We start from the raw sequence: 43,782 nt of genomic DNA on the forward strand, positions 1-43,782 counted from the left end.
ATTGCTTGCCCGTGCTGTTCTGTGACCGCGCCGGCACCCGCGTGGCCGCGGCCCACGCCGGTTGGCGCGGCTTGGCGGCGGGCGTGCTCGAAGCCACTCTGGACAGCCTCGCCGTGGCGCCGGATCAGGTGCTGGTATGGCTGGGGCCCGCCATCGGGCCTACGGCCTTTGAAGTCGGCCCGGAAGTGCGCGAGGCCTTCGTGCGGCAGATGCCAGAAGCGCAGCAGGCCTTCGTACCCAGTGCCAATGCGGGCAAGTTTATGGCCGACATCTACCTGCTGGCGCGCCTGCGCCTGGCGGCCCGTGGTGTCACGGCGGTGTATGGTGGCGGCTTCTGCACGGTCAGCGACCCACGCTTCTTTTCCTATCGCCGCAGCCCCCGCACTGGTCGATTTGCCTCCCTTATTTGGCTCGCGCACTAGACTCTGCTGACCTGCGTCAACCTTACAGCGCTTGAATCTCCCAGAATCGACCGCATCTATAGCGGTATCTGGCAGGTTTCTTCATTCAGGATGTGTTCATAGCTCCGGCCTGCTCAAAAGGAAGGTGACTCATGCGTATAGACCGTTTAACCAGCAAATTACAGTTAGCGTTGTCCGACTCCCAATCCCTGGCGGTCGGCCTCGATCATCCGGCCATCGAGCCGGCGCACTTGATGCAAGCGCTGCTTGAACAGCAGGGCGGCTCGATCAAGCCTCTGCTGATGCAAGTGGGCTTTGACGTCAACAGTTTGCGCAAAGAGCTGAGCAAAGAGCTCGACCAACTGCCGAAAATCCAGAACCCCACCGGGGACGTCAACATGTCCCAGGACCTGGCGCGCCTGCTTAACCAGGCCGATCGCCTGGCCCAGCAGAAGGGCGACCAGTTCATCTCCAGTGAACTGGTGCTGCTCGCCGCGATGGACGAAAACAGCAAACTGGGTAAGTTGCTGCTCGGCCAAGGTGTGAGCAAGAAAGCCCTGGAGAACGCGATCAACAACCTGCGCGGCGGCGAAGCGGTTAACGATGCCAACGTCGAGGAATCGCGCCAGGCTCTGGACAAGTACACCGTTGACCTGACCAAGCGCGCCGAAGACGGCAAGCTCGACCCGGTGATTGGTCGCGACGACGAAATCCGCCGCACCATCCAGGTGCTGCAACGGCGCACCAAGAACAACCCGGTACTGATCGGCGAGCCTGGCGTGGGTAAAACCGCGATTGCCGAGGGCCTGGCCCAGCGCATCATCAACGGCGAAGTGCCGGACGGCCTCAAAGGCAAGCGCCTGCTGTCCCTGGATATGGGCGCGCTGATCGCCGGTGCCAAGTACCGCGGCGAGTTCGAGGAGCGCCTCAAAGGCTTGCTTAACGAACTGTCCAAGCAGGAAGGGCAGATCATTCTGTTCATCGATGAACTGCACACCATGGTCGGCGCCGGTAAGGGCGAAGGCTCGATGGATGCGGGCAACATGCTCAAGCCTGCCCTGGCGCGCGGTGAACTGCACTGCGTGGGCGCCACCACGCTCAACGAGTACCGCCAATATATAGAGAAGGACGCGGCGCTCGAGCGACGCTTCCAGAAAGTGCTGGTGGAAGAACCGAGCGAGGAAGACACCATCGCGATCCTGCGTGGCCTCAAGGAGCGGTACGAGGTTCACCATAAAGTGGCGATCACCGACGGCGCGATCATCGCGGCGGCCAAGTTGAGCCATCGCTACATCACTGACCGGCAGTTGCCGGACAAGGCCATCGACCTGATCGATGAGGCGGCCAGCCGTATCCGCATGGAAATCGACTCCAAGCCCGAAGTGCTGGATCGCTTGGAGCGGCGCCTGATTCAGCTCAAGGTCGAATCCCAGGCCTTGAAGAAAGAAGACGACGAGGCGGCGAAAAAACGCCTGGAGAAACTCCAGGAAGAAATCGAACGCCTGGAGCGCGATTACTCGGATCTGGAAGAGATCTGGAACGCGGAGAAAGCCGAAGTGCAAGGCTCTGCGCAGATCCAGCAGAAAATCGAGCAGTCGCGCCAGGAACTGGAAGCGGCACGCCGTAAAGGCGACCTGAACCGCATGGCGGAGTTGCAGTACGGGGTTATCCCGGACCTGGAGCGCAGCCTGCAAATGGTCGATCAGCACGGCCACAGCGAAAACCAGTTGCTGCGCAGCAAAGTGACCGAGGAAGAGATCGCCGAAGTGGTGTCCAAGTGGACCGGCATTCCCGTGTCGAAAATGCTCGAAGGCGAGCGCGACAAGCTGTTGAAGATGGAAAGCCTGTTGCACCAACGCGTGATCGGCCAGAACGAAGCGGTGGTGGCGGTGGCCAACGCGGTGCGGCGTTCCCGTGCCGGGTTGTCGGACCCTAACCGCCCCAGCGGCTCGTTCATGTTCCTCGGCCCAACCGGTGTGGGTAAGACCGAGTTGTGCAAGGCCTTGGCCGAATTCCTCTTTGATACCGAAGAGGCGATGGTGCGGATCGATATGTCCGAGTTCATGGAGAAACACTCCGTGGCTCGTTTGATAGGTGCGCCACCAGGCTATGTAGGCTACGAGGAGGGCGGCTACCTGACCGAGGCCGTGCGGCGCAAGCCTTACTCGGTGATCCTCCTCGATGAGGTCGAGAAGGCCCACCCGGACGTGTTCAACGTCTTGCTGCAGGTGCTGGAGGATGGCCGGTTGACGGACAGCCACGGGCGTACGGTGGATTTCCGCAACACGGTGATCGTCATGACCTCCAACCTGGGCTCGGCGCAGATCCAGGAACTGGTGGGTGATCGCGAGGCGCAGCGTGCGGCGGTGATGGATGCGGTATCGACGCACTTCCGTCCGGAGTTCATCAACCGGATCGACGAAGTGGTGATCTTCGAGCCTCTGGCCCGGGATCAGATTGCTGGCATCACGCAAATCCAGTTGGGCCGCCTGCGCAGTCGCCTGGCTGAGCGTGAGCTGCAACTGGAACTGAGCGGCGAAGCGTTGGATAAGCTGATCGCGGTGGGTTACGACCCGGTGTACGGCGCACGGCCGCTCAAACGAGCGATCCAGCGCTGGATCGAAAACCCGCTGGCGCAGTTGATCCTTTCTGGCAGTTTCCTGCCGGGAGCGAGCGTGACGGCCACGGTGGAAAACGACGAGATTGTTTTCCATTAAGGTGCAGTCCTGACGCGCCAAGTAGAGGCCCTGCATCGCGGGGCCTTTTTTTTCGATAGGGCGTTGAACTCAAAGGAAAAGGCTTGTAAAGTGCGCCCCGCAGTATGTCAGCCCAAGGTTTTCTTCTCCCCAAGAAGAAAACTGAAAGAAGTCGCAAATCATTGTCTTAAAAGCAATTTAAAGGGTTGACAGGGGTTTTTAAGATTGTAGAATAGCGCGCCTCAGACACACGAACGCAGCGATGTGAACGGGTAGAAGAGACTGAAGTAAGCAGTAGATGTAATTGAAATATGTAGTTCCGTGATAGCTCAGTCGGTAGAGCAAATGACTGTTAATCATTGGGTCCCAGGTTCGAGTCCTGGTCACGGAGCCAATTTCAAACCGGGGTATAGCGCAGTCCGGTAGCGCGCCTGCTTTGGGAGCAGGATGTCAGGAGTTCGAATCCCCTTACCCCGACCATTTTTGGGTCGTTAGCTCAGTTGGTAGAGCAGTTGGCTTTTAACCAATTGGTCGTAGGTTCGAATCCCACACGACCCACCATTTTTGAAACCAGCGCTGCTGGGATCGAATCTTAAGATCAGCGGCCAAAAGCCATGATCGAAGAAGGCGACTTGAAAAGGTCGCCTTTTTTTTCCGGGGTATAGCGCAGTCCGGTAGCGCGCCTGCTTTGGGAGCAGGATGTCAGGAGTTCGAATCCCCTTACCCCGACCATATTGAAAATCCCCGTATCGTCAGATACGGGGATTTTTTTTGTCTGCGCAAAAGTTGAGTGCCGATCAGGCCCGCTCCCTGTGGGAGCGGGCCTGCCCGCGATGGTGATCTGCTAGCTCATGCACGTGTGAGAGGTACACCGCCATCGTCGGCTGGACCAAGCCTCACAAAGTGTGTGGATCAGTGCAGCTTCAGGCGCGGTTCGGTGCCGCGGCCAATGCGGCTGCCCAGCATCAGCATTGCCGTGCGGAAAGGGCCATACAGCGCCATTTGGTGCATGCGATACAGCGAGATATAGAACATGCGCGCCAACCAGCCTTCGAGCATTACGCTGCCGGTCAGGTTGCCCATCAGGTTGCCCACGGCGGAAAACCGCGACAGCGAGATCAGCGAGCCATAGTCGGTGTACTTGTAGCTGGGCAGCGGCTTGCCTTCGATCCGCAGTTTCAGCGATTTGGTCAGCAAGGACGCCTGTTGGTGGGCGGCCTGGGCCCGGGGCGGTACGTTGCGGTCGGTGCCCGGTTGCGGGCAGGCCGCGCAGTCGCCGAAGGCGAAGATGTTTTCGTCGCGGGTGGTTTGCAGGGTGGGCAGCACCTGCAACTGGTTGATGCGGTTGGTTTCCAGGCCATCGATGTCCTTGAGGAAGCCTGGCGCGCGAATTCCGGCGGCCCAGACCTTCAGGCTGGCGTTAATCACCTGGCCGTCGGCCGTTATCAGGCTGTCGGCGGTCACTTCGCTGACGGCGGCGTTGGTCATCACGTTGACCCCCAGCTTCTCCAGGGTTTTATGCACCGGTCCGCCGATCCGCTCCGGCAGGGCGGGCAGCACCCGTGGGCCGGCCTCGATCAGGGTGATGTGCATGTTTTCCGGGAGAATCCGGTCCAGGCCATAGGCCGCCAGTTCATGGGCGGCGTTATGCAGCTCGGCGGCCAGTTCCACCCCCGTGGCGCCGGCGCCGACGATGGCCACGCTGATCTGCTGCACCACATCAGTTTGCCCGGCGTGGGCGCGCAGGTAGTGGTTGAGCAGTTGCTGGTGGAATTTCTCGGCCTGTTTGCGGGTGTCGAGGAACAGGCAATGCTGCGCCGCGCCCTGGGTGCCGAAGTCGTTGGTGGTGCTGCCGACGGCGATCACCAGGGAGTCGTAGCCCAGCTCACGGGCCGGCACCAGCTCCAGGCCTTGTTCGTCGTAAGTGGCGGCCAACTGGATTTTCTTCCGCTCGCGGTCGAGCCCGCTCATGCGCCCAAGCTGGAACTCGAAGTGGTTCCATTTCGCCTGGGCAACATAGTTGAGTTCGTCTTCGCTGGAGTTCAGCGAACCGGCGGCCACTTCATGCAGCAGCGGCTTCCAGATGTGGGTGAGGTTGGCGTCTACCAGTGTCACGCTGGCGGTGCGACGTTTGCCCAGGGTCTTACCCAGGCGGGTCGCCAACTCCAGGCCGCCGGCGCCGCCGCCGACAATGACAATTCGATGAGTCATGGGGATATCTCGCAAGGCTAAAAAAAATCGGTGCGGTTACCCGAGCGAGCGCCAGGCAGCTCATAGCGTCAGGTAACTCAAGAGGCGGCTCAGCAACCCGAGCGCGATCACCGTCACCAGTACCACCGCCAGCAGCAGCCACGGCCGAAAAGGGCGGCGCTCCACGCGGTTCTGGGACAGTTGCAGGTACTGTTCGACATGCTTTTGGTCGTCGGGGTTCAGGCGGCTGGTCATAAAGGCCTCGTCGGTAGACGTTGCTGAATGAAAGGGCGGTACAACGGTTTATCCGGGGTTGAAGGGAGCATAGCCCGTCTCGGACAGCGGCTCGACGCACAGTGGGTCATCGACGCGGATGATGCCGCTGTGGATCACCCGGGCAGTGATTCCGCCATGGCCGCGTACTGCTTGAAAGGTGCCCAGGCCCAGGCGTTGCTCCAGGCGTGCGCAGGGCTGGCACCAGCCCGTAGTCTCGAAAATCGCCTGGCCGATGCGAAAGCGCCGGCCCTTGAGGCTGAACAGGTTGATACCGCTGATGACCAGGTTGCGCCGCAGGTCCTGGGCCTGGACGGGCTGCTGCGGTGCCCGGCCGAGCAAGGCGCTGATAACGGCCAGATGCTCCCACTGGATCAACGTCACCTGCCGTGCGTTGCGCGGGCCGGGCCGGGCATGATCGCCCGTCAGCCCCGCTTCGCGGCGGGCTTCGACGGCCTCCAGTTCGACCATGGCCCCGCGTGATTCGGGGCGCACGCCAATCCAACGCACCCGGCCCTGCTGCGGTACGTGGGCAATCAGCTCTTGCAAGGGGCTCATCACAGGCTGATCCCGACATCGAACACGATGCTGCGCCCCAGGTTGTTGCGCAAAAAGTCCGGCGCGTCGGGGTGGGCGAACAGCACGCGGGCGAACGTGGGGCCCACCAGCGATAGCGAACGCCAGCCCTGGCGCAGGTATTCGGTGGGCGGCGGGAAGTGGCTGTTGAGGTCCAGTACTTCGCGCTTGAGGCTGGCGAAGGCGATGATGTCCAGTTCGCCCAGGTCCATGCCGCGCTCTTTGTAGTTGTGGGCTTTTTTGCGCAGGGTCGGCGCCAGCCGCAGCAGGAAGTCGTTGGCCGGGATGCGCCGGGGCTTGGCTTCGCGGCGCACCAATTGGCTCAGGGAGAACGCCGTGCGCCGGCGCTGCAACTCGTCGCGCCATTCATCGTTGAGGCGCCGGCCCTCGTCTAGGACGAAAAACACCTCGAAATTGGCATCGCGAAACAGCACGTCCGGCGGTTCGCCCGCGGGGCTGAATTCTTCGAGGCGATAGGGGATGTTCAACCCCTGCAAAAGCCGCTGGCACACCCAGCGTTCACGCTCCCATTTGCGGGCGTTGGACAAAAAGGCGTTGGCCTGCTCGGCCGCGATGGTCAGCAGGCGTAGGTAATCTGAGTCATCCATCGCCCCAGCTTAGCGCCCAAATGGGCTTTTGAAGACCCCCCATTTTCCTGGCGCCGGCCGCAAACAGGCGAAACACCCCTGCACAAAACGGATAGCGATCTGCACAAAGCGGATATTGCAGGGCGCAGGGCCTGCCTACCCTGCGATGGCCTGCCTATAAAAACGAGGGCGTTCTCGCCCATCGTTTACAAAAACAACAACAAGAGACAGATGCCATGCGCAAAATCGACGTTCATGAGGTTATCGACAAAGCTCGGTTCAACCGCTTCCACTGGATGGTGCTGTTCTGGTGTGCCCTGATTATCATTTTCGACGGCTACGACCTGGTGATTTACGGCGTGGTCCTGCCGGTACTGATGAAAGAGTGGGGCCTCACCCCCCTGGAGGCTGGGGCGCTGGGCAGTTATGCGTTGTTTGGCATGATGTTCGGGGCGCTGTTTTTTGGGCCGTTGTCCGACAAGATCGGGCGTAAGAAAGCCATCACCATTTGCGTCATCCTTTTCAGCGGATTCACCGTGCTCAACGGTTTTGCCCGCAACCCCACGGAATTCGGCATCTGCCGCTTCATTGCCGGGCTCGGCATTGGCGGGGTGATGCCCAACGTGGTGGCGCTGATGAACGAGTACGCGCCGAAGAAAATCCGCAGCACCCTGGTGGCCATCATGTTCAGTGGCTATTCAGTGGGCGGCATGTTGTCGGCGGGCCTGGGCATTGTGCTGATCCCCAGTTTCGGCTGGCAGTCGGTGTTCTACGTGGCGGTGCTGCCGCTGCTGATGCTGCCGCTGATTATGTATTTCCTGCCGGAATCGGTGGGTTTCATGCTGCGCCAGGGCCGCAACGAAGAAGCCCGCAAGGTGCTGGAGCGGGTCGACCCGGGCTACGTCGCGCAAAGCAGCGACCAACTGCACATGAGCGAAGTCAAAGGCACCGGCACCCCGGTGTTGCAGTTGTTCCGCGAAGGCCGCGCCGTGCGCACGCTGATGCTGTGGGTGGCGTTTTTCTGCTGCCTGCTGATGGTTTACGCCTTGAGTTCCTGGCTGCCGAAACTGATGGCCAACGCCGGCTACAGCCTGGGTTCGAGCCTGTCGTTCCTGTTGGTGCTCAACTTCGGCGCGATCTTCGGCGCGGTGGGCGGTGGCGTGCTGGGCGACAAGCTCAACCTGCCGCGGGTGCTGGCGGTGTTCTTCGCCGTGGCCGCCATCTCCATCACCTTGCTGGGCTTCAAGAGCCCGACGCCGGTGCTGTACCTGCTGATCGCCATTGCCGGGGCCACCACCATCGGTTCGCAGATTCTGCTGTACGCCTGCGCCGCGCAGTTCTACTCCATGGCCATTCGTTCCACGGGGCTTGGCTGGGCTTCCGGGATTGGCCGCAACGGCGCTATCGTCGGGCCACTACTGGGCGGGGCGTTGTTGGGCATCAGCCTGCCGCTGCAACTGAATTTCATGGCCTTTGCCGTACCGGGCGCGATTGCGGCGGTGGCGATGACCTTGTTTGCCATCAGCAGCCAACGTTCCACCCGCGCCACTGCGGCCCTGACGCCCACCCGCGCCTGAGCCGGTGCGACACGGCGCAGTGCCGTGTCGCCCACGTTCGATAGAACAAGAGCACCCAGGCCCTGTGCCACGGGTTGCCAGATGAGTCTTGCGGTGAGGTGCCATGAAAGCGTTTTTCCATGACTTTTCCCTGTCTGCGGCAGTGGCCGGGTTTATCGCCACGGTGATTTCCTATGCCGGGCCCCTGGTGATTATTTTCCAGGCTGCCGAAAGCGCGCAGATGTCCCGGGAGCTGCTGTCGTCCTGGGTTTGGGCGATTTCCATCGGCAGCGCCGTGTTGGGCATCGGCCTGAGCCTGCGCTACCGGGTGCCGGTGATTATTGCCTGGTCGGCGCCGGGTTCGGCGCTGCTGGTGGCGTTGCTGCCGGGGATTTCCATGGAAGAGGCCGTGGGCGCCTACCTGGTCAGTAGCCTGATTATTTTTGCAGTGGGCATTTGCGGGGCCTTTGACCGGATCATCAGCAAACTGCCCAGCGCCATTGCGGCGGCGATGCTGGCGGGGATTCTGTTCAGCTTCGGCACCGGCCTGTTCGTGTTCTTGCAGGGCAAGCCGTTGCTGGTGCTGGCGATGTTCGTCACCTACCTGGTGTGCAAGCGCATGATGCCGCGCTATGCGGTGCTGATGGTGTTGTTGGTGGGTTGCGCTATCACGTTTGCCGCCGGCGATTTGCACCGTGAAGCCCTGGTCATTGGCCTGGCGACGCCGGTGTGGGTCACCCCGCAATTTAGCCTCAGCGCGACCCTTAATATCGCCTTGCCCCTGGTGATGGTGGCGCTGACCGGGCAGTTTGTGCCCGGCATGGCGGTGCTGCGCGCCAGCGGCTACAACACCCCGGCCAGCCCGATCATCGCCAGCAGTGCCCTGGGCACCGCGTTGCTGGCGCCGTTTGGTTGCCACGGGTTGAACCTGGCCGCCATCACCGCGGCCATCTGCACTGGCCGTGAGGCCCACGAAGACCCAAGCAAGCGCTACGTTGCCGGGGTGGTGGGCGGGCTGTTCTACCTGGTGCTGGGGATTTTTGGCGCCACCTTGGTTTCGCTGTTTTCGGCCTTTCCCAAGGAGCTGATCGCAGCGCTGGCGGGGCTGGCGTTGTTCGCCGCCATCGGCGGCGCCCTGGCCGGCGCCATGGCGGTGCCCAACGACCGCGAAGCGGCGCTGGTGACCTTCCTCACCACGGCCTCGGGTATGTCGCTGTTCGGTTTGTCCGCCGCATTCTGGGGCCTGATCTTCGGCATTGCCGCCCATGTCCTGCTCAACGCCCGGCGGCCCGCGCCGGTCGTGGCCGCCCCCGGCGAGGTGGCGCGCCGCCCCTGATCCACGCCTGATTTTCCACCCCGTTCCCATGCCCTCGGCCGCCCGGGCGCTGCCGCGTTCGTGTGCCACCTGTCGATCAATAACAATAAGAGCCAAACGATGAAACAGACCTTCCAGAGCACCCCTTGCGTCCTGTCCCTGGCTATCGGCCTGGGCTGTTCCACCTCCGTGCTGGCCGCCGACAGCGGCTTTATCGAGGACACCACGGCGACCTTGCAGGCGCGTCACTACTACTTCAGCCGCGACTTTTCCGACATCGTCGGCGCCAATCAGCAGTCCAAGGCCGAGGAGTGGGCCCAGGGTTTTATCCTCAACGTTAAATCGGGCTACACCCAGGGCACCGTCGGTTTTGGCCTGGACGTGATCGGCTTGCTGGGGCTTAAGCTCGACAGCAGCCCCGACCGGGTCAACACCGGGTTGTTGCCGGTGCAGGACGACGGCCGCGCGGCGGATGACTACAGCCGCCTCGCCGGGGCGTTGAAAGTGCGCTTCTCCAAGACCGAACTGCGCATCGGCGAATTGCAGCCCAACCTGCCGGTGTTGGCCTTCAGTGATATCCGCCTGCTTCCCCCGAGTTATCAGGGGGCCAGCGTCACGTCCGGCGAAATCAACGGCTTGACCTTGCAGGGTGGCCATTTGAAATCCACCAGCCTGCGCAACGAGGCGGGCGACGACAAGCTGCAAGCCATGCTCGGCCACGTGCCGCAACGCCAGGTCAGCAGCGACGGCTTCAACTTTGCCGGGGCCGACTATGTGTTCAACGACAAACGCACCTCGGCTAGCGCTTGGTTCGGCCAGTTGGAAGACATCTACCACCAGCGCTTTTTGGGCCTCAAGCACAGCGAACCGATGGGCGACTGGACCCTGGGAGCCAACCTAGGCTTTTACGATTCGCGCGAAGACGGCAAAAAACTACTGGGCAACATCGACAACCAGGCGTTTTTCTCCCTGCTGTCGGCCAAGCGCGGCGGCCACACCTTTTACGTCGGCTACCAGGGGATGTTCGGCGACAGCGCGTTCCCGCGGGTGTTCGCCAACGTCACGCCCCTGGGCAACGAAGTGCCCACCTATGAATTTGCCTACACCGACGAACGCTCCTGGCAGGTGCGCCACGACTACGATTTCGCCGCCCTGGGCGTGCCCGGCCTGACCAGCACCGTGCGTTACATTTCCGGTAACAACGTCGACACCGGCAAGGGGTTCGAGGGCAAGGACCGCGAGCGCGACCTGGACCTGGGCTACGTGATCCAGAGCGGCACCCTCAAAGGCCTGGGCATGCGCGTGCGCAACGTGATGGCGCGTTCCAACTACCGCAGCGATATCGACGAAAACCGCCTGATCCTCAGCTACACCTGGACCCTGCTGTGACCGGCGCCGGGGCGGCCAACCTGGCGTTGGCCTGGCGCGGCGCCAATCGGTTGCGGCGGGCTTAGGCCGGGCCGCCGCAATCGCCCATCACCATGTAAGTGACGCTATGGGTTTGCCCTTGGTGGTCGATATAGACCATGGTGGCCGGCACCACGTCGCAGACATTGGGGATATCGCTGATAGACACGACTTTGGCGACGTCCAGGGTGGGTTCGCCGGCCAGGGCGCCGGTGGCGACAAGGGCGAGGAACAGACTGAGCAGGGTTTTCATGGTGGCCTCTTGTATATGTGAGCTGATGTGTACAGTTTAGCCCTCGCTGCTGTAGGAAAAAGCCGCGTTCGCCTGATGCAGCCTTACATCAAACGCAACAGTCACAGGCCCCGGAGGCTTTATGGATGTACTCAATAGCCTGCGGGTGTTCGTGCAGGTGGTCGATAGCGGCAGCTTTACGGCTGCGGCACAGGTCCTGGATCTTTCGACCGCGCAGGTCTCGCGCCTGGTGGCGGACCTGGAGCAGCACGTGCAGGCGCGCCTGCTGCAACGCACCACCCGGCGCCTGGGCCTGACTGACGCCGGCGAGCGCTTTTTGCTGCGCGGGCGGCAGATCCTCGAAGAAATGCAAGTGGCCACCGCCGAAGCCCGTGGCGCCCACCTCAAGCCCAGCGGGCGCTTGCGCGTGCATACCCTGCACGGCCTCGGCATGCTGATAACCCCGCTGATCGCCCGCTACTGCGAGCTGTACCCGGACGTGGTGTTCGAACTGAGCCTGTCCCAGCGCAACCCCGACCCGTTGGAAGAAGGCCACGACGTGGTGATTTCCATCGCCCAGGAACTGGCCGACTCCCAGTTCGTCGCCCAGGTCATCGGGCAGATCTACAGCGCGCCGTTCGCCTCGCCCGCGTACCTGCAGCGCCACGGTGTGCCGGCCAGCCCGGCGGCGCTGAACGAGCACCGCTGCTTGCGCCTGCTCGACCCGATGTACAGCGACCAATGGCAGTTTCACGATGCGGCGGGCGAGCAGGGCGTCCTGCCGGGGCCGACCTTCCAAAGCAACGTCGCTGAATCCATGGTCAACGCCTCGGAGGCGGGCATGGGCGTGAGCCTGGTGCCGTTCTACGCCGCCACCCGCCCGCTCAGTGAAGGCCGCTTGCTGCGTTTGCTGCCCGCCTATCGCCTGCGCGAGCGCAACGTCTACGCGCTGTACCCGTCGCGGCGCTTTCTCGACGCCAAGGTGCGCACCTGGGTGGACTTTCTCCAGGCTGAGCTGCCCCAAGTCTTCGCCGCGCACGAAGCGGTGATGAACGACCCGCGACACTGGGCTTGACGCTCGCGCGGCGGGGCGGGTGTAGACTGGCGGCTCGTTTATCCAGGCAAGGAGTCGGCAGTGAAATTTTTCCCGGTGGTGATCTTGAGCCTCATGCCCCTGTGGGCGCAGGCGTTGGAAGTGGGCGAGAAACTGGCGCCCTGGACCCTGCTCGACCAGTTCGACCAGAGCTACAGCCTCAACGACCAGACCCGCACCCTGCTGGTGGCGCGCACCATGGACGGCGCCAAACTGGTCAAAGCCGTGCTGCTGGACCAGCCCAAGGGCTACCTCGAAGCCCGCGACGCGGTGTTCGTCGCCAATATCGAACCGATGCCCAAGTTGATCGCGCGGATGTTCGCCATCCCCGCCATGCGCGATTACCCGTATCGGGTCATGCTCGACCGTGATGGCCAGGTAGTGGCGGCATACCCGGGCGCGGCGGACAAAGTGCTGTGGCTGCAACTGGACCACGGCCAGGTGCAGCAGGTGCGCGAATTCGATAACGCCGCCAGCCTGCGCGAGGCGCTGGAGAAGCCGCTGCCATGATCGGCGCCGAACTGCTGTCGGGCACCAGCCTGCTGGTCGGTTGGCTGATTTACCTGCCGGTACTGGCCTGGGCCCTGCTGCGTTCGCCGTGGGTCGAGTTGTTCAGCGACACCCGCCGCCAGCACCTGCTGTTCGGCACGGTGTTCGCACTGTTTTTGCTGTGGCTGATGCGCCGCGACTTCGACACCGGCGTGTCCTACCACTTTATCGGCATGACTGTGGTCACCCTGCTGCTGGACTGGCCGTTGGCCATAGTCGGCGGCCTGGTGGCGCAAATCGGCCTGGCCCTGCTGGGGCGCCAGGACTGGGTGGCACTGGGGGTCAACGGCAGCCTGTTGATCCTGTTGCCGGTGCTGGTCACCGAATGCTGCGCCTTGCTGGTGGAACGGGCGCAGCCGCGCAACCCCTTCGTGTACATTTTTTGTTCAGGTTTCTTCGCGGCGGCGCTGGCCGCCTTGTTGTGCCTGCTGGCCACGCTGGGGCTGCTGTGGGTTGACGGCGTGTTCGCCATGCCTGAGTGGCTGGAGGATTTTGTCGGCTACCTGTGGCTGATTATTTTCCCGGAGGCCTTTATCAACGGCATGTTGGTCAGCGCCCTGGTGGTGTTTTGCCCCGAATGGCTGGAAACCTTCAACCGCACACGCTACCTGTCGGCGCCCTGGAACGACGACGACCAACGGCGCCCGCGAGGTTGATCCACGTCAAGGACGGCCCGGGGGCCGCGTCGCATGCTCTGGGAAATTTCTCAGGAGCAGCGTCATGAGCGTTTACGAATGGGCACGGCAGGAACTGCGGCAAAGTCTCGATTGCGCACAAGAGGTGGGTTTTGACCCGGGCCTGAGCCTACGCGCCTTACTCAGTGCGGTGGTGCAACAGAGCAAGGGCGTGCGCAGCCTGGAAGACTTGGCCGATGAACTGCAGTTCTTGGCCGAAAACCTGGACGACGGCCAGGATTACGGTTTTATGCGGCCTTAGGGCTGGCACCCCTTAGCCGGTGGGAGCCGGCGGGCCCGCTCCCACAGAGGCCGCAGCCTTAGTGCGCGCGCGGTGGCAGGTCGTCGCTGAACAGGTCGTCTTCGGCGTCCGGGGCGACCGGGATCTTGTGTTCTTCGGCCGCCCAGGCGCCGAGGTCGATCAGTTTGCAGCGGTCTGAACAAAAGGGCCGGTTGGCATTGCTGGCGTTCCATTCCACGGGCGCGCCGCAGGTTGGGCATTCGACGGTCAAGGGTTGGCTCATGACTGGCCTCCACGCAAGGTTAGGTAAAAGTGATGCAACCGCTCGACTTCGCTGTGCAGCCAGGCGAGGTCGCGGTCGTTGACCAGCACGTCATCGGCATGACGCAGGCGTTCTTCGCGGCTGGCCTGGGCCTTGAGAATCGCCTGCACCTGTTCTTCGCTGGTTTGGTCGCGCAGCAGGGTACGCGCAATTTGCAGGGGCTGCGGCGCATCCACCACCAGCACCCGCTGGGTTATCGCCCGCTGCCCGGCCTCGATCAACAGCGGCGACACCAAAATGGCGTAGGGCGATGTGGCGCTGGCCAGGTTGTCGGCGATTTCCCGGGCGATCAGCGGGTGTAGCAATGCCTCCAGCCAACGCCGCTCCTGGGGCTCCTGAAAAATCAGCGCACGCAACGCGCCGCGGTCGAGTTGGCCGTCGGCCTGGAGCACGCCGGGGCCGAAATGCTCGGCGATCTGCGCCAGGGCCGGGCGCCCCGGTTCCACCACCCAGCGCGAGGCGTGATCGGCGTCCACCACGTGCACGCCCAATTCGATAAACCGCTGGGCCGCCGCGCTTTTACCGCTGCCGATGCCGCCGGTCAGGCCCAGGACCCAGGGTGTGTTTACAGAGGTATTCATCAGTAACCGACAAACTGCCAATAGAAGTCGGCCATTTGACCACCCCAGAGCAAGGCAATCCAGCCGGCAATCGCCAGATACGGGCCAAACGGAATGGGCGTGGTGCTTTGCGCACGCCGCAGGCGCAGCCAGATCAGCCCCAGCACGGCGCCCACCAGGGACGACAGCAGGATCGTTAAAGGCAGCACCTGCCAGCCGCCCCAGGCGCCGAGCAGGGCCAGCAGTTTGAAATCACCCTGGCCGATGCCGTCCTTGCCGGTCAGTAATTTGAACAGCCAATACACCGACCACAGGCTCAGGTAACCGGCCACCGCACCCCACAGCGCGTCGCCCAGGGGCACGAACAGGCCGAAGCTGTTGACGATCAACCCCAGCCACAGCAGCGGCAGCACCAGCACGTCCGGCAGCAATTGGTGCTCGGCGTCGATCAGGCTCAAGGCCAGCAAGCCCCAGGACAGCACCAGCAACGCGGCGCAGGCCCAGCCCGGGCCCAGGTGCCAGGCGACAAAAGCCGAGAGCACGCCGCAGGCCAGTTCCACCAGCGGGTAGCGGGGGCTGATGGGGTGTTGGCAGTCGGCGCAGCGGCCGCGCAGCAGCAGGTAGCCGAGCAGCGGAATGTTATGCCACGGCCGCACCGGTCGGGCGCAATGGGGGCAATGGGAGTGGGGCAGCAGCAGGTTGAAGGTGGGGCCGGGTGGTTCGGCGGGCAGTGCCAGTGCTTCAAGGGCCTGGGCGCGCCAGTCGCGTTCGAGCATCGTGGGCAGGCGCCAGGCCAGCACATTCAGGAAACTGCCGACCACCAGCCCCAGCACCAGGGCCAGGGTGGCGAACGCTACGGGGTGGGCGGCGAGGAAATCACTCAAGGGCATGTTCAGATCGCTGTGCCGAGTTGGAAAACGGGAAGGTACATGGCAACCACCAGGCCGCCAACGATCACCCCCAGAACCGCCATGATGAACGGTTCCAGCAGGCTGGTCAGGTTATCGACCCAGTGATCGACTTCATCCTCGTAGAAGGTCGCGATTTTTTCCAGCATCAGCTCCAGGGTGCCGGATTCTTCGCCAATGGCCGTCATCTGGATCGCCATCGGCGTGAATAACCCGCAGTGGCCCATGGCGACATGCAATTGGGTGCCGCTGGCCACCGCTGCGCTCACCTCGCGCACGGCGTCGCTGAAGCGGCGGCTGCCCATGGCCCCGGCCACCGAGTTCAGCGCCTGCACCAGCGGCACCCCGGCGGCGAAGGTGGTGGCCAGCGTGCGGGCGTAACGTGCCAGGGCGGACTTATAGAGCAAAGTGCCCACCAGCGGCAGGCGCAGCAGGCAGCGGTCCAGGGCATCGCGGCACCACGCCGAGCGCCGCAGGCCCTGGCGCAGTGCGGCAGCGGCCGCCACGGCTACGGTGAACAACACTGCCCACCAGGCCTGGAGAAACTCGGCCAAAGCAATCACCAGCAAGGTGAATGCCGGCAGCTGCGCACCAAAACTGCTGAACAGGCTCTGGAATTGCGGCACCACCTTGATAAGCAGAATCGCGCTGACGATCACCGCGACCACCACCACTGCCAGCGGATAGGTCAGGGCTTTTTTCACCCTGGCCTTGAGCCGCTCGCTTTTTTCCTGATAGGTGGCGACGCGGTCGAGCAGGGTATCGAGGGCGCCGGCCTGCTCCCCGGCGTCGATCAGGTTGCAGTAGAGCGTGTCGAAGTACCGCGGCTGGTTGCGCAGCGCCGTGGCCAGGCTGCTGCCGGCGGCGATGTCCTGTTTGAGCTGGCGCGCCAGTGGGCCCAACTGCGCCTCGGCACCGCCCTGGGCCATCAGCTCCAGCGCCTGCAATAGCGGCACGCCGGCCTTGGCCAGGGTGGCCAGTTGGCGGGTGAAGCGGGCCATGTCCATGGCGTTGATCCGGTGGCGCGGGGCGAACAGCGGCGCGGTTTTTTTGCGCACCCGGTGCGCCGTAATGCCCTGCTGGCGCAAGCGGGCCTTGACCAGCGGCAGGTCGGCGGCGCTGAGTTCGCCGGTTTTACGCAGGCCCTGGCGGTCGATGCCTTCCCAGGTGAATACGGAGGTTTTCGTGCTCATCCTTGAGTCCTTGGGTCGCCCTGACGAAGTGCCTAAGCCTAGCCGCCAGCATGGGCCCGGCACATGGCAGGGCGGTGACGGAAAAGGGCAGGTTGGGCGCGGATTTGCCAGGGGGCAAAACGCCAGCCTGGGCCGAACGCCCCGTAGCGGTGGGGCTGTAGCCTTGGCACAAGCTATGCACCGTGGGCTTCCCGGTCACATGACCTTACGCAAAACCAGGAGTTGGCCCATGCCTCGCCAGAAAGGATTCTCCCTGCTCGAACTGCTGATCGTGGTCGCGATCATCGGCATTCTGACCACCGTGGCCTTGCCGCTGTATTCCAAATACCAGGCCAGGGCCACGGTTACCGCTGCCCTGGCCGAGGTCGCGGCGCTGAAAGTGGCCTTTGAAGACCTGATAAACCAAGGCACCGACCCCACGCTGGCGCTGATTGGCGGCCGCCCCAGCACCGCCAACTGCACCCTGGACGCTTCCGGCTCCGCAGCCACCGGGGCGGGGGCCATCACCTGTACCCTGGCCAATGCCCCGGCGCCGGCTCTGGGCGAAACCGTCACCCTGAGCCGTACCCAGGCCGAAGGCTGGAGCTGCGCCACCAGTGTGCCAGCCGATTACGCGCCCAAAGGTTGCGGCGCCAGCAGTACCTGATGGCAGAAGCCGCAACTTGCACGCAAGAAACCTCGCGGTCATGCAAATTGCATGACCGTGGTTTTTTGTGTTTTTTATAACGTGTTGATTAATAAGGGATTATTTGCTTTGCAAAAGTTGGCACAGCCCCTGCAATAACCCTGTTAACCCTGACGCCACACAGCTCTACGGCGCAGACCTTCTAGAAAAACAGGAGTTACTCGTATGAAGAAGTTCGCTATCGCTGCCGCAACTGCTACCGCACTGACCCTGACCATGGCCAACGTGGCTTTCGCCCAAACCTCCCAGGCACCAATGACCCTGGCGGCCGGTGAAGTGACCAAGGCGAAAGAAACCACTACCGACACTTGGATCACCACCAAGGTCAAGGCTGACCTGCTGACCGAAAAAGGCATTCCAGGCACCGATATCAAAGTCGAAACCAACAAAGGCGTGGTTTCCCTGTCTTCCGAAGTGGCGGTAACCGACGCTCAGAAGGACATCGCAGTAGCCATCACCAAGAAAATCAAAGGCGTTAAAGCGGTATCGGCTGACGGCCTGAAATCCGAGTAACACGCAAGCTTCTCGCTTGGACCGGGAGAAGGGGAGCGATCGGCGATCCAGTATTACGTCATCGCTCCCGAGTGGTTCACGCGCAAGGCCATAGGGATATGGCCACTGAAGGCCCCGGCAGTTTCTGCCGGGGCCTTTTTCATTGGATTGGCGGCCGCCAGGCTGATGGCGAATTGCTGTAACGCTGCCCATCTCTATAGAATGAGAACTATTCATATTTATGCCGTGGGATCTGTGCCCGTGTCCGCCCCTTCCAATAAGCTCGGTTTCTTCTTCAGTGACCATCACCGCTGGCTCTTGCAGCATGTGCAACGGCACCTGCGCAACCACGCCGATGCCGAGGACACGGCGGCGGAAACCTTCTGCCAGGTGCTGGCCTCGCGCATCGACCCGGAGCAGATCCTGCAGCCGCGGGCGTACCTGTCGACCATCGCCCGGCGCCTGATTTTCGACCGCCACCGGCGCCGCCAACTGGAAATCGCCTACCTGGAGCGCCTCGCCGCGTTGCCCGAGCAATTGTCGCCCTCGCCGCAAGAACAGGCCTTGCTGATCGAAGCCTTGAGTGCCATTGACCGTGCCCTGGCGGGGTTGCCCGCGATTGTGAAAAGCGCCTTCCTCTACAGCCAACTCGACGGTTTGAGCTACGTGGCGATCGCCCGGCGTTTGGGCGTGTCCGAGCGCACGGTCAGCCGTTATATGAAGCAGGCCCTGCGCCAGGTGTACCTGGCCGAGGTGGCGCCGTGAGCCGCGCCGCCCTGGACCGGGCGGGCGAGCAGGCCATCGATTGGATGGTGCGCCTGCGCAGCGGCCAGGCCGACCCGCAATTGCAGGCCGGTTTGGCCGCGTGGTTGGCCCGCGACCCGGCCAATGCCCAGGCCTGGGAGCATTTGCAGCTGCGCCTGGGCGGCGCCTACGACACCTTGCGCAGCCTGGAGCCACGCGCCCCCGGCCAGGCGCGGGAAGTGCTGCTGCAACCGGGCACGTCGCGGCGCCAGGTGCTGCGCGGCCTCGCCGGGTTCGGCGTGCTGGCGGGGGGCCTGTGGCTGGGGGCGCAGAGCACACCCGGGCAGATGTTACTGGCGGACAAACGCACCGGCACCGGCGAGCGCCGCCAGTTCAGCCTGGCCGATGGCAGCCAGTTAAGCCTCAACGCCAACAGCGCCGTGGATGTGCGTTTCGAGGCCGGCCAGCGCTTGCTGTACCTGCGCGCCGGCGAGTTGATCGTGCAAGTGGCCCCGGACCCCAACCGCCCGTTTCGCGTGCGCACTGCCCAAGGCGAAATCCGCGCCCTGGGCACCCGTTTCCTGGTGCGCCAAGAGGCCGAGGCCACCCGCGTGGTGGTGCTGGAACACGCGGTGCGCGCCAGCCTCGCGGACGGCACCTCGCGGGATGTGCAGCAAGGCCAGGCTGCGTTGCTCCACGCCGCGCGGATCGAGGCGTTGAGTAGCGACGAAAGCCACCGCGGCGATTGGCTGCAAGGGCGCCTGAGTGTGCTCGACGAGCCGCTGCTGGCTGTGGTCGATGCGTTGCGCCCGTACCGGCGCGGCATCATTCGCGTGGCCCCCCAGATCCGCCAGTTGCGGGTGCAGGGTGTGTTCCCCCTCGACGAGCCGGACCGGGCGCTGACCGCGTTGGCCGAAACCCTGCCGATTACGGTCGAGCACTACGGCCCGTGGCTGACCTTGCTCGGCCCGCGGCGTTGAAACTATTTTTGTGAATTCTTCTCATTCGTGTCCGGTTTTCATTTCTCGGCCCACCTATCTCCTGATATCGCCCACTTAAATTCAGGAGAACGCCGTGTACACACCCTGGCCCCGTGCCCTCGCTGTGGCTATTGCCCTGGCTGCCGCCAACCCGTCGCTGATGGCTATCGCCGCCCCTGAGGTGGCGCAGCAGGTGCTGCATTTCGACCTGCCGGCCGCGAGCCTGGCGCGCACCCTCAACGCCATCACCAGCCAGAGCGGCCAGGTGATTTCCCTGCCCTCGGCCCTGGTGGCCGACAAACGGGCCGCCGCCCTGCGCGGCGACATGACTGTCGTGCAGGCCCTGCAACAGGCCTTGGCCGGCACGGGCCTGGAGTTGCGCATCACCGACAGCGGCAACTTCAGCGTACAGCCCCAGGCCCAAGGCGGTAGCGCCCTGGAGCTGGGGGCCACCACCGTCAACGCCCAGGTCTTGAGCGCCACCAGCGAGGGCACCCAGTCTTACGCCGCCCGCGCCGTGACCATTGGCAAAGGCACCCAGACCCTCAAGGAGATCCCCCAGTCGGTCACGGTGATGACCCGCAAACAAATGGACGACCAAGGCCTGGTGGACCTGCGCGATGCGGCCAACCAGACCACTGGCGTAGTCGGTGTGCAAGGCGTGGGCAAAGGCATGGTGCTGTCGGCGCGGGGTTTTCAGATCGATCTATGGCAATACGATGGCGTGGCCATCCCGCGCAACACCTACGCCCTGGGCAACTGGGGTATCCAGGACCTGATTTTCTTCGACCGCATGGAAATCCTGCGCGGCGCCGCCGGCCTGCTCCAGGGCACCGGTAGCCCGGGTGGCGCGGTGAACCTGGTGCGCAAGCGCGGCCAGGCTGCGCCCACCGTGGCGCTGACCGCCAAGGCCGGCAGTTGGGACCACTACGGCCTGCAGCTGGACGCGGGCGGGCCGCTCAACGCCGAGGGCACGGTGCGCGGGCGGTTTGTCGCCGACGAAGACCAGAGCCAATCGTTCATCGACTACGAACACAGCAAAACTCATTCGCTGTATGGCGCCCTGGATTTCGACCTTACTCCCGACACCACCCTGGGCGTGGGCATGAGCTACACCGACGACGACTCGCGGCCGATGATTCGCGGCTTGCCTCGTTACGCCAACGGCTCGCCGCTCAAGGTGCCGCGCTCGACCTACACCGGCGCGCGCTGGAACCAGGCCGATATCGAGCAGAGCACGGTCTACGCCGACCTGGAGCACCGCTTCAACGACGACTGGAAACTCAAGGTCGCGGCGGTGGGCATGAAGGAAACCAATTCGTCCAAGCAGCAACGTATCCAGAGCGCCGGCAATGGCCTTGAGCCCGATGGCAGCGGCGTGGAGTACGCCGACTGGATCACCGATTTCGACTCCACCAAGTTGGGCCTGGACCTGTTCGTCAACGGCCGGTTCGAGGCGTTTTCCCTGGCCCAGGAAATCACCTTGGGCGGCAACTACTCCAAGCTCACCTCCGATGACATGTGGGCACGCCAGTTCGAGGACCGTGGCACGATTTTCGACATCGACCACAACCGCCCCGAGCCCAGCTACGACGAGATCATGAGCAAGAACGGCGGGCGCAGCAGCTTCAGCGAATACGACATCCGCCAGAAAGGCATGTATGGCAGTTGGCGGGTCAAGTTGGCCGAACCGCTGACCGCCGTGGTCGGTGCCCGCGTGAGCGAGTACGACTACAGCTACAAAGACACCGTGTACCGCGCCACCTTCCCCGGCAGTGCGGCGCAGGCCAGCGCCATGACCGAAACCGGCGAAGTCACGCCGTACCTGGGCCTGGTTTATGACCTGAGCCGCGAGTGGGCGGTGTACGCCAGCTACAACGACGTGTTCGAGCCGCAGAGCGTGCGCTCCACCGATGGCGCGGTGCTCAAGCCGATCATCGGCAGCAACTATGAGTTGGGCCTCAAGGGCGAGTTGCTGGACGGGCGGGTCAACACCTCGCTGGCGGTGTTCCGCTACGACCACAAGAACCGCGCCGTGACCGACATGGCCGGCGGGCGTGAATGCGACGGTTGGTATTGCTCGGCGGCGTCCGGGAAAGTGCGCAGCCAGGGTGTGGAAGCGGAAATCAGCGGCGAAGTGTTCAGCGGCCTGCAACTGTTTGCCGGTTATACCTTCAATACCACCAAGTTCCTCGAAGATCCCGACAAGAAAGGCCAGGTATTCAGCCCCTGGACTCCCAAGCATATGCTGCGGGTGTGGAGCGACTACCAGTTGCCGGGTGACTTGAGCCGCGTCAGTGCGGGCCTGGGCTTTACCAGCCAGAGCCACACCCTGGGCGATGAGCGCACCTACAAAATCCCCGGCTACACGGTGTGGAATGCGCGCCTGGCCTACCAGGCCACCCCGCAAATCGGCCTGGCGGTCAACGCCAACAACCTGTTCGACAAGCGCTACATCATCTCCGGGTACAGCCAACTGGACGGCAACAACAACTTCGGCGACCCGCGCAACCTGATGTTCAGCGTCAAGTACACGCCGCAGTTCTGATGGCGGTGTTGGGCGAGCCTGCCGCAAGGGGCTTGCCCGCGCTGGCGGGCTGCCTGATGCACCGCTATCGCGGGCAAGCCCGCTCCCACAGACCCGCCTCTACAGGGTGATTTTGGTCTGCCAGTCAGGCGCAGCAGGGGCCGCTGGCCAGTTCCTTGAGGATCGGGCAGTCGGGGCGGTCGTCGCCCTGGCAGTGCTCCACCAGGTCCTGCAAGGTGTCGCGCAATTGCCCCAGTTCGCGGATTTTCAGCTCCAGCTCCAGAATATGCTGGCGCGCCAGCGCCTTCACGTCGGCGCTGGCCCGTTGCCGGTCCTGCCACAGGGTCAGCAACTTGCCGACTTCTTCCAGGGAAAACCCCAGATCCCGCGAGCGCTTGATAAACGCCAACGAGTGCAGGTCGTCGCTGCTGTACAGGCGATAGCCGCTGTCGCTGCGCTGTGCGGGTTTGAGCAGGCCGATGGACTCGTAGTAGCGAATCATTTTGGCGCTCAGACCGCTTTGGCGGGCTGCTTGGCCGATGTTCATTCTGCTTTCTCCAGGTCTTTGGGTTTCCAGGTTTTGAGCAGCAGGGCGTTGCTCACCACGCTGACGCTCGACAGCGCCATCGCCGCGCCGGCCAGTACCGGGTTGAGCAGGCCAAACGCGGCCAGCGGAATGCCCACCAGGTTATAGATGAAGGCCCAGAACAGGTTCTGGCGGATTTTCGCGTAGGTCTTGCGGCTGATTTCCAGGGCCGCGGGCACCAGGCGTGGGTCGCCGCGCATCAGGGTGATGCCGGCCGCTTGCATGGCCACGTCCGTGCCGCCGCCCATGGCGATGCCGATATCGGCCGCCGCCAGCGCCGGGGCGTCGTTGATACCGTCGCCGACCATCGCCACGACGCCGGTTTTTTTCAGGTGCGCCACGGTGGCGGCTTTGTCGGCGGGCAGCACTTCGGCGTGCACGTCGCGGATGCCCAGGGCCTCGGCCACCACTTTGGCGCTGCCACGGTTGTCACCGGTAAGCAAATGACTGCTGATGCCTTGTGCGGTCAGTTCGCGCACGGCCAGCAGGGCGCCGGGCTTGAGGGTGTCGCCAAAGGCGAACAGGCCCAGTACCCGGGGTTGCGGGCTCTGTTCGATCAACCAGGACAGGGTGCGGCCTTCGGTTTCCCAGTCTTGCGCCAGGGCGTTGAGCGCGCCTTGGTCCAGGCCGCTTTCCACCAGCATGCGGCGGTTGCCCAGGGCCAATTGGCGGCCATCGAGGGTGCCGGCGATGCCGCGCCCGGTCAGGGATTGGCTGGCGCTGACATCGGCCACCGGCAATTGACGTTCGTCACAGGCGTCGAGCACGGCTTTGGCCAAGGGGTGTTCGCTGCCGCGTTGCAGGGCGCCGGCCAGTTGCAGCAGGGTGTTTTCATCACCGTCCAGGGCTTGCAGGTGGGCGATCTGCGGTTTGCCGGAGGTCAGGGTGCCGGTTTTGTCGAAGACCACGGCGCTGACTTCGTGGGCCCGCTCCAGGGCTTCGGCGTCTTTAATCAGGATGCCGTGGTGCGCGGCCACGCCGGTACCGGCCATGATCGCGGTGGGCGTGGCCAGGCCCAGGGCACACGGGCAGGCGATCACCAACACGGCGACGGCGTTAATCACTGCCACTTCCAGCGGCGCGCCGTACCACCACCAGCCAATCAGGGTGGCGAGGGCGATCAGCAGCACCACGGGGACGAACACCTGGCTGACTTTGTCCACCAGTTTCTGGATGGGTGCCTTGCCGGCCTGGGCGTCTTCGACCAGGCGAATGATCCGTGCCAGCACGGTTTCGGCGCCCAGGGCCTGGGTGCGCACCAGCAAGCGGCCTTCGCCATTGATGGCGCCGCCGGTGACTTTGTCGCCCGGTTGCTTGGGCACGGGCAGGCTTTCGCCGCTGATAAGGGCTTCGTCGGCGTGGCTTTGGCCTTCGACCACTTCACCGTCCACGGGGAAGCGCTCGCCGGGCTTGACCAGCACCAGGTCATCCAGGCGCAGGGCGCTGATGGCCACGTCCTGCTCGCGGCCGTCGATCACCTGGATCGCCCGCTCCGGGCGCAAGGCTTCGAGGGCGCGGATGGCGCTGGCGGTCTGGCGTTTGGCGCGGCTTTCCAGGTATTTGCCCACCAGGATCAGGGCGATCACCACGGCGGAGGCTTCAAAGTACAGGTGCGGCATGTGCCCGGCGGGGGCCACGGCCCATTCGTAAATACTCAGGCCATACCCGGCGCTGGTGCCCAGGGCCACCAGCAGGTCCATGTTGCCGGCACCGGCGCGCACGGCTTTGAACGCGGCGACGTAAAAACGCGCGCCGAGGATGAATTGCACCGGGGTGGCCAGGGCGAATTGCGCCCACGCCGGGAGCATCCAGTGCAGGCCGAAGGGTTGCACCACCATCGGCAGCACCAGCGGCAGCGCCAGGAGCACGGCGATAATCACCGCCCAGCGCTCGCGGCGCAGGCGTTGTTCCTGGTCGTTGGCGGGTGGTTGGTCGGCCTGCCAGAGGCTGGCGGTGTAACCGGCGCGGGTCACGGCGTCGATCAGCACGCCAGGCTCGACGTGGCCGAGCAATTGCACATGGGCACGCTCGTTGGCCAGGTTGACGCTGACGCTGCTCACCCCCGCGACCTTGCCCAGCGCCCGCTCGACACGGCCGGCGCAGGAGGCGCAGGTCATGCCGCCGATGTTCAGTTCCACGCTTTGGCTGGGCACGCTGTAGCCGGCCTGCTGCACGGCTTCGAGCAGGGCCGGCAGGCTGTCGCCCGGCGCTTGGACGCGGGCTTGTTCGGTGGCCAGGTTGACACTCACGGCACTGGCGCCGGGCACCTTGCTCAACGCCCGCTCGACACGCCCCGCGCAACTGGCGCAGGTCATGCCGGCAATCGGCAGATCGAAGGTAATAGATTCGGACATGGGTGCTACTCCCTGTAGAAATGGCCTACAGGATCAACCTTGCCATGCGGGGAAGGTCAAGGGGCAATAAATGTGGGAGGGATCTGGCATCTATAAGTGGCAGATAAAAAGGTGGGAGCGAGCCTGCCCGCGATGAGGCCGGCCCATTCAACAGCCGTGTGGCCTGACACACCGCCACCGCGGGCCAGCCCACTCCCCCCCCGATGAAACTCAGTAACCCAGTTCTGCCGGTTTGAGGTACATGCCGCTTTCGCTCATGGCGATGCGGTACTTCACCACGTCGCCGGCCTTGAGGCGGATGTCTTGCGAACCCGGCGCGAGCAGCCCGGCATTGCAGCCCGGGGCTTGGCCAGGGAGCAGTTTCAGGCGCAGGGAGACGTTGCCCGGCGGCAGGTTGAACGAGGTGCTCTGTTCCTGGAAGAGCCGGGCGGCGAGTTGGTCTTGGAGGTAGATGCCGATCTCGCACGAGGTGGCCACTTCCAGACGCTCGCGGGAAATTATCAGCACGCCGTAGTCCGGTGGCGCGGCGGTGGCGGCCGGGACGGCGGCCACCAGGCTAAGGATGCTGAGTAGGCTTACGGCGGGCCAGCCCATGGGGAAATCTCCTGCGTGGTGTCATTCAGGTGGCAGCTTGCCCCTGCGGCGCGACGATTGCCAGCCCGGCAGTGAATCGCAGAACTTGACCTTGCCATGGTGGCAAGGTCAAGACTGCCGGCAACCCTCAAGCAATGGAGAAGCGTCATGCAAGTATTCAACGTTCAAGGTATGTCGTGCGGTCACTGCGTCAAGTCGGTGACCCAGGCGATCCAGGCTAAAGACCCGGCGGCCAGCGTCAATGTCAATTTGGCGGCCAAGGAGGTGGGTGTAGAGAGCCGCTTGTCCGCCGATGAAGTCATCAGCCTCATCAGTGCCGAAGGCTACCCGGCCAAACTCGCTTCCTGAGGCTATTTATTAGTTAGCGACCTATCGGAATGTTCAAGACATCCAGGCGCGGCTAGACTGTCGGGCTGCCGACTCTGCTCAACCTGGATGTCTGATGAATCTGCGCACCATTCTGATCCTCGGCGCCCTGAGCGCTTTCGGCCCTTTGGCCATCGATTTCTATCTGCCCGCGTTCCCGGCCATGGCCCTGGCGCTGGGCACCGACGAAAAACACATCCAACTGACGTTGGCCGTGTACTTTCTGGGCCTGTCCATCGGCCAATTGGCCTACGGGCCGGTGGCCGACCGCTTTGGGCGGCGGGTGCCGCTGCTGGTGGGTGTGAGCCTGTTTACTCTGGCCTCCCTGGCGTGCGCCTTTGCGCCGAGCCTGGAATGGCTGATTGCCGCGCGTTTCGTCCAGGCCCTGGGCGGTTGCGCGGGGATGGTGATTGCCCGGGCGGTGGTCAGCGATAAATGCGACGCCGTGGCCTCGGCCAAGGTCTTCTCGCAGTTGATGCTGGTGATGGGGTTGGCGCCGATCCTCGCGCCGATGCTTGGCGGGCTGCTGGTGAACCTGCATGGCTGGCAGTCGATTTTCCTCGTGTTGACCCTGTTCAGTGCCCTGTGCGCCGTGGCGGTGGCCGTGGGCCTGCCGGAAAGCCTGCCCGCGGGCATGCCGCGTCAGCCGTTGTCCGGGGCGTTGCGCCAGTACGGGCGGTTGTTGTCGGACCGGGTGTTCCTCGGCCACGCCCTGACGGGCGGTATCTCGATTGCCGGGATGTTTGCCTACATCGCCGGTTCGCCGTTCGTCTTCATCAAGCTCTACGGCGTGCCCGCCGAGCATTACGGCTGGCTGTTCGGCAGCAATGCGGCGGGGTTCATCCTGGTGGCGCAGGTCAATGTGCGGCTGTTGTCCCAGCGCGGGCCGGCGTTTTTGCTCACGCGGGCGGTGTGGGTGTACCTGGCCTCCGGCCTGACCCTAATGGGTATCGCCAGCCTGCATACCCAGGCGTTGTGGCCGTTGCTGGTGCCGCTGTTCATTTGTATCGCCAGCCTGGGCTGCATCATTCCCAATGCCTCGGCCTGCGCCATGGCCGGGCAGGGCGCACGGGCGGGCAGCGCTTCGGCGATGCTCGGTTGCCTGCAGTTTTGTGTGGCGGCCGGCGCGGCGTACCTGGTGGGTGTGTTGCACGACGGCAGTGCCATGCCGATGGCCATGGTCATCAGCCTGTGCGGGGCGCTGGCGGTTGGTGTCGCGTTGCTGACCCGCCGCGCGCAGAACGCCCGGGCGTTGGCCCAGGCAGCACTCTAGCGGTTTGCGCTTAGCCGGCGCGCTGTTGAAGGTCGGGGATGCGGTGGGGGGCGCTCAGGCGCGCTTGCAGGGTAGCGACAAAGGCGCGGGCTTCGGCTTCGCTGCGAAACGTCACCGCATGCTGGTCGATGCGCACTTGCCATTGCGGGGTGCGGGTTTTTGCCAGTTCTTTTATCAGGATCTTCATGGCTGACCTCCTCAACTAAAAGACAACGTTGCAAAGGCCTCGAGTGTAGACCCGAATACGGGCGTGAAGATGACCGACGTCAAGTCTCTGACTGACGGTGTCGTCCGCCTCCGAGGGTAGCGGCGGACGTTTCCCACCCTCGCGCTCTAGAAACCTTCGAGCACGATCTTGCCCCGGGCGGTGCCGCTTTCCAGCAACTCATGGGCGCGGCGCAGGTTGCCCGCGTTGATGGTGCCGAAGTGCTCGCCCACCGTGGTTTTCAGGGTGCCGGCGTCGATCAGTTGGGCCACCCGGTTGAGCAGTTTGTGTTGTTCGAGCATGTCGGCGGTCTCGAACAGCGAGCGGGTGTACATGAACTCCCAATGCAGCGACAGGCTTTTGCGCTTGAGCTTGGTCACGTCCAGCGCCTTGGGGTCGTCGATCAGCGCCAGTTTGCCCTGGGGCGCGAGGGCCTCGACCAATTGGTCCAGGTGCTGGTCGGTTTGGGTCAGGCTGGCGACGTGGGTCACCTGGGCCTGGCCTGCGTCTTTGAGGGCTTGGCTCAGCGGCAGGCTGTGGTCGATCACCAGGTCGGCGCCCAGGGCCGTGACCCACTCGCGGGTTTGTACGCGGGAGGCGGTGCCGATGACTTTTAGCCCGGTCAGTTGGCTGGCCAATTGGGTCAGGATCGAACCCACGCCCCCGGCGGCGCCGACGATCAGCAGGCTTTGTCCCAGGTCGGCGGGCCCCTCGGCAATTTGCAGGCGCTCGAACAACAGCTCCCACGCGGTGATGGCGGTCAGGGGCAGGGCGGCGGCTTCGGCAAAACCCAGGCTTTTAGGCATGTGGCCGACGATGCGTTCGTCCACCACGTGCAATTCACTGTTGCCGCCGGCGCGGGCGATGGAGCCGGCGTAGTACACCCGGTCGCCAGCCTTGAACAGGGTCACTTCGCTGCCCACGGCGCTGACCACCCCGGCGACGTCCCAGCCCAGCACTTTGGCGGCGCCGCCCTCGGGTTGGACGTTCTGGCGCACCTTGGTGTCCACCGGGTTGACGGAAACGGCCTTGACCTCCACCAACAGGTCGCGCGGGCCGGCCACGGGGGCGGGCAGTTCGATGTCTTGCAGGGCGTTGGGGTCAGTGATGGGCAACGAGTGGTAATAGGCGATGGCTTTCATGGTGGCTCCAGAGAAGGGGGAGTGAGTGCAGGGCTGGGGCGAATGATTGGCTATTTCTATTGAAGATAAAACCCGCTACAACAGCAGTCTCTTTCAATGTTTTGTTGATAATGCGCGGGCGAGCCGATGTTGCGATTTGATGATTTGCAGTTGTTTGTACGTGCAGCCGACCTTGGCAGCCTGTCGGCGGCGGCGCGGGCCATGGACCTGTCGCCGGCGGTGGCCAGTGCCGCCCTCAAGCGCATCGAGCAGCAACTGGGCGCGCGGCTACTGGCCCGCTCCACCCGCAGCCTGCGCCTGACCGCCGAGGGCGAAGGCTTTTTGGCGTACGCCCGGGCGGCGCTGGGCAGCCTGGAGGAGGGACGGCGCCTGTTGGCGCGTGGGCAGGATCAGGTCAGCGGCGTGTTGCAGTTGTCTGCCCCGTCGGATTTTGGCCGCAACCTGCTGGTGCCCTGGCTCGATGAGTTCCAGCGTGAACACCCACAACTCACCGTGCGCCTGCTGCTGGGCGACCGCATTGCCGACCTGTTTCGCCAACCGGTGGATGTGGCTTTGCGCTATGGCGCGCCGGAAGACTCAAGCCTGGTGGCCCTGCCCATCGCCGCCGACAACCGCCGCGTGCTGTGCGCCGCGCCCGCTTACCTGGCGCGGCATGGCGAGCTTCGTCAGTTGGAACAGTTAGCGCAGCACAATTGCCTGTTGTTCATGCTCGGTAGCAGGGTTCACGACCATTGGCATTTTCACGATGGCAAACGGGAGGTGAGTCTGACAGTCAGCGGCGACCGCTTCAGTGATGATGCCGACGTGGTGCGCCGGTGGGCGGTGGCCGGTGCCGGGGTGGCGTACAAATCCTGGCTGGATGTGGCCGCGGACGTGCAGGCCGGGCGTTTGCGCGTCCTGCTGCCCGAGTTGCAGGGCGAGCGTGCACCGCTGAATTTGTTGTGCGCACATCGCGCACAGTTAAGTAAGCCAGTGAACTTGCTGCGTGAAATGCTCAGGCTGCGGTGTGAGAAGTTGTCCGCACAGTTGCAAGGCTTACTTGAAAGTGATGAATAGCGACGTGTAAATAAAGAAAATTCTGTCAGTAACTATCGCATGCCTTGGTTTTCACCGAGCGGGAACCGCCGTGTTTCACGTTTATACTGGCGCCCGCCTATTTATCCGCCTTTAACTTCGAACCGCAGAGTCCGTGTTTAATTCGGTTGAATAGCTAACGTTCGAAGTTGAGCCTATTCGGTTATTTCGAAGAAGTTGATCGCCTTAGTTTGTGAATACGGCCGGTTTATGGCGGTTTTCACGTCTTGGCCAGTGCTGTATTACTGGTCAATATGTCTGCGCGTAGTAGACGAACGATTCAACAGGGAGTGAATAAATGGAATACGCACCTTGCATCAGCCAAATTGCCACCTTACTGGCGGACCCCAAGCGTAGTGCAATGATGTGGGCCTTGATGGACGGAACCGCCCGCCAATCCGAAGAATTGGCGTTGCTGGCCGGCCTGTCCCCTTCCTCGGCCAGTGCCCACTTGGCGCGGTTGTCCGCCGGTGGCCTGCTGCGGGTGGAGGAGCGTGGCCGCAAGCGCTTTTTCCGCCTTGCCGCTCCCGAAATCGGTGTCGCTGTCGAAGCCCTGGCCAGCGCCTCGGCCGTCAGCGCGCCGCGCACCTTGCCGGCGATCTTCAAACGCAGCATTGGCGCTGCGAAAAACCAGGGGCCGGCCTCTTCCTTGCTCAAGGCACGCATCTGCCAGGATCACCTGGGCGGCGAACTGGCGGCCGACCTGTACCAGCGCCTGCTGGACGCCGGTTGGATCGAGCAACTGCCCCAGCGTATCGTCGTGACCAGCAAAGGCGCGACCCAGTTGGCGACGCGCGGAATTTTCATCCAGGCCCTGGCCCAGCGTCCAGGGCAAGTTGCCTGCTCCTGCCCGGACTGGAGCGAGCGCCGCCCGCACCTGGGTGGGGCGCTGGGCGCCGGGTTGCTGCAACTGTTCATCCAGTCGGGTTGGGTGACGGTGCCGAACGAGTCACGGGCTTTACAGCTGTCACCCTTGGGGGAGCGGGAAATCAACCGGCTCGCCCGGGCGCAGAGCCTGGAAATGGCCACCTGATTCACCCGCGATGATCTCTGTGTAACTTGGTTTTTCATGCGTCGCTCATGAGTGTAGGCAAGTCGCATCCAGCCGTTGCCGCACCCAACGATCACGCACACTCGGCCCGACCATTTTCGGTATGGGAGACGGGTGCATGGGAATTGACGGATACAGCGCCGCTGAACGCCTGGAGCGGTTGCCCATCAGTGGCTACCACCGGCTGATTTTCATCATCATCGCCCTGGCGTTCTTTTTCGACTCCATGGACCTGGCGATGATGACGTTCCTGCTCGGCTCGATCAAAGCCGAGTTCGGCCTGAGCACCGCGCAAGCGGGGTTGCTGGTCAGTGCGAGCTTTTTCGGCATGGTCCTGGGCGCTTCGCTGTCGGGCATGTTGGCCGACCGTTTCGGGCGCAAGCCGGTGTTCCAGTGGAGCATCGTGTTGTGGGGCGTGGCCAGTTACCTGTGCTCCACCGCGCAAACGGTGGAGACCCTGACGCTGTTTCGCATCCTCCTGGGGATTGGCATGGGCATGGAGTTCCCGATTGCCCAGTCGATGCTCTCGGAGTTGATCCCGGCCCAGCGGCGCGGGCGCTACATCGCCTTGATGGACGGCTTCTGGCCTATCGGTTTCGTCGCGGCGGGGGTGCTGTCGTACTTCCTGTTGCCGGTGATTGGCTGGCGCGACATTTTTCTGGTGCTGGCGGTGCCAGCGGTGTTCGTCCTGGCGATTCGCTTTTTTATCCCCGAGTCGCCGCGCTGGCTGGAGCAGGCCGGACATCACGAGGAAGCCGACAGGGTTCTGTGCGGCATCGAGGAACGGGTACGCGCCTCGCTCAACTGCCAGCAATTGCCACAGCCGGTACGCCTGCCACGTCAGCCGCTGCGCCCGGTGACGTTCTTTTCCGCGTTCGCCGAGCTCTGGTCGCCGCTTTACCGGCAACGCACGATGATGATCTGGAGCGTGTGGTTCTTCGCCCTGCTGGGCTTCTATGGCCTGACTTCCTGGCTGAGCGCGTTGCTGCAGCAGTCGGGGTTCGCGGTCACGCAGTCGGTGTATTACACCGTGGTGATTTCCCTGGGCGGAATTCCGGGCTTCTTGATGGCCGCGTGGCTGGTGGAGCGCTGGGGGCGCAAACCGGTGTGCGTCGTCGCCCTGCTCGGTGGCGGGGTGATGGCGTTTGTCTACGGGCAGAGCGCGGTATTTGGCGGCAATATCAGCCTGTTGGTCGGCTCGGGGTTGTTGATGCAGTTTTTCCTGTTCGGCATGTGGGCGGTGCTCTACACCTATACACCGGAGTTGTACCCCACCTCGGCGCGGGCCACGGGTTCCGGGTTCGCCTCGGCCATTGGCCGCGTCGGTTCGTTGCTTGGGCCCTTGGTGACGGGGCTGGTATTCCCCATCACCGGCCAGGGCGGGGTGTTTGCCCTGGGTGCCGCGTGTTTCGTGATCGCGGCGCTGGTGGTCTGGCGGTTCGGCATGGAAACCCGTGGCAAGACCCTCGAAGAACTCAGCGAGGCCTCGTTGTAGCAAGCGGGCTTGCCCGCGCTGGAGTGCGCAGCGCTCCTACAGTGGTGTTTGAACCTGTGTAAGTCAGGGCTGCGTGTCAGGGTTTGACCAGCCGTGCATCGAGGCTGTTTTGCGCCAGGCGTCGGGCCTGGTCCTGGGTCATGCCCAGGTGGGTGTGCAGGGCGTGGAAGTTCTCGGTGACGTAGCCGCCGAAGTAGGCCGGGTCATCGGAGTTCACCGTCACCTTCACCCCGCGTTCGAGCATGTCCAGGATGTTGTGCTGAGACATGTGGTCGAACACGCACAGTTTGGTGTTGGACAAAGGGCACACGGTCAGCGGGATCTGTTCGTCGATGATGCGCTGCATCAGCCGCTCGTCTTCGATGGCCCGCACGCCATGGTCGATACGCTGGATTTTCAGCAGGTCGATGGCTTGCCAGATGTACTCCGGCGGGCCTTCTTCGCCAGCGTGGGCGACGGTCAGGAAGCCTTCGCCGCGGGCGCGGTCGAACACCCGTTGGAACTTGCTGGGCGGGTGGCCCATCTCTGAACTGTCCAACCCCACAGCGACAAAGGCTTCGCGAAACGGCAGCGCCTGGTCGAGGGTTTTTTCGGCTTCGGCCTCGCTCAGGTGGCGCAGGAAGCTGAGGATCAAGCCACTGGTGATGCCCAATTGTTGCTCGCCATCTTTGAGGGCGCTGGCGATGCCGTTGAGCACCACTTCAAAAGGGATACCGCGGTCGGTGTGGGTCTGTGGGTCGAAGAACGGTTCGGTGTGCACCACGTTCTGCGCCTTGCAGCGCAGCAGGTAGGCCCAGGTCAGGTCGTAGAAATCCTGGGAGGTGCGCAGCACGTCCGCGCCCTGGTAGTAGAGGTCGAGAAACTCTTGCAGGTTGTTGAAGGCGTAGGCCTTGCGCAAGGTATCGACGTCGTTCCACGGCAAGGCGATCTTGTTGCGTTCGGCCAGGGCGAACAGCAGCTCGGGCTCCAGCGAACCCTCCAGGTGCAGGTGCAGTTCGGCCTTGGGCAGGGCGTTGAGCCAGTCGTACATTGTGTGGTTCTCATCAGGTGCAATGGCGGCATTCTACAGGGCGAGTCGGATTTTTCGGCAAAACCTGACTGAGTGGTGAATCGCGCCGTTTCCTTCTTTGCAGAAGGGAAGTTTTTTGCCTGGGGCAAGGTGCAGCCTGTTCCTACGCCGGCAAGCCAGAAAAGGGCAAAGCACAAGAGGGCCGGCGGTTGCTGGTGCGCTAAGGTGTAACGAAACGTTAGCGGCGTGCCGCAGTCACATGGGCTCCCGCGCCCCGCCAAAAAGGCCCGCCATGCTCACATTGCTCAAGCAAGAAAGTTTTCTGCTGTTGGCGCTGCTTGCCGCCGCCGTCGCCTATGCGTTGGAACACTGGCTGCTGCACAGCGGGCAGAGGGTGGCGCTGGTCGGTGGCCTGGTGCTGATCGGTTTTATCGTCTGCGCCTCGATGCGCGTGGCCCACCATGCCGAGTTGCTGGCGGAGAAGGTCGGCGACCCCTACGGCACCATGATCCTGACCCTGTCGGCGGTGCTGGTGGAGGTGGTGATCCTGGCGATCATGATGAGCAACGAGGCCTCGCCCACCCTGGTGCGCGACACCATCTATTCGGCGGTGATGCTCGACATCAACGGCATCCTCGGCCTCGCCGCGTTGATGGGCGGTATCAAGCACGGCGAGCAGTCGTATAACGACGACTCGGCACGCACTTACAGCGTGATGATCCTCACGGCGATGGGGGTGTCGATGGTGGTGCCGGAGTTCATTCCCAAGGCGGACTGGAAGCTCTATTCGGCTTTCACCATCGGCGCGATGGTGGTGCTTTATACGTTGTTCCTGCGTATGCAGGTGGGGCCCCACAGCTACTTTTTCAGCTACAGCTACCCAGAGAAACGCCGGCCCAAGGCCCAGGCCGAAGAGGCGCCGGCCATAGCCCTGGGCACGAGCGTGGCGATTCTGGTGGCGGGGGTGGTGTCGATTGGCGCGTTGGCCGAGGTGATGTCCCAGACCCTCGACCTGGGCCTGGAAGGCAGCGGCGCGCCGCCGGTGATGACGGCGATCCTGGTGGCAGCCATCAGCGCCGCGCCGGAAATCCTCACCGCACTGCGCGCGGCCCTGGCCAACCGCATGCAGTCAGTGGTCAACATCGCGTTGGGGGCGTCGCTGTCGACGGTGATCCTCACGGTGCCGGTGATGGAGGCCATGGCCCTGTACACCGGCCAGCCGTTTCAAATGGCCATGACCCCGGTGCAAACGGTGATGGTGCTCATCACTCTGGTCGTCAGCGCGATCAACCTCAACGACGGCGAAACCAACGCCATCGAAGGGATGACCCACTTCGTGCTGTTTGCCACCTTCATCATGTTGTCGTTGTTGGGGGTTTAGCGGGAGTTGGCTGTGTGGGTGCGGGCTTACCCGCTATGGCGGTCTATCAGTTGCAAGAAATGTATCGCCTGGATCCGCCTCATCGCGGGCGGGCCCGTTTCCACAGTTGTTTTTTCACCCCACTACGGAGTCAGCCCGCAATCAACCGCCGCGCTGCCTGGCTGTGGTCGGCGATCAGGCCCTTGAGGTCCAGGCCTTCGATCTGGCCGTCGATCACTCGCCACTGGCCGGCGACCATCACCCGGTCGGCACGGTCGGCGCCGCACAGCAGCAGTGCCGAGATCGGGTCGTGGCTGCCGGAGAAGCGCAGTTCGTCGAGTTTGAACAGCGCCAGGTCTGCCTGTTTGCCCACCGCCAATTCACCGATGTCGCTGCGCCCCAGCAGTTTCGCCGAGCCACGGGTGGCCCAGCCGAGTACCAACTCGGGGGTGATTTTCTCGGCGCCGTAGCGCAGGCGTTGCAGGTACAGGGCCTGGCGGGTTTCCAGGATCATGTTGGAAGCATCGTTGGACGCCGAGCCGTCCACGCCCAGGCCGATGGGTGCGCCGGCGGCTTGCAGTTCCAGGGTCGGGCAGATCCCCGAGGCCAGGCGCATGTTGGAGCTGGGGCAATGGCAGACGCCAGTGCCCGCCGCGCCCAGGCGCGCGATTTCATCGGGGTTGAAGTGAATGCCGTGGGCCAGCCAGGTGCGCGGGCCGAGCCAGCCGACGCTGTCCAGGTAGTCGACGGTGCGCAGGCCGAAGCGTTGCAGGCAGAAGTCCTCTTCATCAAGGGTTTCGGCCAGGTGGGTGTGCAGGCGCACGTCCAAGCTGTTGGCCAGTTCGGCGCTGGCGGCCATGATTTGCGGTGTCACCGAAAACGGCGAGCAGGGTGCCAGGGCGATCTGGATCTGCGCCCCGGCGCCGCGTTCGTGGTACTGGGCGATCAGGCGCTGGCTGTCGGCCAGGATCACTTCGCCCTGTTGCACGGTCTGCTGTGGCGGCAGGCCACCATCGGCTTCGCCCAGGCTCATCGAACCGCGGGTGAGCATGGCGCGCATGCCCAGTTCGCGCACGCTTTGCACCTGCACATCGATGGCGTTTTCCAGGCCTTCGGGGAACAGGTAATGGTGGTCGGCGGCGGTGGTGCAGCCTGAGAGCAGCAGTTCGGCCAGGGCCACTTTGCTGGCCAGGGCGAGTTTTTCCGGGGTCAGGCGCGCCCACACCGGGTAGAGGGTCTTGAGCCAGGGGAACAGCGGTTGGTTGACCACGGGCGCCCAGGCGCGGGTGAGGGTTTGGTAGAAGTGGTGATGGGTGTTAATCAGCCCCGGCAGGATCACATGCTCGCGGGCGTCGAACACTTGCGCGCAAGGTGCCGATGGCTGCTGCCCGGCGCCGAGGACTTCGACAATGACGCCGTCCTGCAGGACGAGGCCGCCGCTGGCATCGAGGGCGTTGGCGGTGTAGATCGCGAGGGGGTTTTTTAACCAGGTACGGATGGCAGGCATGGTGGCCGGCTCCTCTGAAAGTGGGGTTCAGGGTTGCCAGCTCAGTGATGCCCTGTCTGCTGATCCAGGGTCGCCTTGGGGGGCGAAGGGCGCAGTCTACCCCCGGCGGCGGGCCGGGGGCAACGGCGGTTTGGGGCGGGTGTTACCAGGCAATTGTCTCGCCACGGTAGTCGATGAAGTGATGCCCGCCCTTGCCCGCATAGGCGTTGACCTGCTGGACGAGGCCGCGGGTGCTGGTCTCGACGTCGATGTGCGCGTCTTCGCCGCCCATGTCGGTTTTCACCCAGCCAGGGTGCATCGACAGCACCGTCAGCGCCTGCCCGTCCAGTTGCGCGACGAAACTGTTGGTCATCGAGTTCAGCGCCGCTTTGCTGGCCTTGTACAGCGCCATCTCCGGCGCGTCGGCAATGGTCACGCTGCCCAGCACCGAACTCATGAACGCCAGCACGCCGCTGCCTTCGCGGATCTGCCCGACGAAGCGCTGCGCCAGGTTGATCGGCGCCACCGCGTTGGTGAAGAACAACTGGCCGACTTGCGCCAGGCTCGCCTGGCCCGGGCGCTGGTCGTCCGGGCCCTTGACGCCCGCGTTGACGAACAGCAGGTCGAAGGTCTGCTCCTTGAGGCGTTGGCTGAGGGCGATGACGGCGTGTTGGTCGTCCATGTCCAGGGTTTCGATGCGCACATTGCCCAAGGCTTGCAGCGCCTGGGCTTTTTGCGGGTCGCGCACGGTGGCGGTGACCTGCCAGCCGTCGCCCAGCAGTTGCTTGACCAGGCCCAGGCCCAGGCCACGCGAGGCGCCGATGATAAGGGCGGTTTTTGCAGTGTTCATAAGTGGCTTCCTTAAATCAGGGTTTAAGTGGACAGCTTTGGCTGAGCCGTTGCTGCAACTCTTCACGCAGCGCGCCGAGCTCGGCCATGCGGGTTTCGATCAGGGTGAGCTTGTCTTGCAGCAGTTGTGTGACGGCGCTGTCGGGATCGCTGGCCTGCCACAACCCGGCCACGCTGGCGCCGATCTCGCCGAGGCTAAAGCCTAGACGCTGGGCGGTCTTGATGTAGAGCACCAGTTGCACCATTTGCGCCGGGTAGTGGCGGTAACCGTTGGCGCTGCGCTGGGCGGCGATCAGGCCGCGTTGTTCGTAGAAGCGCAAGGTGTCGCGGCTGACCGCGCAGGCCTGGGCCAATTCGCCGATTCGCATGGGACGTCTCAAGGGGGCTTGACCTTGGAGCATACTCCAGGCCTTAGCCTCGGTGTTCCTTGAATCGATGGAGCAACACCCGATGTGGACTGCCCCGCAATATCGCCGGCTGGTGCGCGCCAGCGGCTGGTACGACTTGCTGATGACCCTGATGTTCGTCACACCCTGGACCTTCACCCTGCTGCACGGCAGCTTGCAGGCCCTGGCCCGGGCTTACGACCTGCCTGGCGAGCTGCCACCTTTCGAGCCGGCGCACATGCTGATGGCTAACTTGATGGGCTCGATTGTGTGCGTGTGGTCGGTGTTGCGCATTCGTGATCCGCAACTGGCGTTCGGCCGTTACGATGCGGCGGGGCGATTGCTCTTCGCCACTTGGCAGGTTTACGCCTTGAGCCAGGGTGCCAGCGTGCTGATTGGCCTGATCCTGTTCTGCGAACTGGCCTGGGCCGTGGCTCAACTCTGGCCCATGCGCCAACCCGCGGCCGTTGTAGCAAGCGGGCTCGCCCGCGCTGGAGTGCGCAGCGCTCCCACCGCGGTGTAGGCGCTTGTGCATAACAAGCGCTGTTTTGAGATCTGGAGCGCTGTTCAAAAAACGATCAATCGCCTGCGAACGCTGCCGTTTCTGCGGTTGAGCGAGCGTTACACGGGTTATCCACAGCTTGCTCCACAGTAATTGTGCGCAAACTGAAGCCGTTGCAGGCGGCCCGCAGGCAATGAAAAAAGCGAGCTAAGCGATTGTTTTTGGCCGGGATTTACCTCGATCTGGAGTAAATGGACAAAAAACGTACAAACCCCGCAAAGCCCCGTTGCAGAAGGCGTCCAGGGAAATGTGCTCAGGTTATCCACAGCCGGGTGCACAGTAGATGTGAGCAAGTTGCGGCTGTGGACAACTGCTCGCGGGCCTGTGGCCGTACTCAGCGATGGAGCACGATACGCCCGCGGCTGAGGTCGGCCAGTTGGCGCTGCAACAGGCCGATGTGTTCCTCGGCCACGCCCAGTTGCAGCTCGACACCGTTGCCGGTGAAAGTCTCGTCCAGCACCAGGCCACCGAGCTCGGTGACCCGTAACCGGACCACCGCCAGTTCGTTGAAGCCACAGGCGCATGCCAGGGGGACTCGGCTGACCAACGCGATGCGTTCGGCGCCTTGCAGGCATTTGTTGGCGCTGCCGCCGTAGGCCCGGGCGAGGCCGCCGGTGCCCAGTTGAATGCCGCCGTACCAGCGGATCACCAGCACCGCGACCTGGTCGCAGGCCTGCGCCTCAATGGCGGCAAGGATGGGGCGCCCGGCGGTGCCACCGGGCTCGCCGTCGTCGCTGCTGCGGTACTGCTCGGCGACTTTCCACGCCCAGCAGTTGTGGGAGGCGTTCAGGTCGCTGTGCTGCTCAATAAAGGCCTGGGCCTCGGCGGCGCTGGTGACGGGGGCGGCGAGGGCGATAAAGCGGCTTTTGCGGATCTCTTCGCGGTACTCGCAAAGGCCGGCCAGGGTGAAGGGCATGGACAAGGCTCTATAGGCTGGGCGTGAGGCCGCAGCCCTTGAGGATGATGCGGATCAGGTTATCGCCGGCGGCGTCCATGTCCTGGCGGGTAAGCTTGGCGCGGCCCGTAACGCGGCAGATCTGCGTGGCGAAATCGGCATAGTGCTGGGTGCTGCCCCACAGCAGAAAGATCAGGTGCACCGGGTCTATCGGGTCCATCTTGCCGGCGTCGATCCAGGCCTGGAACACCGCGGCGCGGCCGGTGAACCAGGTGCGGTAGTCCTGGGTGAAATATTCGCTCAGGCACTCACCGCCGCTGATGATCTCCATGGCGAAAACCCGCGAGGCTTGGGGCTGGCGCCGCGAGAACTCCATTTTGGCGCGGATGTAGCGCGTCAGCGCCTGGGCCGGGTCGTCCTCGGCGGTGAGGGTGTTGAAGGTGCTGTCCCACAACTCGATGATGTGGCTCAGCACCGCCACATACAGCCCCAATTTGTGGGTGAAGTAGTAGTGCAGGTTCGCCTTGGGCAGCCCGGCCTTTTGCGCGATGGTGTTCATGCTGGTGCCTTTGAACCCGTGGCGGGCGAATTCATCTTCGGCGGCCTTGAGAATCGCCTCTTCATTCTTCTGGCGAATGCGGCTGGCCGGTTTGCCGCTGGGCGCGGCGGTGTGGGCGGGGACTTCAAGGGTCATGGGCAATTCCGAACAGGTCCGTGGGTGCAGCCTGTGCACAGATAACTTACCGGGGCATATCAGACAAGTCTTACGGTCATAAAAGCCTTAGCTCGTTGCGGCCAAGGCTTTGAGGAAGCTTTCCAGCACCAGGTGGGGGCGCCGGCCCTTGCGCGTGACCGAGGCCAGGCTCAGGTCATAGAAGCGCGACGCGGGTTTGAGTGCCCGCAGCCGCCCCTGCTGGACCCAGAGCTGGGCGTAGTGGTCGGGAAGGTAGCCGATGTAGCGCCCGGTGAGGATCAAAAATGCCATGCCTTCGCGGTCCGAGGCGCTGGCGGTGCAGTTGAGGGCCTGGTAATGGGCCTGGATCTCAGCGGGCAGGCGGAAGGTCGGGGCGATGGCATCCTGGCTGTTGAGGCGCAGGTCTTCGAGTTGCTGGTCATCGACATAGAACAGTGGGTGGCCCACCGCGCAGTACAGCAGCGAGCGCTCGCTGTACAAGGGTTGGTAGTCCAACCCCGAGAGCGCGCTGGCCTGGGGCACCACGCCGACATGCAGACGACCGTCGAGCACCCCTTGTTCCACCTCGCTGGGGGCGATCATGCGGATCTGGATCTGCACGTTCGGCCCGCGCTCCTTGAGCTGGGCCAGGGCGTGGGTGATGCGCATGTGGGGGACGGTTACCAGGTTGTCGGTCAGGCCGATGGTCAACTCGCCGCGCAGGTGTAGGTGTAGGCCGTTGACCTCGGTACGAAAACTTTCCAGGGCACTTAATAGCTGCAGGGCCGACTGGTACACCTCACGGCCTTCCTCTGTCAGGGAAAACCCTGCGCGGCCGCGTTGGCATAGGCGCAGGCCGAGGCGTTGTTCGAGGTCGCTCATCTGTTGGCTGATGGCCGAGCGGCCAATCCCGAGCACGGACTCGGCGGCAGAGAAACCGCCGCATTCGACCACGCTGCGAAAGATGCGCAGCAGGCGGATGTCGAAGTCGCTGACTTGGGCCAGTGGATCGGGGCGGCGGGTGCTCATAGTTTAGTCATGGCCTGACTGAAGGTTAGAAAAGTTGGATTTCACCGACTTTATCGCCGTGGCAACTTAGTCGCAATCACGCTTTTGTCCGACATTGCCTTTCGCCTGTTGAGGTTCTGCTCATGAACATGCCCGAAAACGCGACCACATCCCTGGCCAGCCAACTCAAGCTCGACGCCCATTGGATGCCCTATACCGCCAACCGCAATTTCCAGCGCGACCCGCGTTTGATCGTGGCGGCTGAGGGCAGCTATCTGATCGATGACAAGGGCCGCCGGGTGTATGACTCGCTGTCGGGCCTGTGGACCTGCGGCGCGGGGCACACCCGCAAGGAAATCCAAGAAGCGGTAGCCAAGCAACTGGGCACTCTGGACTACTCACCGGGTTTCCAATATGGCCATCCGCTGTCATTCCAACTGGCGGAGAAAATCACCGAACTGACCCCCGGCAACCTCAACCACGTGTTCTTCACTGACTCCGGTTCCGAGTGCGCGGACACCGCAGTGAAAATGGTGCGCGGCTACTGGCGCCTCAAGGGGCAAGCCACCAAGACCAAAATGATCGGCCGCGCCCGGGGCTATCACGGCGTCAACATCGCCGGCACCAGCCTGGGCGGGGTCAATGGCAACCGAAAACTGTTCGGCCAGGCCATGATGGACGTCGATCACTTGCCCCACACCCTGCTGGCGAGCAACGCCTATTCGCGCGGCATGCCGCAGCAGGGCGGTATTGCCCTGGCGGACGAACTGCTCAAACTCATTGAGCTGCACGATGCGTCCAACATCGCGGCAGTGTTCGTCGAGCCGATGGCCGGTTCCGCCGGCGTGTTGGTGCCGCCCCAGGGCTACCTGCAACGCCTGCGCGAGATCTGCGACCAACACAACATCCTGCTGGTGTTCGACGAAGTCATCACCGGGTTTGGCCGTACCGGCGCGATGTTCGGCGCCGACAGCTTTGGCGTGACGCCGGACCTGATGTGCATCGCCAAACAAGTCACCAACGGCGCCATCCCCATGGGTGCAGTGATTGCCAGCAGCGAGATCTACCAGACCTACATGAACCAGCCGACGCCGGAGTACGCAGTGGAATTCCCCCACGGCTACACCTATTCGGCCCACCCCGTGGCCTGCGCGGCGGGGTTGGCGGCGCTGGACTTGCTGCAAAAGGAAAACCTGGTGCAAAGCGTGGCCGACGTCGCGCCGCATTTTGAAAATGCCCTGCACGGCTTGAAAGGCGCGAAGAACGTCATCGATATCCGCAACTATGGCCTGGCCGGCGCGATCCAGATTGCCGGGCGCGACGGCGACGCCATCGTGCGGCCGTTCGAGGCAGGCATGGCGTTGTGGAAGGCCGGGTTTTACGTGCGCTTCGGCGGCGATACCTTGCAATTCGGGCCGACGTTCAACAGCAAACCCCAAGACCTGGATCGCCTGTTCGATGCCGTGGGCGAAGTACTGAACAAGATCGACTGATCCGACCCTCTTTATAAGACCCTTTGCTCAGGAGCCCGGCATGAGCCGTATTGCACATCTAATTAATGGCGAACTGGTGGCCGGCAACGGCGGCAGCGCAGACGTGTACAACCCGTCCACCGGCCAGGTGATCCATCAAGTACCGCTGGCCGGCCGCGACACCATTCAAGCGGCCATCGACTCGGCCAAGGCTGCGTTCCCGGCCTGGCGCAACACACCAGCGGCCAAACGGGCTCAAGTAATGTTCCGCTTCAAGCAATTGCTGGAGCAGAACGAGGGGCGCATTGCCCAATTGATTAGCGAAGAACATGGCAAGACCCTGGAGGACGCGGCTGGCGAGCTTAAGCGCGGCATTGAGAACGTCGAATACGCGTGCTCGGCGCCGGAGATTCTCAAGGGCGAGTACAGCCGCAATGTCGGCCCGAACATCGATGCGTGGTCCGACTTCCAGCCTCTGGGCGTGGTGGCGGGGATCACCCCGTTCAACTTCCCGGCCATGGTGCCGTTGTGGATGTACCCGCTGGCGATCGTCTGCGGCAACTGCTTCATCCTCAAACCCTCGGAGCGTGACCCCAGTTCCACCCTGTTGATCGCCCAACTGCTGCACGAGGCGGGGTTGCCCAATGGCGTGCTCAATGTCGTGCACGGCGACAAGGGTGCGGTGGATGCGCTGATCGAAGCGCCAGAGGTCAAGGCCCTGAGCTTCGTGGGTTCGACGCCGATTGCCGAGTACATCTATAGCGAAGCCACCCGGCGCGGCAAACGGGTGCAAGCCCTGGGCGGGGCGAAGAACCACGCGGTGTTGATGCCGGACGCTGACCTGGACAACGCGGTCAGCGCCCTGATGGGCGCGGCTTATGGCTCGTGCGGCGAACGCTGCATGGCGATTTCGGTGGCGGTGTGCGTCGGCGATCAGGTAGCGGACGCCTTGGTGGCCAAGTTGGTGCCGCAAATCAAAGCCCTGAAGATAGGCGCGGGGACCTCCTGCGGCCTGGACATGGGGCCGCTGGTCTCCGGCCAGGCCCGTGACCGGGTCAGCGGCTATATAGAAGACGGCGTTGCGGCGGGCGCGCAATTGGTGGTGGACGGCCGTGGCCTCAGTGTGGCCGGGCATGAAGAAGGCTTCTTCCTCGGCGGCTGCCTGTTCGACCGCGTGACGCCGCAGATGCGCATCTATAAAGAAGAGATCTTTGGCCCCGTGCTGTGTGTGGTGCGCGTCAACAGCCTTGAAGCCGCCATGCAACTGATAAACGACCATGAGTATGGCAACGGCACCTGCATTTTCACCCGGGACGGGGAAGCGGCGCGGTTGTTCTGCGACGAGATCGAAGTTGGCATGGTGGGCGTCAACGTACCCTTGCCGGTGCCCGTGGCTTACCACAGCTTTGGTGGCTGGAAGCGCTCGCTGTTCGGCGACCTGCACGCCTATGGGCCGGACGGCGTGCGCTTCTACACGCGACGCAAGGCTATCACCCAACGCTGGCCACAACGCGCTAGCCACGAGGCCTCGCAATTCGCCTTCCCCAGCCTGTGACGCAAAAGGTCCCTGCCGACTCTGGAAGGGCCTTTTTGACCGATATGACAGGTTTATGAAATTAACGGTTGACGGCGATTTATATCTGTCTATAATTCGCCCCACTTCCGGCGCAGTCGAAACGGAAAACTCCTTGGTAAACAAAGAGTTATGCAGGTTTCGACAGCGCAGAGCTTCAGGTCATCG

General features: G+C 63.4%; 44 protein-coding genes and 4 tRNA genes (1 of these 48 cut by a window edge). 27 read left to right on the forward strand and 21 right to left on the reverse strand.

Going from position 1 to position 43,782, the window contains the following annotated elements:
• The 6 genes from pgeF to AC19YT_RS07535 all read left to right on the forward strand — a co-directional run.
• A protein-coding gene (gene pgeF, locus AC19YT_RS07510; protein WP_500610032.1) for a peptidoglycan editing factor PgeF crosses the window boundary here: on the forward strand, nucleotides 1-422 show its 3' portion. It extends 304 nt beyond the left edge of the window; only the last 422 of its 726 coding nucleotides appear in the window; its start codon lies off the left edge, out of view; it ends in the stop codon at nucleotides 420-422.
• A 131-nt stretch (nucleotides 423-553) separates the two neighbouring features.
• The gene (gene clpB, locus AC19YT_RS07515; RefSeq protein WP_500610033.1) at nucleotides 554-3,118 is read left to right on the forward strand and encodes an ATP-dependent chaperone ClpB; all 2,565 of its coding nucleotides are present in this window, start codon (nucleotides 554-556) and stop codon (nucleotides 3,116-3,118) included.
• A gap of 297 nt (nucleotides 3,119-3,415) precedes the next feature.
• Nucleotides 3,416-3,491, forward strand: a tRNA-Asn gene (locus tag AC19YT_RS07520).
• A 9-nt stretch (nucleotides 3,492-3,500) separates the two neighbouring features.
• Nucleotides 3,501-3,577 (forward strand) — tRNA-Pro (locus AC19YT_RS07525).
• Between the two features lie 5 nt (nucleotides 3,578-3,582).
• Nucleotides 3,583-3,658, forward strand: a tRNA-Lys gene (locus AC19YT_RS07530).
• A 94-nt stretch (nucleotides 3,659-3,752) separates the two neighbouring features.
• Nucleotides 3,753-3,829 (forward strand) — tRNA-Pro (locus tag AC19YT_RS07535).
• Between the two features lie 180 nt (nucleotides 3,830-4,009).
• Here AC19YT_RS07535 and AC19YT_RS07540 read toward each other — a convergent pair.
• Genes AC19YT_RS07540 through AC19YT_RS07555 form a run of 4 tightly spaced genes read right to left on the reverse strand, consistent with a single transcriptional unit; the run spans nucleotide 4,010 to nucleotide 6,744 of the window.
• Nucleotides 4,010-5,308 (reverse strand): NAD(P)/FAD-dependent oxidoreductase, encoded by a 1,299-nt coding sequence (locus tag AC19YT_RS07540; protein WP_095109473.1) that lies wholly within the window; start codon nucleotides 5,306-5,308, stop codon nucleotides 4,010-4,012.
• A 60-nt stretch (nucleotides 5,309-5,368) separates the two neighbouring features.
• Nucleotides 5,369-5,542, reverse strand: a complete 174-nt coding sequence (locus AC19YT_RS07545; protein WP_095109474.1) for a DUF3094 family protein — start codon at nucleotides 5,540-5,542, stop codon at nucleotides 5,369-5,371.
• 48 nt (nucleotides 5,543-5,590) lie between these two features.
• Nucleotides 5,591-6,118 (reverse strand): MOSC domain-containing protein, encoded by a 528-nt coding sequence (locus tag AC19YT_RS07550; RefSeq protein WP_095109475.1) that lies wholly within the window; start codon nucleotides 6,116-6,118, stop codon nucleotides 5,591-5,593.
• Complete coding sequence (locus AC19YT_RS07555) at nucleotides 6,118-6,744, reverse strand: DUF1780 domain-containing protein (RefSeq protein ID WP_095109476.1); 627 nt, start codon at nucleotides 6,742-6,744, stop codon at nucleotides 6,118-6,120. The genes AC19YT_RS07550 and AC19YT_RS07555 overlap by 1 nt, the downstream gene beginning before the upstream one ends.
• Nucleotides 6,745-6,959: 215 nt before the next feature.
• Here AC19YT_RS07555 and AC19YT_RS07560 point away from each other — a divergent pair, with 215 nt between their 5' ends.
• From AC19YT_RS07560 to AC19YT_RS07570, 3 genes are all read left to right on the forward strand, one after another.
• Nucleotides 6,960-8,300 carry an aromatic acid/H+ symport family MFS transporter gene (locus tag AC19YT_RS07560; RefSeq protein ID WP_095109477.1) on the forward strand — a complete coding sequence of 447 codons (1,341 nt, stop codon included), beginning with the start codon at nucleotides 6,960-6,962 and terminating at the stop codon, nucleotides 8,298-8,300.
• Nucleotides 8,301-8,403: 103 nt separating this feature from the next.
• Nucleotides 8,404-9,615, forward strand: a complete 1,212-nt coding sequence (locus AC19YT_RS07565; protein ID WP_500610034.1) for a benzoate/H(+) symporter BenE family transporter — start codon at nucleotides 8,404-8,406, stop codon at nucleotides 9,613-9,615.
• 99 nt (nucleotides 9,616-9,714) lie between these two features.
• Nucleotides 9,715-10,983: an OprD family porin gene (locus tag AC19YT_RS07570; protein ID WP_500610035.1), complete on the forward strand. Its 1,269-nt coding sequence runs from the start codon at nucleotides 9,715-9,717 to the stop codon at nucleotides 10,981-10,983.
• Nucleotides 10,984-11,044: 61 nt separating this feature from the next.
• Here AC19YT_RS07570 and AC19YT_RS07575 read toward each other — a convergent pair whose 3' ends face one another.
• Nucleotides 11,045-11,254 (reverse strand): DUF2790 domain-containing protein, encoded by a 210-nt coding sequence (locus tag AC19YT_RS07575; protein ID WP_095109480.1) that lies wholly within the window; start codon nucleotides 11,252-11,254, stop codon nucleotides 11,045-11,047.
• Between the two features lie 121 nt (nucleotides 11,255-11,375).
• Here AC19YT_RS07575 and AC19YT_RS07580 point away from each other — a divergent pair, with 121 nt between their 5' ends.
• The 4 genes from AC19YT_RS07580 (at nucleotide 11,376) to AC19YT_RS07595 (ending at nucleotide 13,811) form a co-directional block, all read left to right on the forward strand.
• A complete protein-coding gene (locus tag AC19YT_RS07580; RefSeq protein ID WP_500610036.1) occupies nucleotides 11,376-12,308 on the forward strand; it encodes a LysR family transcriptional regulator in 933 nt (310 codons plus the stop codon).
• 60 nt (nucleotides 12,309-12,368) lie between these two features.
• Nucleotides 12,369-12,836: an FAD/FMN-containing dehydrogenase gene (locus AC19YT_RS07585; RefSeq protein ID WP_095109482.1), complete on the forward strand. Its 468-nt coding sequence runs from the start codon at nucleotides 12,369-12,371 to the stop codon at nucleotides 12,834-12,836.
• Entirely contained in the window at nucleotides 12,833-13,531 is a 699-nt protein-coding gene (locus AC19YT_RS07590; protein WP_095109483.1) for an energy-coupling factor ABC transporter permease, read from the forward strand. Before AC19YT_RS07585 ends, AC19YT_RS07590 begins: the two co-directional genes overlap by 4 nt.
• A 64-nt stretch (nucleotides 13,532-13,595) precedes the next feature.
• Nucleotides 13,596-13,811: a hypothetical protein gene (locus AC19YT_RS07595; protein ID WP_095109484.1), complete on the forward strand. Its 216-nt coding sequence runs from the start codon at nucleotides 13,596-13,598 to the stop codon at nucleotides 13,809-13,811.
• Between the two features lie 58 nt (nucleotides 13,812-13,869).
• Here AC19YT_RS07595 and yacG read toward each other — a convergent pair whose 3' ends face one another.
• Genes yacG through AC19YT_RS07615 form a run of 4 tightly spaced genes read right to left on the reverse strand, consistent with a single transcriptional unit; the run spans nucleotide 13,870 to nucleotide 16,773 of the window.
• Nucleotides 13,870-14,073, reverse strand: a complete 204-nt coding sequence (gene yacG / locus AC19YT_RS07600; RefSeq protein ID WP_095109485.1) for a DNA gyrase inhibitor YacG — start codon at nucleotides 14,071-14,073, stop codon at nucleotides 13,870-13,872.
• On the reverse strand, nucleotides 14,070-14,693 hold the full coding sequence (gene coaE / locus AC19YT_RS07605) for a dephospho-CoA kinase (protein WP_095109486.1): 624 nt from the start codon (nucleotides 14,691-14,693) through the stop codon (nucleotides 14,070-14,072). Before coaE ends, yacG begins: the two co-directional genes overlap by 4 nt.
• The gene (locus tag AC19YT_RS07610) at nucleotides 14,693-15,562 is read right to left on the reverse strand and encodes a prepilin peptidase (protein WP_095109487.1); all 870 of its coding nucleotides are present in this window, start codon (nucleotides 15,560-15,562) and stop codon (nucleotides 14,693-14,695) included. Before AC19YT_RS07610 ends, coaE begins: the two co-directional genes overlap by 1 nt.
• A gap of 2 nt (nucleotides 15,563-15,564) precedes the next feature.
• The gene (locus AC19YT_RS07615; protein ID WP_500610037.1) at nucleotides 15,565-16,773 is read right to left on the reverse strand and encodes a type II secretion system F family protein; all 1,209 of its coding nucleotides are present in this window, start codon (nucleotides 16,771-16,773) and stop codon (nucleotides 15,565-15,567) included.
• A 229-nt stretch (nucleotides 16,774-17,002) separates the two neighbouring features.
• Between AC19YT_RS07615 and AC19YT_RS07620 the strand changes: the two genes are divergently transcribed.
• The 5 genes from AC19YT_RS07620 to AC19YT_RS07640 all read left to right on the forward strand — a co-directional run bounded on the left by AC19YT_RS07620 (nucleotide 17,003) and on the right by AC19YT_RS07640 (nucleotide 22,222).
• Nucleotides 17,003-17,419, forward strand: coding sequence for a pilin (locus AC19YT_RS07620; protein ID WP_500597754.1), 417 nt, complete (start codon nucleotides 17,003-17,005; stop codon nucleotides 17,417-17,419).
• Between the two features lie 204 nt (nucleotides 17,420-17,623).
• A complete protein-coding gene (locus AC19YT_RS07625) occupies nucleotides 17,624-17,971 on the forward strand; it encodes a BON domain-containing protein (RefSeq protein ID WP_095109490.1) in 348 nt (115 codons plus the stop codon).
• A 240-nt stretch (nucleotides 17,972-18,211) separates the two neighbouring features.
• Nucleotides 18,212-18,715, forward strand: a complete 504-nt coding sequence (locus AC19YT_RS07630; RefSeq protein ID WP_371856235.1) for a sigma-70 family RNA polymerase sigma factor — start codon at nucleotides 18,212-18,214, stop codon at nucleotides 18,713-18,715.
• Complete coding sequence (locus AC19YT_RS07635) at nucleotides 18,712-19,674, forward strand: FecR domain-containing protein (protein WP_500597757.1); 963 nt, start codon at nucleotides 18,712-18,714, stop codon at nucleotides 19,672-19,674. The genes AC19YT_RS07630 and AC19YT_RS07635 overlap by 4 nt, the downstream gene beginning before the upstream one ends.
• 94 nt (nucleotides 19,675-19,768) lie before the next feature.
• Complete coding sequence (locus AC19YT_RS07640) at nucleotides 19,769-22,222, forward strand: TonB-dependent siderophore receptor (protein WP_500610038.1); 2,454 nt, start codon at nucleotides 19,769-19,771, stop codon at nucleotides 22,220-22,222.
• Between the two features lie 124 nt (nucleotides 22,223-22,346).
• Here the strand turns inward: AC19YT_RS07640 and cueR are convergent, their stop codons facing one another.
• From cueR to AC19YT_RS07655, 3 genes are all read right to left on the reverse strand, one after another.
• Complete coding sequence (gene cueR, locus AC19YT_RS07645; protein WP_095109494.1) at nucleotides 22,347-22,748, reverse strand: Cu(I)-responsive transcriptional regulator; 402 nt, start codon at nucleotides 22,746-22,748, stop codon at nucleotides 22,347-22,349.
• Complete coding sequence (locus AC19YT_RS07650) at nucleotides 22,745-25,141, reverse strand: heavy metal translocating P-type ATPase (RefSeq protein ID WP_095109495.1); 2,397 nt, start codon at nucleotides 25,139-25,141, stop codon at nucleotides 22,745-22,747. Before AC19YT_RS07650 ends, cueR begins: the two co-directional genes overlap by 4 nt.
• 210 nt (nucleotides 25,142-25,351) lie before the next feature.
• Nucleotides 25,352-25,735 (reverse strand): hypothetical protein, encoded by a 384-nt coding sequence (locus AC19YT_RS07655; RefSeq protein ID WP_095109496.1) that lies wholly within the window; start codon nucleotides 25,733-25,735, stop codon nucleotides 25,352-25,354.
• A 147-nt stretch (nucleotides 25,736-25,882) separates the two neighbouring features.
• Here AC19YT_RS07655 and AC19YT_RS07660 point away from each other — a divergent pair, with 147 nt between their 5' ends.
• Nucleotides 25,883-26,083 carry a heavy-metal-associated domain-containing protein gene (locus AC19YT_RS07660; RefSeq protein WP_095109497.1) on the forward strand — a complete coding sequence of 67 codons (201 nt, stop codon included), beginning with the start codon at nucleotides 25,883-25,885 and terminating at the stop codon, nucleotides 26,081-26,083.
• 94 nt (nucleotides 26,084-26,177) lie between these two features.
• Nucleotides 26,178-27,374, forward strand: coding sequence for a multidrug effflux MFS transporter (locus tag AC19YT_RS07665; protein WP_500610039.1), 1,197 nt, complete (start codon nucleotides 26,178-26,180; stop codon nucleotides 27,372-27,374).
• A 10-nt stretch (nucleotides 27,375-27,384) separates the two neighbouring features.
• On the opposite strand, the gene AC19YT_RS07670 is transcribed toward AC19YT_RS07665, so the two are convergent.
• Both AC19YT_RS07670 and AC19YT_RS07675 read right to left on the reverse strand, forming a co-directional pair.
• Nucleotides 27,385-27,561 (reverse strand): hypothetical protein, encoded by a 177-nt coding sequence (locus tag AC19YT_RS07670; protein ID WP_176465112.1) that lies wholly within the window; start codon nucleotides 27,559-27,561, stop codon nucleotides 27,385-27,387.
• Nucleotides 27,562-27,707: 146 nt separating this feature from the next.
• Nucleotides 27,708-28,721, reverse strand: coding sequence for a zinc-binding alcohol dehydrogenase family protein (locus tag AC19YT_RS07675; RefSeq protein WP_095109499.1), 1,014 nt, complete (start codon nucleotides 28,719-28,721; stop codon nucleotides 27,708-27,710).
• A gap of 126 nt (nucleotides 28,722-28,847) precedes the next feature.
• Between AC19YT_RS07675 and vimR the strand changes: the two genes are divergently transcribed.
• From vimR to AC19YT_RS07690, 3 genes are all read left to right on the forward strand, one after another.
• A complete protein-coding gene (vimR, locus tag AC19YT_RS07680; protein ID WP_500610040.1) occupies nucleotides 28,848-29,777 on the forward strand; it encodes a transcription regulator VimR in 930 nt (309 codons plus the stop codon).
• Nucleotides 29,778-30,093: 316 nt separating this feature from the next.
• Nucleotides 30,094-30,828 carry an ArsR/SmtB family transcription factor gene (locus tag AC19YT_RS07685; RefSeq protein ID WP_095109501.1) on the forward strand — a complete coding sequence of 245 codons (735 nt, stop codon included), beginning with the start codon at nucleotides 30,094-30,096 and terminating at the stop codon, nucleotides 30,826-30,828.
• 136 nt (nucleotides 30,829-30,964) lie between these two features.
• Entirely contained in the window at nucleotides 30,965-32,341 is a 1,377-nt protein-coding gene (locus AC19YT_RS07690; RefSeq protein ID WP_500600345.1) for an MFS transporter, read from the forward strand.
• Nucleotides 32,342-32,417: 76 nt separating this feature from the next.
• Here the strand turns inward: AC19YT_RS07690 and AC19YT_RS07695 are convergent, their stop codons facing one another.
• Nucleotides 32,418-33,371 carry an adenosine deaminase gene (locus AC19YT_RS07695; protein ID WP_500610041.1) on the reverse strand — a complete coding sequence of 318 codons (954 nt, stop codon included), beginning with the start codon at nucleotides 33,369-33,371 and terminating at the stop codon, nucleotides 32,418-32,420.
• A 271-nt stretch (nucleotides 33,372-33,642) separates the two neighbouring features.
• On the opposite strand from AC19YT_RS07695, the gene AC19YT_RS07700 reads away from it, so the two are divergent.
• The gene (locus AC19YT_RS07700) at nucleotides 33,643-34,731 is read left to right on the forward strand and encodes a calcium:cation antiporter (RefSeq protein ID WP_500610042.1); all 1,089 of its coding nucleotides are present in this window, start codon (nucleotides 33,643-33,645) and stop codon (nucleotides 34,729-34,731) included.
• A gap of 130 nt (nucleotides 34,732-34,861) precedes the next feature.
• Here AC19YT_RS07700 and AC19YT_RS07705 read toward each other — a convergent pair whose 3' ends face one another.
• The 3 genes from AC19YT_RS07705 to AC19YT_RS07715 form a co-directional block, all read right to left on the reverse strand.
• Complete coding sequence (locus tag AC19YT_RS07705; RefSeq protein WP_095109505.1) at nucleotides 34,862-36,217, reverse strand: 8-oxoguanine deaminase; 1,356 nt, start codon at nucleotides 36,215-36,217, stop codon at nucleotides 34,862-34,864.
• A gap of 142 nt (nucleotides 36,218-36,359) precedes the next feature.
• A complete protein-coding gene (locus AC19YT_RS07710) occupies nucleotides 36,360-37,046 on the reverse strand; it encodes an SDR family oxidoreductase (RefSeq protein ID WP_095109506.1) in 687 nt (228 codons plus the stop codon).
• A 16-nt stretch (nucleotides 37,047-37,062) separates the two neighbouring features.
• Nucleotides 37,063-37,413, reverse strand: a complete 351-nt coding sequence (locus tag AC19YT_RS07715) for a MerR family transcriptional regulator (protein WP_095109507.1) — start codon at nucleotides 37,411-37,413, stop codon at nucleotides 37,063-37,065.
• A gap of 82 nt (nucleotides 37,414-37,495) precedes the next feature.
• Here AC19YT_RS07715 and AC19YT_RS07720 point away from each other — a divergent pair, with 82 nt between their 5' ends.
• The gene (locus AC19YT_RS07720; RefSeq protein WP_095109508.1) at nucleotides 37,496-37,954 is read left to right on the forward strand and encodes a hypothetical protein; all 459 of its coding nucleotides are present in this window, start codon (nucleotides 37,496-37,498) and stop codon (nucleotides 37,952-37,954) included.
• Between the two features lie 373 nt (nucleotides 37,955-38,327).
• On the opposite strand, the gene AC19YT_RS07725 is transcribed toward AC19YT_RS07720, so the two are convergent.
• The 3 genes from AC19YT_RS07725 to AC19YT_RS07735 form a co-directional block, all read right to left on the reverse strand.
• Nucleotides 38,328-38,909: an IMPACT family protein gene (locus tag AC19YT_RS07725; RefSeq protein WP_095109509.1), complete on the reverse strand. Its 582-nt coding sequence runs from the start codon at nucleotides 38,907-38,909 to the stop codon at nucleotides 38,328-38,330.
• Between the two features lie 10 nt (nucleotides 38,910-38,919).
• On the reverse strand, nucleotides 38,920-39,582 hold the full coding sequence (locus tag AC19YT_RS07730) for a TetR/AcrR family transcriptional regulator (protein ID WP_095109510.1): 663 nt from the start codon (nucleotides 39,580-39,582) through the stop codon (nucleotides 38,920-38,922).
• 87 nt (nucleotides 39,583-39,669) lie between these two features.
• A complete protein-coding gene (locus tag AC19YT_RS07735) occupies nucleotides 39,670-40,590 on the reverse strand; it encodes a LysR family transcriptional regulator (RefSeq protein WP_095109511.1) in 921 nt (306 codons plus the stop codon).
• Nucleotides 40,591-40,712: 122 nt separating this feature from the next.
• Here AC19YT_RS07735 and aptA point away from each other — a divergent pair, with 122 nt between their 5' ends.
• A complete protein-coding gene (gene aptA, locus AC19YT_RS07740) occupies nucleotides 40,713-42,062 on the forward strand; it encodes an omega-aminotransferase AptA (RefSeq protein ID WP_095109512.1) in 1,350 nt (449 codons plus the stop codon).
• 40 nt (nucleotides 42,063-42,102) lie between these two features.
• Nucleotides 42,103-43,596: a CoA-acylating methylmalonate-semialdehyde dehydrogenase gene (locus tag AC19YT_RS07745; RefSeq protein WP_095109513.1), complete on the forward strand. Its 1,494-nt coding sequence runs from the start codon at nucleotides 42,103-42,105 to the stop codon at nucleotides 43,594-43,596.
• The last annotated feature ends 186 nt before the right edge of the window (nucleotides 43,597-43,782 follow it).

Source organism: Pseudomonas sp. MF08875, assembly GCF_059862525.1.

Coding starts and splice junctions, on each gene's coding strand:
- aptA (WP_095109512.1), top strand. CDS start 40,713: ATGAACATGCCCGAAAACGCGACCACATCCCTGGCCAGCCAACTCAAG.
- AC19YT_RS07615 (WP_500610037.1), bottom strand. CDS start 16,773: ATGAGCACGAAAACCTCCGTATTCACCTGGGAAGGCATCGACCGCCAG.
- AC19YT_RS07550 (WP_095109475.1), bottom strand. CDS start 6,118: ATGAGCCCCTTGCAAGAGCTGATTGCCCACGTACCGCAGCAGGGCCGG.
- AC19YT_RS07690 (WP_500600345.1), top strand. CDS start 30,965: ATGGGAATTGACGGATACAGCGCCGCTGAACGCCTGGAGCGGTTGCCC.
- AC19YT_RS07555 (WP_095109476.1), bottom strand. CDS start 6,744: ATGGATGACTCAGATTACCTACGCCTGCTGACCATCGCGGCCGAGCAG.
- AC19YT_RS07620 (WP_500597754.1), top strand. CDS start 17,003: ATGCCTCGCCAGAAAGGATTCTCCCTGCTCGAACTGCTGATCGTGGTC.
- cueR (WP_095109494.1), bottom strand. CDS start 22,748: ATGAACATCGGCCAAGCAGCCCGCCAAAGCGGTCTGAGCGCCAAAATG.
- AC19YT_RS07715 (WP_095109507.1), bottom strand. CDS start 37,413: ATGCGAATCGGCGAATTGGCCCAGGCCTGCGCGGTCAGCCGCGACACC.
- AC19YT_RS07610 (WP_095109487.1), bottom strand. CDS start 15,562: ATGCCCTTGAGTGATTTCCTCGCCGCCCACCCCGTAGCGTTCGCCACC.
- AC19YT_RS07670 (WP_176465112.1), bottom strand. CDS start 27,561: ATGAAGATCCTGATAAAAGAACTGGCAAAAACCCGCACCCCGCAATGG.
- clpB (WP_500610033.1), top strand. CDS start 554: ATGCGTATAGACCGTTTAACCAGCAAATTACAGTTAGCGTTGTCCGAC.
- AC19YT_RS07655 (WP_095109496.1), bottom strand. CDS start 25,735: ATGGGCTGGCCCGCCGTAAGCCTACTCAGCATCCTTAGCCTGGTGGCC.
- AC19YT_RS07700 (WP_500610042.1), top strand. CDS start 33,643: ATGCTCACATTGCTCAAGCAAGAAAGTTTTCTGCTGTTGGCGCTGCTT.
- AC19YT_RS07625 (WP_095109490.1), top strand. CDS start 17,624: ATGAAGAAGTTCGCTATCGCTGCCGCAACTGCTACCGCACTGACCCTG.
- AC19YT_RS07575 (WP_095109480.1), bottom strand. CDS start 11,254: ATGAAAACCCTGCTCAGTCTGTTCCTCGCCCTTGTCGCCACCGGCGCC.
- vimR (WP_500610040.1), top strand. CDS start 28,848: ATGTTGCGATTTGATGATTTGCAGTTGTTTGTACGTGCAGCCGACCTT.
- AC19YT_RS07685 (WP_095109501.1), top strand. CDS start 30,094: ATGGAATACGCACCTTGCATCAGCCAAATTGCCACCTTACTGGCGGAC.
- AC19YT_RS07720 (WP_095109508.1), top strand. CDS start 37,496: ATGTGGACTGCCCCGCAATATCGCCGGCTGGTGCGCGCCAGCGGCTGG.
- AC19YT_RS07590 (WP_095109483.1), top strand. CDS start 12,833: ATGATCGGCGCCGAACTGCTGTCGGGCACCAGCCTGCTGGTCGGTTGG.
- AC19YT_RS07735 (WP_095109511.1), bottom strand. CDS start 40,590: ATGAGCACCCGCCGCCCCGATCCACTGGCCCAAGTCAGCGACTTCGAC.
- AC19YT_RS07675 (WP_095109499.1), bottom strand. CDS start 28,721: ATGAAAGCCATCGCCTATTACCACTCGTTGCCCATCACTGACCCCAAC.
- AC19YT_RS07725 (WP_095109509.1), bottom strand. CDS start 38,909: ATGCCCTTCACCCTGGCCGGCCTTTGCGAGTACCGCGAAGAGATCCGC.
- AC19YT_RS07540 (WP_095109473.1), bottom strand. CDS start 5,308: ATGACTCATCGAATTGTCATTGTCGGCGGCGGCGCCGGCGGCCTGGAG.
- AC19YT_RS07650 (WP_095109495.1), bottom strand. CDS start 25,141: ATGTCCGAATCTATTACCTTCGATCTGCCGATTGCCGGCATGACCTGC.
- AC19YT_RS07580 (WP_500610036.1), top strand. CDS start 11,376: ATGGATGTACTCAATAGCCTGCGGGTGTTCGTGCAGGTGGTCGATAGC.
- coaE (WP_095109486.1), bottom strand. CDS start 14,693: ATGAATACCTCTGTAAACACACCCTGGGTCCTGGGCCTGACCGGCGGC.
- AC19YT_RS07730 (WP_095109510.1), bottom strand. CDS start 39,582: ATGACCCTTGAAGTCCCCGCCCACACCGCCGCGCCCAGCGGCAAACCG.
- AC19YT_RS07570 (WP_500610035.1), top strand. CDS start 9,715: ATGAAACAGACCTTCCAGAGCACCCCTTGCGTCCTGTCCCTGGCTATC.
- AC19YT_RS07565 (WP_500610034.1), top strand. CDS start 8,404: ATGAAAGCGTTTTTCCATGACTTTTCCCTGTCTGCGGCAGTGGCCGGG.
- AC19YT_RS07705 (WP_095109505.1), bottom strand. CDS start 36,217: ATGCCTGCCATCCGTACCTGGTTAAAAAACCCCCTCGCGATCTACACC.
- yacG (WP_095109485.1), bottom strand. CDS start 14,073: ATGAGCCAACCCTTGACCGTCGAATGCCCAACCTGCGGCGCGCCCGTG.
- AC19YT_RS07695 (WP_500610041.1), bottom strand. CDS start 33,371: ATGTACGACTGGCTCAACGCCCTGCCCAAGGCCGAACTGCACCTGCAC.
- AC19YT_RS07595 (WP_095109484.1), top strand. CDS start 13,596: ATGAGCGTTTACGAATGGGCACGGCAGGAACTGCGGCAAAGTCTCGAT.
- AC19YT_RS07660 (WP_095109497.1), top strand. CDS start 25,883: ATGCAAGTATTCAACGTTCAAGGTATGTCGTGCGGTCACTGCGTCAAG.
- AC19YT_RS07745 (WP_095109513.1), top strand. CDS start 42,103: ATGAGCCGTATTGCACATCTAATTAATGGCGAACTGGTGGCCGGCAAC.
- AC19YT_RS07665 (WP_500610039.1), top strand. CDS start 26,178: ATGAATCTGCGCACCATTCTGATCCTCGGCGCCCTGAGCGCTTTCGGC.
- AC19YT_RS07545 (WP_095109474.1), bottom strand. CDS start 5,542: ATGACCAGCCGCCTGAACCCCGACGACCAAAAGCATGTCGAACAGTAC.
- AC19YT_RS07560 (WP_095109477.1), top strand. CDS start 6,960: ATGCGCAAAATCGACGTTCATGAGGTTATCGACAAAGCTCGGTTCAAC.
- AC19YT_RS07710 (WP_095109506.1), bottom strand. CDS start 37,046: ATGAACACTGCAAAAACCGCCCTTATCATCGGCGCCTCGCGTGGCCTG.